49 protein-coding genes and 7 pseudogenes (2 of these 56 only partly in view) are annotated in these 56,596 nt (G+C 68.8%); 17 read left to right on the top strand and 39 right to left on the bottom strand.

Going from position 1 to position 56,596, the window contains the following annotated elements:
• The 18 genes and pseudogenes from ACIBJG_RS19815 to ACIBJG_RS19730 form a co-directional block, all read right to left on the bottom strand.
• Positions 1-397, bottom strand: a pseudogene (locus tag ACIBJG_RS19815) (DNA cytosine methyltransferase) (its annotated part extends 632 nt beyond the left edge of the window); the annotation flags it as partial.
• Positions 398-496: 99 nt separating this feature from the next.
• Entirely contained in the window at positions 497-1,078 is a 582-nt protein-coding gene (locus tag ACIBJG_RS19810) for a hypothetical protein (RefSeq protein ID WP_399308835.1), read from the bottom strand.
• Between the two features lie 190 nt (positions 1,079-1,268).
• Complete coding sequence (locus ACIBJG_RS19805) at positions 1,269-2,438, bottom strand: DnaB-like helicase N-terminal domain-containing protein (RefSeq protein ID WP_399308834.1); 1,170 nt, start codon at positions 2,436-2,438, stop codon at positions 1,269-1,271.
• Positions 2,435-2,665 (bottom strand): hypothetical protein, encoded by a 231-nt coding sequence (locus ACIBJG_RS19800; RefSeq protein ID WP_399308832.1) that lies wholly within the window; start codon positions 2,663-2,665, stop codon positions 2,435-2,437. Before ACIBJG_RS19800 ends, ACIBJG_RS19805 begins: the two co-directional genes overlap by 4 nt.
• Positions 2,662-4,450 (bottom strand): annotated as a pseudogene (locus ACIBJG_RS19795) (type IV secretory system conjugative DNA transfer family protein). The gene ACIBJG_RS19800 and the pseudogene ACIBJG_RS19795 overlap by 4 nt, the downstream one beginning before the upstream one ends.
• 135 nt (positions 4,451-4,585) lie before the next feature.
• Positions 4,586-5,818: an acetyl-CoA carboxylase biotin carboxylase subunit family protein gene (locus ACIBJG_RS19790; protein WP_399308830.1), complete on the bottom strand. Its 1,233-nt coding sequence runs from the start codon at positions 5,816-5,818 to the stop codon at positions 4,586-4,588.
• 73 nt (positions 5,819-5,891) lie between these two features.
• Entirely contained in the window at positions 5,892-7,154 is a 1,263-nt protein-coding gene (locus tag ACIBJG_RS19785; RefSeq protein ID WP_399308897.1) for an MFS transporter, read from the bottom strand.
• A 5-nt stretch (positions 7,155-7,159) separates the two neighbouring features.
• Positions 7,160-7,903 carry a hypothetical protein gene (locus ACIBJG_RS19780; protein ID WP_399308828.1) on the bottom strand — a complete coding sequence of 248 codons (744 nt, stop codon included), beginning with the start codon at positions 7,901-7,903 and terminating at the stop codon, positions 7,160-7,162.
• 697 nt (positions 7,904-8,600) lie between these two features.
• A complete protein-coding gene (locus ACIBJG_RS19775) occupies positions 8,601-9,098 on the bottom strand; it encodes a hypothetical protein (RefSeq protein ID WP_399308826.1) in 498 nt (165 codons plus the stop codon).
• 25 nt (positions 9,099-9,123) lie between these two features.
• Positions 9,124-9,876: a hypothetical protein gene (locus ACIBJG_RS19770; protein ID WP_399308824.1), complete on the bottom strand. Its 753-nt coding sequence runs from the start codon at positions 9,874-9,876 to the stop codon at positions 9,124-9,126.
• 98 nt (positions 9,877-9,974) lie between these two features.
• Positions 9,975-10,613, bottom strand: coding sequence for a hypothetical protein (locus ACIBJG_RS19765; protein WP_399308822.1), 639 nt, complete (start codon positions 10,611-10,613; stop codon positions 9,975-9,977).
• Between the two features lie 642 nt (positions 10,614-11,255).
• Positions 11,256-11,894: a hypothetical protein gene (locus ACIBJG_RS19760; RefSeq protein WP_399308895.1), complete on the bottom strand. Its 639-nt coding sequence runs from the start codon at positions 11,892-11,894 to the stop codon at positions 11,256-11,258.
• A gap of 567 nt (positions 11,895-12,461) precedes the next feature.
• Complete coding sequence (locus ACIBJG_RS19755; protein ID WP_399308820.1) at positions 12,462-13,967, bottom strand: ATP-binding protein; 1,506 nt, start codon at positions 13,965-13,967, stop codon at positions 12,462-12,464.
• Positions 13,968-13,992: 25 nt separating this feature from the next.
• Positions 13,993-14,445: a DUF6238 family protein gene (locus tag ACIBJG_RS19750; RefSeq protein WP_399308819.1), complete on the bottom strand. Its 453-nt coding sequence runs from the start codon at positions 14,443-14,445 to the stop codon at positions 13,993-13,995.
• Between the two features lie 35 nt (positions 14,446-14,480).
• Positions 14,481-15,953 (bottom strand): SCO6880 family protein, encoded by a 1,473-nt coding sequence (locus ACIBJG_RS19745; protein ID WP_399308817.1) that lies wholly within the window; start codon positions 15,951-15,953, stop codon positions 14,481-14,483.
• A 143-nt stretch (positions 15,954-16,096) separates the two neighbouring features.
• Entirely contained in the window at positions 16,097-17,488 is a 1,392-nt protein-coding gene (locus tag ACIBJG_RS19740; protein ID WP_399308814.1) for an ATP-binding protein, read from the bottom strand.
• Between the two features lie 26 nt (positions 17,489-17,514).
• On the bottom strand, positions 17,515-18,204 hold the full coding sequence (locus ACIBJG_RS19735) for a hypothetical protein (RefSeq protein WP_399308812.1): 690 nt from the start codon (positions 18,202-18,204) through the stop codon (positions 17,515-17,517).
• Positions 18,204-18,512, bottom strand: coding sequence for a DUF6112 family protein (locus ACIBJG_RS19730; RefSeq protein WP_399308810.1), 309 nt, complete (start codon positions 18,510-18,512; stop codon positions 18,204-18,206). The genes ACIBJG_RS19735 and ACIBJG_RS19730 overlap by 1 nt, the downstream gene beginning before the upstream one ends.
• 506 nt (positions 18,513-19,018) lie before the next feature.
• Here ACIBJG_RS19730 and ACIBJG_RS19725 point away from each other — a divergent pair.
• A complete protein-coding gene (locus ACIBJG_RS19725; protein WP_399308809.1) occupies positions 19,019-20,470 on the top strand; it encodes a glycosyltransferase family 39 protein in 1,452 nt (483 codons plus the stop codon).
• Positions 20,471-20,494: 24 nt separating this feature from the next.
• Here ACIBJG_RS19725 and ACIBJG_RS19720 read toward each other — a convergent pair whose 3' ends face one another.
• The 5 genes from ACIBJG_RS19720 to ACIBJG_RS19700 all read right to left on the bottom strand — a co-directional run bounded on the left by ACIBJG_RS19720 (position 20,495) and on the right by ACIBJG_RS19700 (position 28,684).
• A complete protein-coding gene (locus ACIBJG_RS19720; protein WP_399308807.1) occupies positions 20,495-23,443 on the bottom strand; it encodes a TniQ family protein in 2,949 nt (982 codons plus the stop codon).
• On the bottom strand, positions 23,440-24,528 hold the full coding sequence (locus tag ACIBJG_RS19715; protein ID WP_399308806.1) for a TniB family NTP-binding protein: 1,089 nt from the start codon (positions 24,526-24,528) through the stop codon (positions 23,440-23,442). The genes ACIBJG_RS19720 and ACIBJG_RS19715 overlap by 4 nt, the downstream gene beginning before the upstream one ends.
• Complete coding sequence (locus ACIBJG_RS19710) at positions 24,525-26,570, bottom strand: helix-turn-helix domain-containing protein (protein WP_399308804.1); 2,046 nt, start codon at positions 26,568-26,570, stop codon at positions 24,525-24,527. Before ACIBJG_RS19710 ends, ACIBJG_RS19715 begins: the two co-directional genes overlap by 4 nt.
• A complete protein-coding gene (locus tag ACIBJG_RS19705; RefSeq protein WP_399308802.1) occupies positions 26,567-27,316 on the bottom strand; it encodes a TnsA-like heteromeric transposase endonuclease subunit in 750 nt (249 codons plus the stop codon). Before ACIBJG_RS19705 ends, ACIBJG_RS19710 begins: the two co-directional genes overlap by 4 nt.
• Positions 27,317-27,538: 222 nt before the next feature.
• The gene (locus tag ACIBJG_RS19700) at positions 27,539-28,684 is read right to left on the bottom strand and encodes a C40 family peptidase (protein WP_399308801.1); all 1,146 of its coding nucleotides are present in this window, start codon (positions 28,682-28,684) and stop codon (positions 27,539-27,541) included.
• A gap of 578 nt (positions 28,685-29,262) precedes the next feature.
• Here ACIBJG_RS19700 and ACIBJG_RS19695 point away from each other — a divergent pair.
• Entirely contained in the window at positions 29,263-30,009 is a 747-nt protein-coding gene (locus ACIBJG_RS19695; protein ID WP_399308799.1) for a DNA-methyltransferase, read from the top strand.
• A gap of 96 nt (positions 30,010-30,105) precedes the next feature.
• On the opposite strand, the gene ACIBJG_RS19690 is transcribed toward ACIBJG_RS19695, so the two are convergent.
• The 7 genes and pseudogenes from ACIBJG_RS19690 to ACIBJG_RS19660 all read right to left on the bottom strand — a co-directional run bounded on the left by ACIBJG_RS19690 (position 30,106) and on the right by ACIBJG_RS19660 (position 35,451).
• Positions 30,106-31,041 carry a DUF5655 domain-containing protein gene (locus ACIBJG_RS19690; protein ID WP_399308797.1) on the bottom strand — a complete coding sequence of 312 codons (936 nt, stop codon included), beginning with the start codon at positions 31,039-31,041 and terminating at the stop codon, positions 30,106-30,108.
• 178 nt (positions 31,042-31,219) lie between these two features.
• Positions 31,220-32,155 (bottom strand): alpha/beta fold hydrolase, encoded by a 936-nt coding sequence (locus ACIBJG_RS19685; RefSeq protein WP_399308795.1) that lies wholly within the window; start codon positions 32,153-32,155, stop codon positions 31,220-31,222.
• Positions 32,156-32,220: 65 nt separating this feature from the next.
• Complete coding sequence (locus ACIBJG_RS19680) at positions 32,221-32,460, bottom strand: hypothetical protein (RefSeq protein WP_399308793.1); 240 nt, start codon at positions 32,458-32,460, stop codon at positions 32,221-32,223.
• 18 nt (positions 32,461-32,478) lie between these two features.
• A complete protein-coding gene (locus ACIBJG_RS19675; protein ID WP_399308791.1) occupies positions 32,479-32,646 on the bottom strand; it encodes a hypothetical protein in 168 nt (55 codons plus the stop codon).
• A 32-nt stretch (positions 32,647-32,678) separates the two neighbouring features.
• Complete coding sequence (locus tag ACIBJG_RS19670) at positions 32,679-32,903, bottom strand: hypothetical protein (protein ID WP_399308789.1); 225 nt, start codon at positions 32,901-32,903, stop codon at positions 32,679-32,681.
• A 913-nt stretch (positions 32,904-33,816) separates the two neighbouring features.
• Positions 33,817-34,090, bottom strand: a pseudogene (locus ACIBJG_RS19665) (IS481 family transposase); the annotation flags it as partial.
• Positions 34,091-34,224: 134 nt separating this feature from the next.
• On the bottom strand, positions 34,225-35,451 hold the full coding sequence (locus ACIBJG_RS19660) for an amidohydrolase family protein (RefSeq protein ID WP_399308787.1): 1,227 nt from the start codon (positions 35,449-35,451) through the stop codon (positions 34,225-34,227).
• 105 nt (positions 35,452-35,556) lie between these two features.
• Between ACIBJG_RS19660 and ACIBJG_RS19655 the strand changes: the two genes are divergently transcribed.
• Positions 35,557-36,048, top strand: a complete 492-nt coding sequence (locus tag ACIBJG_RS19655) for a MarR family winged helix-turn-helix transcriptional regulator (RefSeq protein ID WP_399308785.1) — start codon at positions 35,557-35,559, stop codon at positions 36,046-36,048.
• 519 nt (positions 36,049-36,567) lie between these two features.
• Positions 36,568-37,133: pseudogene (locus tag ACIBJG_RS19650) on the top strand (transposase); the annotation flags it as partial.
• A gap of 129 nt (positions 37,134-37,262) precedes the next feature.
• Here the strand turns inward: ACIBJG_RS19650 and ACIBJG_RS19645 are convergent.
• Entirely contained in the window at positions 37,263-38,039 is a 777-nt protein-coding gene (locus ACIBJG_RS19645; RefSeq protein WP_399308783.1) for an SDR family NAD(P)-dependent oxidoreductase, read from the bottom strand.
• A 468-nt stretch (positions 38,040-38,507) separates the two neighbouring features.
• On the opposite strand from ACIBJG_RS19645, the gene ACIBJG_RS19640 reads away from it, so the two are divergent.
• The 3 genes from ACIBJG_RS19640 (at position 38,508) to ACIBJG_RS19630 (ending at position 40,573) form a co-directional block, all read left to right on the top strand.
• Positions 38,508-39,104, top strand: a complete 597-nt coding sequence (locus ACIBJG_RS19640; RefSeq protein ID WP_399308781.1) for a TetR/AcrR family transcriptional regulator — start codon at positions 38,508-38,510, stop codon at positions 39,102-39,104.
• A 337-nt stretch (positions 39,105-39,441) separates the two neighbouring features.
• The gene (locus ACIBJG_RS19635; RefSeq protein ID WP_399308779.1) at positions 39,442-39,948 is read left to right on the top strand and encodes a hypothetical protein; all 507 of its coding nucleotides are present in this window, start codon (positions 39,442-39,444) and stop codon (positions 39,946-39,948) included.
• A gap of 61 nt (positions 39,949-40,009) precedes the next feature.
• Entirely contained in the window at positions 40,010-40,573 is a 564-nt protein-coding gene (locus tag ACIBJG_RS19630) for an alpha/beta hydrolase fold domain-containing protein (RefSeq protein WP_399308778.1), read from the top strand.
• 29 nt (positions 40,574-40,602) lie between these two features.
• Here the strand turns inward: ACIBJG_RS19630 and ACIBJG_RS19625 are convergent, their stop codons facing one another.
• Positions 40,603-40,791 carry a hypothetical protein gene (locus ACIBJG_RS19625; protein WP_399308777.1) on the bottom strand — a complete coding sequence of 63 codons (189 nt, stop codon included), beginning with the start codon at positions 40,789-40,791 and terminating at the stop codon, positions 40,603-40,605.
• A 617-nt stretch (positions 40,792-41,408) separates the two neighbouring features.
• Between ACIBJG_RS19625 and ACIBJG_RS19620 the strand changes: the two are divergent.
• The 4 genes and pseudogenes from ACIBJG_RS19620 to ACIBJG_RS19605 form a co-directional block, all read left to right on the top strand.
• Positions 41,409-41,528 (top strand): annotated as a pseudogene (locus ACIBJG_RS19620) (transposase family protein); the annotation flags it as partial.
• A 175-nt stretch (positions 41,529-41,703) separates the two neighbouring features.
• Positions 41,704-41,913 carry a hypothetical protein gene (locus ACIBJG_RS19615; RefSeq protein WP_399308776.1) on the top strand — a complete coding sequence of 70 codons (210 nt, stop codon included), beginning with the start codon at positions 41,704-41,706 and terminating at the stop codon, positions 41,911-41,913.
• Complete coding sequence (locus ACIBJG_RS19610; RefSeq protein ID WP_399308775.1) at positions 41,910-42,629, top strand: restriction endonuclease; 720 nt, start codon at positions 41,910-41,912, stop codon at positions 42,627-42,629. Before ACIBJG_RS19615 ends, ACIBJG_RS19610 begins: the two co-directional genes overlap by 4 nt.
• A gap of 172 nt (positions 42,630-42,801) precedes the next feature.
• Positions 42,802-43,065, top strand: a complete 264-nt coding sequence (locus ACIBJG_RS19605) for a hypothetical protein (RefSeq protein WP_399308774.1) — start codon at positions 42,802-42,804, stop codon at positions 43,063-43,065.
• Positions 43,066-43,303: 238 nt separating this feature from the next.
• Here the strand turns inward: ACIBJG_RS19605 and ACIBJG_RS19600 are convergent.
• Positions 43,304-43,543, bottom strand: a pseudogene (locus ACIBJG_RS19600) (DUF6879 family protein); the annotation flags it as partial.
• Between the two features lie 283 nt (positions 43,544-43,826).
• Between ACIBJG_RS19600 and ACIBJG_RS19595 the strand changes: the two are divergent.
• Positions 43,827-44,462 (top strand): FMN-dependent NADH-azoreductase, encoded by a 636-nt coding sequence (locus ACIBJG_RS19595; protein ID WP_399308772.1) that lies wholly within the window; start codon positions 43,827-43,829, stop codon positions 44,460-44,462.
• Positions 44,463-44,499: 37 nt separating this feature from the next.
• On the opposite strand, the gene ACIBJG_RS19590 is transcribed toward ACIBJG_RS19595, so the two are convergent.
• A complete protein-coding gene (locus ACIBJG_RS19590) occupies positions 44,500-45,096 on the bottom strand; it encodes a TetR/AcrR family transcriptional regulator (RefSeq protein ID WP_399308770.1) in 597 nt (198 codons plus the stop codon).
• A gap of 229 nt (positions 45,097-45,325) precedes the next feature.
• Here ACIBJG_RS19590 and ACIBJG_RS19585 point away from each other — a divergent pair, with 229 nt between their 5' ends.
• Positions 45,326-45,790 carry a DUF5990 family protein gene (locus ACIBJG_RS19585; RefSeq protein WP_399308893.1) on the top strand — a complete coding sequence of 155 codons (465 nt, stop codon included), beginning with the start codon at positions 45,326-45,328 and terminating at the stop codon, positions 45,788-45,790.
• Between the two features lie 167 nt (positions 45,791-45,957).
• Entirely contained in the window at positions 45,958-46,626 is a 669-nt protein-coding gene (locus tag ACIBJG_RS19580) for a Type 1 glutamine amidotransferase-like domain-containing protein (RefSeq protein WP_399308891.1), read from the top strand.
• 623 nt (positions 46,627-47,249) lie between these two features.
• On the opposite strand, the gene ACIBJG_RS19575 is transcribed toward ACIBJG_RS19580, so the two are convergent.
• Both ACIBJG_RS19575 and ACIBJG_RS19570 read right to left on the bottom strand, forming a co-directional pair.
• Complete coding sequence (locus ACIBJG_RS19575) at positions 47,250-48,107, bottom strand: NAD(P)H-binding protein (protein WP_399308768.1); 858 nt, start codon at positions 48,105-48,107, stop codon at positions 47,250-47,252.
• Positions 48,108-48,112: 5 nt separating this feature from the next.
• Positions 48,113-48,559 carry a nuclear transport factor 2 family protein gene (locus ACIBJG_RS19570; RefSeq protein WP_399308766.1) on the bottom strand — a complete coding sequence of 149 codons (447 nt, stop codon included), beginning with the start codon at positions 48,557-48,559 and terminating at the stop codon, positions 48,113-48,115.
• A gap of 149 nt (positions 48,560-48,708) precedes the next feature.
• On the opposite strand from ACIBJG_RS19570, the pseudogene ACIBJG_RS19565 reads away from it, so the two are divergent.
• Positions 48,709-49,536: pseudogene (locus ACIBJG_RS19565) on the top strand (helix-turn-helix transcriptional regulator).
• Between the two features lie 333 nt (positions 49,537-49,869).
• On the opposite strand, the gene ACIBJG_RS19560 reads toward ACIBJG_RS19565, so the two are convergent.
• Entirely contained in the window at positions 49,870-50,091 is a 222-nt protein-coding gene (locus ACIBJG_RS19560; RefSeq protein ID WP_399308764.1) for a hypothetical protein, read from the bottom strand.
• A gap of 58 nt (positions 50,092-50,149) precedes the next feature.
• On the opposite strand from ACIBJG_RS19560, the gene ACIBJG_RS19555 reads away from it, so the two are divergent.
• On the top strand, positions 50,150-50,506 hold the full coding sequence (locus ACIBJG_RS19555; protein ID WP_399308763.1) for a hypothetical protein: 357 nt from the start codon (positions 50,150-50,152) through the stop codon (positions 50,504-50,506).
• 342 nt (positions 50,507-50,848) lie between these two features.
• Positions 50,849-54,097 carry a S8 family peptidase gene (locus tag ACIBJG_RS19550; protein WP_399308762.1) on the top strand — a complete coding sequence of 1,083 codons (3,249 nt, stop codon included), beginning with the start codon at positions 50,849-50,851 and terminating at the stop codon, positions 54,095-54,097.
• A 475-nt stretch (positions 54,098-54,572) separates the two neighbouring features.
• Here ACIBJG_RS19550 and ACIBJG_RS19545 read toward each other — a convergent pair whose 3' ends face one another.
• Both ACIBJG_RS19545 and ACIBJG_RS19540 read right to left on the bottom strand, forming a co-directional pair.
• A complete protein-coding gene (locus ACIBJG_RS19545; protein ID WP_399308761.1) occupies positions 54,573-56,075 on the bottom strand; it encodes an MFS transporter in 1,503 nt (500 codons plus the stop codon).
• Positions 56,076-56,111: 36 nt separating this feature from the next.
• On the bottom strand, positions 56,112-56,596 hold the 3' portion of the coding sequence (locus tag ACIBJG_RS19540) for a TetR/AcrR family transcriptional regulator (RefSeq protein WP_399308760.1). Its footprint extends 118 nt past the window's final position; 485 of the gene's 603 nt are visible here — the last part of the coding sequence; its start codon lies off the right edge, out of view; it ends in the stop codon at positions 56,112-56,114.

The following is a 56,596-nucleotide window of genomic DNA, read 5'->3' as shown; positions in this document are numbered from 1 at the left end:
CACCTCGTCGGCCAGGTTCGGGCCGTGGCCCCCGCTCTTCCTCTTGGCGGGGTGTTGCGAGCTGCCGTTCTTGCCGATGTTGCTGGTCGGTGTCTTGAGCAGAGTGTTCGGCGGGCCAGGCGGTGAGGAAGGTCCGCTCGCGGCGGTGCGGGGCTCCGATGGGGGAGGCGCGAAGCACGAGCCACCTTGCGTCGTACCGGATGTCGGCCAAGGATCCGAGTACGGCACCGAGTGCCCGCAGAGGAGGCTGGCCTGGGGTGTCTCCCAGACACCACGGGCAGAATTCCATGTCGCCAGGGGAGCCGGCGGGTGAGATGAGGAGGCCGCGCACATTCTCGATCACAACCAGGCAGGGGCGGAGGACCTCGACTGCACGGGCGACGTGCAGCCACAGCCCGGAGCGGGTCTGAGAGTTGAGTCCGGCGCGTCGACCGGCGACCGAGACGTCTTTGACAGGGGAAGCCCGCCGTCAGGACACACACCGGGAGACGCTGGATCAGTCGACGGTCGTGATGTCGCCCGGGTTGGGGATCCCGGGCCAGTGCCAGGCCAGGATGTGCGAGGCGTCCGGATTGACCTCTGCGTGCCAGGCCAGCGTGCCGCCGAGCGCGGACTGCACTCCGAGATCCAGCCCGCCGTAACCCGAGCAGAGCGAGCCGATCAGCGGAGGGCGCGCAATAGTGGTCTGCATGTCACCGGCCCCGCGCGATCCGGCCGGGCAAATTGCTGCCGCCGGGTCAGCAGGAGGTGAAGCCCGAGCGGGAATTGCCGGCGTGGACCGGGCGCGGGCGGCCTGGAGCCGCGCGGGCGGAGAGAAGGCCCGCGCAGATGCGGCGCCGAGCCCGTAGTCCATCACCCGCGCCGCGGCCTCGCGAGCATCCAGAGCGTCGGGCTGGCTGCAGAGGTGCTTGGTCCGGTTCAGGAAGGAGAGCTGGTGGGCCACTGCGCCGAGGGCGGATGCCGCCTCGCCGGCAGGCCCTACAGCGGCGGCAAAGTCGCAGATGGCTGAGTGGGTGCGGCCTGCGCGGTGCTGCTCGACGGCACGGTGGAGGACCTCGTCGGCCAGATCGGCAATCAACTTGCCGAGGTCGGATAGCTGCCGGCGACGGTGACGTTGTCGGGCCAGGGGTTTGCGTCTCCGGGCTGTGGGAGCTTGCCCCGCTGTGCATCGAATTCCGACGCCATGGCGCTTATGGACAGGGCATCGGAGACAGGGTTGTTGATCAAGGCGAATTCCCATGGAGAGGACGAGCGGGGGGCGGGTGGCGTCAGCCATGGCCGCGCGATGGTGGTCGTGGAACGACGCGGGCAGGTGCTGAGCCGAGTCGGGCCGGGGGCGGTGAGACCGAGCGCGGAGTGCTGCGGGAGAGGGCGGCGTGCACCTGCGTGGGCGGTGGCCCGTTCGGAGATGGAGTGGGGGCCGTCGGAGCCGGAGCGGGGCGACCGATCGCGGCCTGCCAGCGGGTTCGTACTTCGTCGAGTGGGCCGAGCGCGTGCAGGGCGTGGTTGATGAGCCTGCCAGGGGACAGAGCCTCGTTGTCCGCCAAGGCTCGGACGGTACGCGCAGAGTTGGCCGCTGTGCGGGTGACTGAGGAGCGCATGACCTGCTCGCCGAGCCATTCGGCGCTGCCGGACCCCACGCCGTCGCAGATGGCGGCGAGCTGGTCGCTGGACAGCGTGCCGTCGCCCATCAAGCCGCGCCGCTGCGCTTCCCAGAGCAGGGTGATCCGGTCGATGGGCTCGCACCGGTGGTGCAAGGCGCCGAGGCAGCGGTAGACCTGCCCGTGGGCAGGGTCGGCGAAGTCGTCCGGCCGCAGCCAGCCGACTACCTCCTCCATGGCTTTCGGCCGCTCAGCAAGAACGGCTAGGAGGAACCGCTCGTCCTCGGCGACCTGGTCGGCGCGAACCAGCGGTGGTGCGACCGGGGCGGTGGCCGGCGGAGTCGCAGGCGCGACCGGGCGCGGTTCGCTTCCCCACCGTTGTGCGAGCTCGCTGAGCACCCCGTTCAGAACGTCCGCGCAGTGCAGGGCTCCCTCGACTTCGCCCCGCAGGGCGTCGGCGCGAGCCGCTTGGTGAAGGCGGATCGCGTGTCGGGTGATGCTGCGATGGATCGCGCCCTCCAGCACCATGCGGCCGTACACCGGAGCGTGCGCGGCACGCGGGCAGGCCGAGACCAGGGTGTGTGCGTACACCGCGGTCAGCCCGCGTACGTGGAGGCTGGCCTCGTCGACCGCATCGGTTACCCATGACAGCGGTACGGTCTTCTCGGCCAGCGCGGGGTGGTCATCGTCTCGGAGTTTGCGCAGGGCGGCGTACAGCGCCTGGTGGACCGGCCGGTAGAAGTGATCCGGTGCGAGCCAGTCAAGGTGCGAGAGCTGGCCCGGGTCGAGCAGTAGAGAGCCGAGTACCGCCTGCTCGGCACGCAGCAACGGGTTCATCGCTGACCTCCTGCGTCGGAAGCGGGAGGTTCGTTCTGCCGGGCGCGGAGGTCGGCGACTGCCTGGTCGGCAGCGGTCATCGCCTGGGCGAAGCCGTCCAGGATGCTGGTGAACGTGGGGTCGGTGGCGAGTATTGAGCCCGCCCCGCTGACCAACCACCACTGGCCGTCGCGCAGGACGACCGGTGAGCGTACGAGCCGCCCGGCCCGCGGCGCGGACGCGCTCATGCCGACAGCCCGAAGGCGTCGCGGCCGTGGATCTTCGCGAGCGCCCGCGCGGTGATGGCCTTCGTCGCACGGGCGGAAGCCGGGCCGACCACCTTGGCGGAGGGCTCCTTGTACCAGGGGCGGAGGTCGAGCATGGCGACCCGGATACCGGTGGCCAGGAGCAGTGCCTTGCCCTTGGGTAGGGCGCGGATCGCATCAGGCGGCAGGATCCGCTCGGTTCGCATGCTCACCGAGGTGGATTTGCCGCCGTCGCTGGTCGACACCGACGTGGTCTGCACGTCGTGATCACCGACCTGCCTGCTAAGACGGTCGGCGAAGTCCGCGTCATCGATGCCCGAGCCGATGATCTTGATGGTGGCAGCCGACCAGAGAGCGTCCATGCCGGCTTCGCCCCAGCACCGCTGGCCCTGTCGGTAGGACTGCAGGATCGTCATCGGGATGACGCCTCGGCTGCCCAAGTGGCTGTACAAGTCAGGGAGATCGCTGATCTTGCATACGTTGGCGGCCTCGTCGAGGACGCAGAGGGCGGGTGGGTCGAGTCGTCCGCCGGAGCGCTCGGCGACGACCACGGCCGCACGCATCACGGCGTCTGCCGCAGCGGCGATGATCGCGGATGCGCTGCCACCGCCGTCCTTGCTGAGGAGGTACAAGGTGTCGCGGGAGGTGGCGAAGGTGAAGGGCTTGAACTCGGAGAGGTCCTTGCTGGGGGTGACCCAGGCCGCGACGTCGGGGTCGAGTAGGCAGCTTGCGTACTGCCTCGCCGTCTCGAATATGCCGTCGCGGGTCTCGGTCGCGCCGGCGACGGTGCCCTGGAGCTGGGCGGCGACCGCATCGTGGCCGGCATCGGTGAGCAGGTCGACCGGGGTCCGGTCGGCAGGGGAGGCGAGCCAGGCCAGGACGTCCGTGATCGGGCGTCGGTGGCTGGCGGCAGCGAGGAACAGAGCGCCGAGCGTGTTGCTCGCGGCGGTGGAGCAGAAGTCGGATCCGTTCGACTCGTCCACGCTGGCGGCGACGAAGTGTCCGGCAAGGCGTTTGGACCCGGCCAGGTCGCGGGCGTCGGCCAGGATGTCCCACCACATCTCGCGCGGGTGGTGGGCGATCTGCTGGGGGTCCAGGGTCCAGATGGTGCCGACCTCGGCGCGAGCCTCCACTGTTGCGGTGAACGCGTCGTTCGCGGCCTTGTTGCTGGTGAGCAGGACCGGGCCGGGCGCCGCGAGGATCGCGGGGATTGCCAAGCCGGAGGTCTTGCCGCTTCGCGGAGCCATGATCGCGACGATCACGTCCTCCCAAGACGCGCGGACATGGGCCCGACCGGGGGAGAGAGTGCCGAGCAGGATGCCACGGTCAGCAGGGGCGACCTCTTTTACACTCCCGGCCGCTCAAGGACGGCCGCAGATCCTGGGCCTTGGCGGTGATCTCCTTGTCCAGCAGCGGGGCGAGGTCGGCCTTCCCGGCGAGGCCGATCTTCGCGCCTCCGCGCAGCCGCATCCACAGCACCAGGCCGAGGACGGTGAGGCAGACGGACAGCAGGCCGGGGATGACCCGCGCGCCGACCAGCAGGGCGGTGGGGCTCAAGTGCGGCCACAGCGCATCGGGGTGAAGCAGGGCGTCGGTGGTCCTGAACGGGGCCCAAGGTCCCCTGCCAAAGAGGGAGTTGCTGACATTGCCGGACAGCCAGGCCAGTGATCCGAAGGCAAGCGCGATGCCGAGTATGCCGAAGAGGAGGTAGAGGAGCGCGTCCGACCCGGTGGTGGTCGAGGGTGCGCTGGTACGCGGTGCGGGCATGGTGTGTCCTGGGAGTGAGCGCAGGCGAGTGATGGGGGCGGGACGTGTGGCGCTCTTCTGCTGGTCATCGAGGCAGCTCCTGTTCGCAAAGAGACTTTGCGGTCGGCACTATCGGATGCGGGGGCCTGGGCAGGCTCACGGCGTGACCGACAGGGTCAGGCCGTCGGCGAGGTACGAGATCCGGTCCCGGGCCGCGTCGGGACTGTCGGCGGTGACGATGAGGAAGCCGATGCGGCTGGTGTCGAGGTCGCCAGACGGCGGCAGTACGACGTGCTCCCCGACGTCTCGGAGCCAGGTCACCTGGTACAGCCACGGGTGCTCTGGGCCAGGGGCGATCGACAGGTTCCGCGCGGAGAGGACGCCGCTGGCCGGGGGATAGACGATCTTGATCGCGGCGGTGGTGTGCGCCGTGGGCGTCAGGTCCGGCAGCTGCCCGCAGGCGATGTCGGCAGCGATTCGGGGCAGGTCGAGGCCGGTGGCAAGGCGGACGAGTTTGCCGATCAGGTCGCCGCCGATCCGCGAGTTGACCTCGATGATCCGTGGACCGGACGGCGTGAGGCGCATCTCCACGTGCTGGACGCCAGTGGTGACGCCCAGCGCCTGTACGGCCTGGACGGCGACGGGGGCGACCTCGGGCAGGAGCGGGTCGCCGGCATCGACGGTGTGGCCGACTTCCTCGAAGTACGGAGCGAAGGCGACCTCCTTGCGGGTGACGGCGAGCGCGGTGGTGACGCCGTGCTGGGTGACGCACTCCACCGATATCTCCGGGCCGGACAGGTACTCCTCGACCAGCACACCGCTGCCTTCCGGCCCTTGCTCACCGGCTCCGGCGGCAGCGAATTCCCAGGCGGCAGGCAGCCCCTCGGGTGCATCGACGCGGACCACACCGATGCTGGCCGCGTGGGATGAAGGCTTGAGGACGACCGGGAAGCCGGTACGGAGCGCGGCGACTGTTGCCTGGTCCAGGGTGTCGACGCGGGTGGACGTGGCCGAGGGCACGTTGTGCTCGGCGTACAGGCGGCGGCCGGTCGCCTTGTCCCGGCAGGCGGTCATCGCCGCCGTGGTGTTTCCGGGCAGGCCGAGACGGGCGGCGAGTTCGGCGGTCGGCACGAGCGTGTACTCGTCCCAGGTGACGACTCCGGCAATGGGGTGGCGAGCGGCCAGGGCCAGGCCGGCAGCGACTACGGCCTCCGGGTCGTGGGTGTCGGCGACCTCGTGGTCGACCACCAGATGCTGCTGCCAGGACGGCGGCTTGGCGTCGATTACCGCGATGGGGTACGCGGTGGCAGCCTGCTCGACGCAGTAGCCGCGATAGACGGGATCGGTTCCGCCGACGACGATCAGCAGCGGGTCAGTGGATCGGGACATGGGAAAGCCTCCATAGGCCGGTACGGACAGGGAAGGAGAAAGGGCAAAGCGTGCGGGGGCGTTCAACAGCTCTTCAGAGGGCATCGCCTGGCTGGGTGAGCTCCCTGTGGAGCACAGGAACCTGCGAGTGGGGCGGTTCGCAGGCGGTCCGGTGCCGTCGCAGACCGGCGAAGCATGCACTCAGCGCCAGGCCCTGGAGAGCGGCACAAGCCAGCAGCAGGTGCGGAATCCCATCGGGTGGGACGATCGCAATCAGGGCTCCGGCCAGCGGGAGCGGCAGCAGCACCAGGACGATCGTCACCGCAAGGGTGGAACCGAACGCCTGTACCGGGATGAGACGGGACCGCAGCGTTCGCAGGACGACGGTCATCGCGCCTTCGCCAGCCATGACCACAGCCACTGCCACCGTGTACGCCGTGAAGCTCGGCGCCAGGGCAGTCGCCAGGCACGCCGCGGTTGAGACAGCAGCCGCCACCGCGCCGACCGACCAGATGCCGAAGCGATCGATCGCACGACGACTGGTCCATACGGCAATCAGGGAGGCAACGGCAGCCGCGCTCCAGAGTGATCCCACGGCGGCGGTTGAGTAGTGGAAGTGATGGATGACCGTGATCGGGGCGGCGGCCTGCAGTACGCCGGTGGCCAGGTTGGAGGCGATGAGACCTCCGACCAACCAGGCAAGAGCTGGCGTGCGGCGCAGAGTTGCCCACCCGGTCAGAAGGCTGCTGGGCGCCGGACGGTGGTCCGTGGCACTTACATCACCAGATGTGGTCGCGGCGGCGGTCAAGGCCAACAACGCAACCACGGCCAGCAGCACGATGGGGCCGGCCAAGAGGAGCAGGCCGCCCAGGAGCGGACCGACGAGCATCGCGCCCTGGTCGATCCCGGTCTGCGCGGCCTGGACACGGTGGGCCGCATGGCCCAGCCGGCGGCTCGCCTCAGCTCCCAGGGTCTCCACCGCGACGAAGGAGACCTCCGCAACCAGCCCGGACGCAGCGCCGAAGGCCAGGACTGCAGACGTGGTCATCGTTCCGGCGCTGGGCAGGACGAGCAACATCACACCGGCCAGGACAACCACGGCGGTTCGGATCAGGTTGGACATCCGGAACACACGGCCGGCGCCCCACCGGTCGACCAGGGATCCGGCAAAGGCGAAGGCAGCCAGACGAGGTGCCCATTCGAGGAGGAACGCAAGGCCGGTCAGGGCGGTGGAGCCCGTGGTGACCAAGATCAGGAGCGGGATGGCGTAGGTGGCCGTCGCGCTGGCCAACGCGTCGGCGGCCCGCATGAGGTACGTGAGTGGCAGGCCGACGATGGGTACAGCTGGAGAGATCATCAGGGTCACCGCGTCCGGGGACCAGGGACCTGAGACGGAGGTACGGTCGAGCCGGCGTCCGCTGACCCGGTACCGGGGGTCGAGGAGCCCTTCGCCTGGGCCGCTGCAGGTGATGTAGCGAGGGCGGCGCTTCGGGAGCCGGGGAGCCTCGGCTCCTGCGTCCGCGTCTCGGTCCGGGGCTCCCGCGCGTGGCCGACACGGGCCAACTCGGCCTCCGAGTCAGCGAGTTCCGATTGCGCCGAGTTGACGAACTCCGCAGCGAAGCCGAACCGGTCGGCGAGCTGGTACGCCTCGTCGTCGAGGTCGGTGATCTGCTCGCCTGCCGCCTCCAGCGCTTCCCGGACACGCTCCAGCGCGCCGTGTTCGGGATGAAGGAGGTGATCGACCGCTTGCCGAAGATCCTCACCGTTCTCGGTGGACCTGATCTGGTCGGTGAGCCGGAGGAGTTCCGCGCCGACTGTGTAGGGCCCGAGCGGGTTTGCCGGGGTGGTCATCCGGGTGGTGTCGAGGGAGGGGGCGAGGTCGACAACGGAGCGGGCGGCGCGGAGCATCTCGGCCGCGTACGTGGCGGTGGCGGCGCGAATGGGGGGCGGGGTGGTGGTGGGAAGACGATGGCGTCGGCCGTACCAGTCCTCGATCTGCTGGAAGCCGGCGTGCTTGAGGAGCGTGGCGGCGAGGCCGTCAGTGGCACCCTTCGCCACGACGCTGCCGCTGGCCTCGGTGGTGATGGTGATGGAGGGGGCGTGCACGTGGGTCTCCTGGGTGCGGGGTATCGGGTGGGCAGGTGGCTCAGCTCGGCGGCGAGGCGGTGGCACTCGGTTTGCAGGCGGAAGGCGTTGTGGAGGGTGCCGTCCTCACGGGCGAGGGTGGCCACGATGTGCGCCTGCCGGGGCTGGTTGCGCACGGCGATCCGGCCGGCGTCCGGATCGCTGTCTGGGCGATCTCCGTGGCGGCCACCAGGAGTCGGACGTCGGAGGCCCACTGCGAGTCGGTGAGGTCAGGACAGCGAGGGTCGGAGCGGACCGAGCTGATCCATACCGGGTGTTCGGGTGCGCGGACCCCGAGACGTTCGACGGGAGCGTCGAGGGCGTGGGCCAAATACGGCAGTGAGCCGGACTCGGCGAGCAGGTTCGATGGGGCTCCGTGCCCGTCGCCTGCGATCAGCCGTGGGCTGATGTGGTTACCGCGTTCGCCCGGCCCGTACAGATACGAGAGAAGGCCCGCGGTGTTGCTGGCGTGCTGCAGGTGGGCAATCACGGCTTCTACCTCGAACGGGGAGTGGCGCACTGGAGCCCGGGTGTTCGGGCTGTCAGGGCACGAGGATCCGCAGGTTCCGCGATTTGGCCCGGCCGGAGATCGCTGGTAGACGTCGCGGCTTCCTCGGGCGTCGAGGTCGTATGTGTGGGCGGGGGAGCTGGTGCCCCGCCGTGGCAGGGCACCGGAAGGTCAGAAGTGCGGGTTCTCGGTCGGCCGGTCGGTCTCGGTGGCGGCCTGGAGCAGTTCGGCGAGGTCGTCGGGCTCGGAGGAGCGCTGGTCGATCCACCACCCGGCGCGGGTGACGGTGCGTGAGGTCTCCTCTATCTCCCCCCACGCCGTTTCGCTGGTCTCGCCTTCGAGGACCAGGGCGGTGTAGGCGGCGGCCAGGACCTGGTGGCGGCAGCGCACGCCCCAGCCGACGGCTCGCTCGGTCCCCTCCAGAGGGGGCATCTGGTACTGCACCGACCAGGCCTCGGATTCGGCCTGCTCCTCGGCCCGTTTGGCGGCCAGCCACGCGGCCTGGTCCTGCTCGTCGCCTTCCCTGGCGGCCCGCCAGCAATCGGTGCATGCCTGCCTGGTGAGCCATTCGGCGAAGCCGGCGCGACGGTCGGCCGCACGGTCGGACAGGTCGCGCTCACCCTGGTGGCCACATGAGTGAGTGATCTTCCAGATGGTCTTCACGGCCATGGGGATTGCTCCTTGCGTGAGTTGGTCAGCGGTTACGGGAGAACGCGACGCGCGGGTCGACCGGACCGGTCGGCCGGACGGAGGTGGTGGGATTGGGAACCGGCGTCCTGCCCGGGAGGCCGGCGCGGGCAGGGCTGGCAGCGAGCGCCGTGGCGGTGGTGATGCCCTGACCGGGCTCGTGGCGCGCGGCTGGAGTGGGGACATGGGGGAGGCGCGCTGTGACGTCCGTGCAGAGTCGGGGCTGCACTGCGACCTGGAGATCGGATCGGTGCATCGACACCGTGGCGCGGGCCACCTTCTCCAGGGCCTCGCCGCGGTCTACGGAGGTGGGAAGCGTATAGATACCCAGGCGTGAGTCCTGCCGCCAGCCGTGTTCCTCCAGGATGAGGTGACCCTCCAGCTCAGAGGACTGGGGGCCGGTGGCCGCCACGATGCCGAGCTGTGGAAGATCGGCGAACGCGACGTCGGGGCCCACACATGGGGGTCGGTCACGGGCGGGAGTCGCACCGGAGGCCAGTGAGGGGTCGAACGCGGGGTCCACGTCGACCTCGTAGCCGGCGCTGCGCAGCAGCGTGACGGCCCGGGTGGCGCGGCCCTGTCCGTCCTGTAGCTGGTTGGCCAGTGCGTACAGCGTCGGCTGGTCCGGGACGGGGTGGAAGTCGAGCACCTTCATCATCCAGGTGCTGGCGGCGAGGTGTTTCGGACTTGTGGCGACGATGCCGTAGTCGGGGTGGCGGCCGACTGCGATATCGGGAAGCGAGTCGTAGTGGGTGGGCATGGCTGATCCATCCGGTGCAGGCTCGGGGGCGGGGGTGGTCGAGAGCCGGGATGGTTCTGCTGGTGCGGGGCATGGGGCACTCCGAGGTGGGGAAGTGGTCAGAGAGCGGGTGCGGACGAGGGCCAGGTGGGTGGCAGAGCGGGCCGGTCGGCCGACTGCGTCGGCAGGTGTGCTGGAGTCGTTCGCTGTGACGCCGTTGGCGAGGCCGCTAGAGCAGCGCCTACTCGTGGTGGGACAGCGGCCGGAGCGGAGGGCTGGTCCGCCCGCACCCGAGCCTTGGGGTGGGCGGTATGGCGGTCCGCCAGGTCGTCGCGTATTGCTCGGATCTCGGTCGCGTAGGAGTCGAGGTTCTCCGCGAGGGAGCGCAGACGGTGCGGGTAGTGTCGATCGGCCGTGCCACCGGCCCCCTCCCACCATTCGGCCGTCGCGTCGAGGAGCTCCACGGCCCGCTGGAGAACGCCGTCGCCCGGGGCGGTCAGCTCGCTCAGCGTCGCAACCACCTCGCGCGTATGCGTTGATGACTGGATGGACTCGGCCAGAAGTCCGAGACGGTCGCCGAGGCCCATCCCGTGGGCCAGGACGGGAGGCAGGCTGGAGTCCAACAGAGAGGGGTCGCATGAGACGTCGAAGCCCTTGGCTTGCAGCCTGTCGACGGCCAGGGTCACCACGAGGCGCTTCTCGGCCGGGTCGGCCATGCCCGAGGGCAGCCGGTGGTAGTGCTCCCCGCCGACCGTCACGGCAGGAATGAAGCCCGCGCGATGGAGAACCGTGTCGGCACCGTTCGCCTGAGGAGAGCGTTTCGGCTCGGCTCGGCTCGTGGAGGCATACCTAGATGATCCAACCGTGCGTCTACGGCGTCGAGCAGACTGGGGACGTTGCCGCCGTGCCGGGCGTGGGGGCCGTCGGGCTCCGAGTCGTAGACCACTTCATACACCGCGGGCTCGGTGCTGTGGCGGGTTACCAGCCAGCTCTGGGGATACTCGGGCGGATGCTCGGTCGGCGGTTCCTGAGGTGGCGAGATGACCAGTGAGCTGCCGTCGGGGAGGGCCGCGTGGACGGTGTATGCGCTGAGGCCGTACTCGACGGTGCAATCCAGGCCGCGCTGCCGAAGAGGAACGGTGAGGTGCCCGTACGCGTGCTCCTGTTCCGGCAAGTCGACAGAGCCTTGCCGCGGAGGGGGCCTGTTCGTCCGAGCGGTGACATGTGTGCCCTCACGTTGGATGGTGACCAGGAGCTGGTCGACGTACATAGGCGTTCTCCGTGGCCGGGCCCCAGCAACCCACGGCATGAGTCGCGGTCGGGTGGGGCGGTAGTCGGGCGTTTCACGAGGATGCGGCGATGGGCCGGTTTGGTCCCGCCGGAACTCGGTGCTACAGGCGTCAGCGGGAACGCCGTGGGGCTGACGGATTCGACGCAGGCGGTGCAGGAGGCCCAGCGGTTGAAGCTCCGCGGTTGCCGGAAGTGGACCGAGCGAGGGCCGCGGCCTGGACATGCTTGGTTTGGGAGGGCTGGTTTCGGCTCGCCCGGTTAGTCAGGTAGTCACCAGCCCGAGCGAGAGCCAGGCCTTGGAACGCCAACTCGTCTGCGTAATGCCAGCCTTCGGAGTTCCGGATCTCCTGTGCGTGGCTCGCGTAAAGCTCTCGCGAACCGGGGAGCGAGGCGTCCATGAGCTCCATGACCTGGTCCCACTCGTGCCGGATTTGACCGGCGCGTTCCAGGGTGGTGTCGATTCCGTGCAGCCGCCGGAGGTCATCGCTGATCGGGCCCTCGACGTAGTCGGAGCCGAGGGCCGTGGCGCGGACTCCGGCAAGGACCTCGGGGCCGTGGGCGAGGAAGACCTCGACGTGCTTCCACCCTTCGGCGTCACGTGTCACCTTGCCGTCCGCGTAGCCCTTCTCGTCGATGGGCCAGCCGTAGTGGTCACAGAAGGAATCCGACACCGCGTCCCAGGCGTCGGACGCCTGTTTGATGCCGTCGGCGGCAGCGGCCAGGGCCGAGATGTGCTGCTGCCACAGCATGGGATCAGCGGTGGCAGGATCCGGGGAAGCAGGGGAGTCGGGGGTGGAATCCATAACCGGTCCTTGTGTCTGGCTGGCTGGTTTTGCCACGTTGGCGGCAGCGGGCTGGGCCGTCGCAGGGCTACGGGTGGCAGCGGCGGGCGAGGATCGGGTGGCCGCCGTGGCGAACTCGACCGACAGACTTTCCGGCAGTAGGCGGACATCCTCGATCAGCTCTTCCAGACGGATCGCCCACAGGCCCAGTTCGTTCGCAGCGCCGAGAGCACCCTGGTTGTGGCACCAGTTGGCTGCGCTTTCCAGGAACTGATGCATCTGGGCAAAGGCCCCGTGCCCGTCGTCCACGGTGTGGTCGAACACCTCGGTGAACCGGTCAAGATCGGGAGCGGCCTGGAGGGCGTCCGTCGCGGCGCTGACGGAGATCCCCGAGTCGAGCGGCTGCTCGTAGCCGACTGCCTTGGTGGGTGTCTTCTTCGCTAGCCAACGGGGCACGCGGCGAGAGCCCTCGTACTCGTAGTAGTCCGGCGGGTCGCTCATGGTGGACACGTCCTTCGCGAGGCGGGGGCTGGGCTATGCCGACATGCGGGCGTCGGTGTCGAACAGTTGGCGCTCGGCTGGGTGGAGGATGTGTTGGGCGATGAAGCTCCGGCCCGCGACCTTCCATAGGCCTCGGCCCTTGGTCAGGGCGGACACGGCCTGGGTCTCGACGCCGGTCAGGCCGAGCAACGAGGCAGCGGCAGCGAGTTGGTCGGGTTCCTGGCGGTAGATGACGCGGGTGGAGCAGTCGGCCAGGAGGCCCTCGGCCAGCACTCGGCCGCGTGAGCCGGCATCGCCTGCGCTGAGCAGGTCGCTGAGGCGGTGGATGACCATCAAGTTCGCGATGCCGAGCCCGCGGGATAGCTTCCACTGCGACTGCATCCGCTCCAGCAGGCCGACGTGCCGCATCACTCGCCACGCCTCGTCGTAGATCACCCAGCGTCGGCCGCCGTCGGGGTCGGAGAGCGCGCTCTCCATCCATGCCGAAGCACAGGTCATGGCCAGGACCAAGGCGGTGTCGTCGCCGGAGCCGCCGAGGCGGGAGAGATCGATGGACAGCATCGGGGTGGTCGGGTCGAACGCCACCGTCGATGGGGCGTCGAACATTCCGCTCAGGTCGCCGTGCACAAGGCGGCGCAGAGCGTGCGAGAGGTCCTGTGCTGCGGGCCCCATGCGTCCGGCATGGTCGCCGAGGGCTCGGTCGAGGCGTTCGGGCGAGCCGAGGGCGTGGGCGATCTCGCCGAGCAGCGGCACCGTGCCGCCAGCGTCGGCCTCGGTTACGACCAGGTCGAGCGCGAGGTCCAGAGCGGTGTGCTCCATCGGCAGGAGGCCACGCTTCAGCACGGTGCGGGCCAGGCCGGCCAGGAGCAGGAGACGGCGCTTGCGGACCTCGGTTGACCAGTCGTCCTCGCTCACCGAGGCGGGCCGGGCCGGAGCGTCGAGCGGGTTCAGCCTGCCCGGGAGTCCCGGCCCCAGCGCGATGCTGTAGCCGCCGAGAGCCTGTGAGACGACCGTCCACTCGCCCTTGGGATCGCAGGGCACGTAGACCCGGTAGCCGTGGGCAATCGCCCGGGTGGCGATCGACTTGGCCAGAGCGGACTTGCCCATGCCGATGATCCCGGCCAGGACGGCGTTCGGATTTGTGAAGCCTTCGATCCGCCCGCTGGTGTACAGCGAGAACGGGTCGTAGCAGAACGCCGCCTCCGCGTGCACGTCCCTTCCGATGAAGATCCCTTCGGCGCCCAGGCCGCCCTCCGCGAGGAACGGATAGGCGCCGCTGACCGTGGCTGTGGTCATGCGGTGGGCGGGCAGACGGAGCTTGCCGCCCCGAGCCGAGGACGAGCCGGGGCGTCCTGACGGCGGGTAGGTCGGCCGCAGTTCCGGGTCGAGGCTCTCCTCGGTGCGGTGCTTGGGCGGAGCTCCGGCGAGACGGGCTTGGCGGCGGGCCTCGGCGAAACCGACATGCGCAGCTCGTTGCTCGGCGCGTGATGTCTTGCGGGGGACGAACAGGTGGGAGGCGCTGGCGCGGGTACGGGGCATGACGATTCTCCAGACAGAAGGCGGGTCAGCGTCGGACAAGGCCGGTGAACGGCGCCTGCAGGTCGACCGCGGTGGTGCGGCGGCGCACAAGGTGCGCGGTGCGCTGGTGGCGCTGGCAGATGGTCAGCTCGGGCGCCCCTTCGGGCAGGCCCGCCTGGCACGCCTCGCGGTCGGGCACCTCGCCGGAGTCCGGCTGGGGCGCCGCGTGATAGGCGGCGTGGACGTGGTCGGCGGCCTGCCAGATCCGCGTGCGGGCGGAGCGGAGCTGGTCACCCTCGGCAGGAACGAGCTGACCGGTGCGGGCGGCATGCGCGTCGAGCAGACCGTGCAGCGAGACGAGGTGGGCGTGCAGGGCGTCCAGCTCGGCGCGGGCGGTGACGAGGGGGCCGCCCGGAATGTTGAGCGCGCGGTGGAAGTCGAGCGCGGCGGTGGCGAAGGGCACGAAGTCCTGCGCGGTCGGGCTGGCGGTGCGGGACATGGGGGGTGCTCTTTCGGAAGGGAGGAGGGCCGGCATCAGGCGGCGAGGGCGAGCGGCATGGCGGCGGCGGTGAACGCTTCGGCCTGCTGCCAGGTGAGCAGCCGGAGATCGAGCTGGGCACCGACCGCTGCGGTCTCCACGACCGCGCAGGCGGAACGGAGTTCCTCCTCCGTGTCGGCCGAGACGGTCAGCAAGCCGGTCAGGGCCACGTCCGCATGGCCCGCGATGAGCTGGCGCTCACGGGACTTGATGTCCTGGTATTCGATCGAGTCCGCCTCGGAGTCCACCTGGCCCCGGCGGGCTCGCTCGGCGACATCCGCGATCACGCTGGACTTCTTCCGCTGGACGTCACGCAGGGCGGCGTCCAGTCCCTTCGGCTCGTACGACAGCGACAGCGTGCGCCGGACACCGGCGGTGAACAGGAGCTGGTGCAGGAAGCCTGCTGAGGTTTCGGTGCGGGGCCAGTTCTCCACCCAGTACGTCGAGTGCACGGCCGAGTCGGTCGCGATGTGGTCCGCCTTCTCGACGACCACGATGGGGCCGGCAGCGGCGGGCTCCGATTCGGGATGACCAGCCGTGGACCAACGATCCAGCGCTGCAAGCGCCTTGGGGTCGTACGCGGTGCGCACGACGGCCGCGATCTCCCGTGCGGTGAGCCAGCCGACGGGGTTGAGCCCGGCGGTCCGCGCAGCCTGATCGAAGGTCGAGGTCAGCTGCGCCAGGACGCCGAAGGCCCCGGTCAGTCCACCGCCGGCCTGATTGATCAGCCGTCGTGCGGCCTTGGCATCCAGGGACACCGCGACGTACGCCTCGTGCGGCGCTGCCGCCGGGCCCGCGCTCTGGATCAGTTCGCTGTAGATCGCACCGGCCACGGGGGCATCGGGCCGGCCGTGCTCCTCCCAGTAGCGGCGCAGTGCGTCGCCGGAGTCCGGGACGGTGCGCTCGATCACTTGGATCCGGGCGACCTGGCCGGTCCGGGCAAGCGCGGCCAGTGCCCGCCCCCAGCCGTTGACGTTGGCGTTCTGGGTGCCCGGATCGAGTAGCGCGTAGGCGCGGGAAGAGACCTTGACGACGGCGGTCAGGGTGCCGGTGTGGGGGTTGTGGACCGCGCCGTACCGGCCGTCGGGGGCGGTGGCCACACGCAGGCTTGCCGCAGTGCCGGGCAGGTGGAGCAGCCCCTCGCGGACTGGGCGGCGCGAGGGCCGGGTGAGCCAGATCAACTGGCCCCGCATCCGTCGCAGGACGTACCGGCTGATGATCGGCCCCCAGTCGGCCAGGGCACGCCCTCGGTAGCGGACAAGGACGAGGAGGGCGATCCCAGCCCAGAGGGGGATGAGTTCGAGAGCGCCCGCCACGCCGCGGGTGAGGGTTACGGCGAGCAGGAGAAGGCCGGTGAGGCTGACGACGATCAGCTGCGGGGCGGTGAGGCCGAGCAGGATGCCTCGGCGGCTGCGGTGCGGGAACTTCACGGCGGCCGTGGTGGCCTCGGAATGGGGCTTGTCGGACATGGTGGTTCCAGACGGTGGGAGCGGACGGCGAGCGGGGCGCGCGGCGCTCTTCTGGAGGTCATGGCAGGGCTCCGGTTCTGGTGATCGACGGTGCGCGATGCGGGGGCGGGCTACGGGTGCAACCCGCCCCCGGCTGTGGTCGGTCAGGACACCGAAGGTGGCTGGCTGGGATACACCCAGCTTGCCGGGGTCGGAGAACCGGTTGCCGACGAACCCGTGGAGGACGGCGGCGGTGATACAGGGCTGGCGGGCGGCGTGGTACCCGTGCGGGTCATGCTGCCGCTCGGAGGTGACGCGCCGGCGAACTGACCACCCGGGGCGCCCCCTTCGGAGCTTTCCGCCTCGCCCTCGCTGTGCCGGGTGATGAGCGGCGGGATGCCGGGGCGCTGAATCAGTGCTCGGCCCTTGTCGCCGGTGGCATTCGGGTCCTCGCCGTAGCGGAAGGTGGTCTGGGCCTTGGGCGGCCCGGAGTCGATGCCCTCCTTGCTGAGGATGCCGCCGGCTGGACTGATCCCGGAGGCGACACCGTCGCTGCCCGCACCGGGTACCTGGCTGGGGCCCTGCGGTGCGGGGGAGCCGGTGCCGACCCGCATGGCGAGGGTGCCCGCGGTCTTCGCGGCTCCGGCGGCGACTGCCATGCCGGCCACGCTTGTGCGGTGCAGGTCGTCGTGGCCGCCACCGTCGCTGGCCCAGTGGACGAACTTGTAGGTCGCGTACGGGCAGAGCAGCACCAGGACCATCACGACGATGCCGGACATCGCGTCGGACAGGGCGGCCATCCCGCCGTGCGCATCCGACTTGCCCATCGCCGAGACACCGATCAGGAACACCACGGTCATCAGGAGCTTCGAGACGACCAGGGTGGCGGTTGCTTCGATCCAGCCACGCCGCCACCGCTTGGCGACTTCCCAGCCGCCGCCTGCCCCGGCGAACACGGCGAGGGCGACCATGATCAGGACACCGACCTTCCGCGCGACCATCACGCCCCAGTACATGAACGCGCCGATGGCGCATCCCACGGCGACCATGGCTGGGACTCCCCACCCCATGCCGTACATCGCCCCCAGCTCGGTGACCTTGACCACGCGCCGGACCGCGTCGTCAATGGAGCTGTTGGCCGCTTTGAACAGGCCGTCGGACAGGGCATCAACGACGGTGATGGCGACGGAGGTGAAGGCAACGGCGCAGAAGCTGAACAAGACGCCGGTCATCGTGCCGATCGCGGCCTGTGCCAGAGCGCGTTCGTCGCGCCGCCAGGCCGCGGACATCAACTGGATGCAGAACGTGCCGACGGTCAACGCGAGCCCGATGGGCAGCAGCAGTTCGTAGTTGTCCCGGAACCATCCGGCATTCAGGTCGATGGCGGTGGTTCCATTGACCGCCTTGGCAGCAAGATCAGCAGCGGTGGAGGCCAGTTCGCCCATCGACTTCGCGATCCACGCGCCTATGCCGTCGGTGACCGCGCCGGCCGGATTGGTCGCGAACTCGATCGAGCCGCAGACCTTGTCCATCAGCGGAAAGTCGCAGACTCCCATGGTGGTACCTCCTTTCGGGTTCAGGGTCAGGGCGCGACGGACGGCATGACGCCGGCCAGAGCGCAGGGGTGGGAGGGGCGGCACTGGACCGCGAGGGTCGTGACGCGGTTCTCCGCACCGCCGGCGGGCGAGCCCCTCCAGGCGATCGACTGCTTGCCGGAGACGGTCACGGCGTAGACGTACACCTGCGTGATCGTCCCGGGATCTTCCTGAAGGGCCCGCGAGAAGGCCTCGGGAAAGTGCCCCTCGTTCACCGTGGTGGTGGCGAACTGGCCGTTGGCGGCCATCTGCTTCCACAGCAGGGGCGAGGGAACGACCGCGTCGACCGAGGCGCGGTCGGCGTACCTGCGCTCCGTGGTCAGCCACCCGTGCAGCGCAGTCAGCAGCTCTGTCTGCGAGTACGCACGGGTGTCGTAGGACCACAGCGCTGCCGCGGCTGCCTTCCCGAACACGATTGGATTGTGGGTGTTCGGCGGGACTGCGAGCGCGTGCGGGGCTGAACCCGGCGCGGGCGCCCTGGATGCGGACGCAGATGGAGACGGCGCAGTTGTCGAACTGCGGTGTGTCGCAGGGGTGTCGGAGGCCGTCATGTCATCGCGGGTGAGGTGTGCGGCCAGGCCGACGATGACGACGAGCATTACCAGGACGGCAGTGCCGAGCAGGGCCCGGCGGCGTACACGGGATGCGCCGACGGGGTTCGAGGAGCGGTCAGGCATCAGTGGACCTGCGTCCCCAGCGCGCTGAAGAACGCGACCACACCGTTCGCGGCCCCCAACAGGAGGGCCGCGCCGGCGCTGACCATGACGCCCTTCTTGCCGTTGGCTTCGGCCTGGTGGCCGCCCGAGTGGTGGCCCCAGGCCCATACAGCCGCGCTGGCGGCGAGCGCGCCGACGGCGGTGATGATCCCGAACAGATTGAGGGAGCCCATCACCTGCTTGAGAACGGAGAGGCCGGGCAGCCCTCCGTCGCTCGGCGTGATGCCGGGATCGTAGGCGAGCTGGATTACCGTGTCAGCGAGAAACATTCCAAACACCAGTTCGAGTTAGTGCGCGCGAAAGCCCGCGAGGGCGAAGCGGCGGTGCGGAGAGGAAGAGGGGAGGGGAGAGCGCTGTAGGTTCCGATTTAATTTGTCGTCAGGTGTCCGCGTGACCTGCGGCTTCTGAGTGTTGTCCAGGCTTCTTGTCGAGGATTTGTCCGGGCGAACTGTCGGATTCTTTGGGGTGTGAGACCGCCGGGGGCGTTCGTGGTTCTGGCGCGTCAGCCACCGGTGGGCTGTGAAGGGTTCGCGTAGCGAGTCTTGGGACCAAGGCGGACATTCTGTACGCGGCTGTCGCGTTCGCTGCGCAGGTAGTAACTGTGAGCTGAGTGCGGTTTCAGCCAAGAGGCGCGGAGGCGAGCTCCGGCGATGGCGGGTGCGGTGTAGCTCGGGATATTTTCCTCACGCACAACTGTCCATCGAACGGTGCTTGCGGCGTGAGGTCGAGGCTGCCCTCGGGGGCTTCACCGCGACCTTGATGAGTTTGAGAGTCCATGACTTGCCATATAGCCGCGCCATGGCGTCGTTCCTCCGTCTGGGCGCTCCCGCTGCTTTGGACCTTCGCCCTCGGCCTGTGGGGGCTTTCGCGGCAGCACACCCTATGGCGGGACGAAGCCGCCACCTGGCAAGTAGCCCGGCGGCCCGTTGCCGATATCTGGCACATGCTGGGACAGGTCGATGCTGTGCACGGGCTCTACTACTTGCTGATGCACGGGCTTTTCGAATGCTTCGGGTCTGGTACCACGACCCTGCGTCTGCCATCGGTGCTGGCCACGTCATTGGCGGCGGCATGTGTGGCGGTCATTGCCCGTCGGTTGGCCGGCCAGTTGGTGGGCCTGACGGCAGGGCTGGCGTTCGGTCTGCTTCCGGCTGTGCAGTTCTATCTCCAAGAAGGTCGTTCGTACGCGCTGATCGCGATGGGTGCTGGGATCTCGACCCTGCTGCTGGTGACCATGCTCGAAGACCGTGGCCGCGACCGACGGCGTCGATGGACAGCGTATGGAGGCACTGTCTTGCTGTGCGCGCTGCTGAACTGGCTTTCCCTGCTGATTCTTCCCGCGCACCTGGCAACTCTGGTCTGGTCGAAGGCTGAACGCGGGATATGGACGCGATGGGCCGTCGCTTCGGCGGCCGCGGTGGCAGCCGCCCTGCCGTTGATTCTTTTCAGCCGGAGCCAGTCGGATCAGGTGTCATGGATTCCTCCGCTGACGTGGCACATGATGATCGGCCCGGCTGTCCTGTTGCTGATCGGCGGGATCGGGGCCCTCGCGGACCGGCCGCAGTCGGGCCGGCTGTCAGTTGCGGCTGTCGGCTTGCCGCTGCTGGCGGTGCCGCAGATCGGATTGATCGGCCTATCGCTGGTTCAACCGCTGTTCTTGGACCGCTATGTCTTGTTCAGCATGCTGGGTCTAGCTCTGCTGATCGGTGCAGCGCTGGGTGCGGTAGTAGCCGCGCTCGGGAAGAGGTTCCAGCGGACGTCGTCATGGCTCCTCCCGGTTGCTGTCGTGGTGGCAGCGTTAGCTCTCTTGCCGCAGTTGCTAGCAAAGCGCTCTCCGGCGAGTCGAGTTGATGATGTCCTGGCAGTAGCGGCGGACGTGAGGCACTTGAAGAAGGCCGGAGACGCGGTGCTTTTCATACCGGCAGCACGACGTGATACGGCGCTGGTCTCACCCGACGATTTCGCCGGCCTGCGGGACATCGCTCTGGTCGAGAGCGCTGCGGCATCGGGGACATTGAAGGGCCTGGAGGCCAGCCCCGACCAGATAAGAACCGATCTCTTGTCACAGCAACGGGTCTTGCTGGTCACGGATGCGCCCAATGTGGCCCGGCCAGTGTCGGCGGCGCGGGACGAGGCGAAGATGTCGGTGCTGCGGGCGTTCTTCACCGCGGTGGTAGATCGGCAGGTTCTCGGACGACGAGTGACGGTGTACGAGCGGCGCTCGTAACGTGTCATATGGACGCACAGGGTGTCATGCACTCGCTCGGCCCTTGATGCGGTGTTGGGTTTCGTGGCGGGCGGCGCGGATGCCCTCAGCGGTGAGGGCGTAGAAGTTGCGGCGCTTGCCGGGGCCGCGACCCGGGGTGGCTCTGTTCATCCAGTTGTTGTCGTCTTCGAGGCGACTGGTGAGCCATCCTGCTCGTTCGAGCCTCTTGAGCTGGGGATAGACAGTTCCTGGATCGAGACCTGTGCGTGCGATGAGCTCGGCGCCGTAGAACTCCTTTTGTGGGCGGGTGACCAGGTCGCGCAGGAGGGCGAGCGTTGGCTTGGTGATGCGGACACGCTCGACCGCGATGTCATTGAACGGGGTGGGCGGGCCGGGGCTGCGGCGAACCCGGAACTTGGCACGGGCTGCTTCCAGGACGCGGTCGTCGGGCGGGTCTGAGGTGTCGTCGTGCGGAAGTGAGGCGGTCATCAGAGCCTGGACGCGGTCGGTTCCGAGATGCCGTAGCAGGCGTCGGCCCTGCGGCGTGGGCTGTTGAGGGCGGCCGAAGGCTGCCCTCTCGAAGAGGCTTGCTCCGATGTCGCGTTCCAGCCGCTGGAACTGTGTGACCAGCGCGTTGGGTTCGGCCTTCAGGTGGTGGGCGGCACTGTCGAGAGACGGGAAGCGCATGGCGATCTGGAAGCGGTGGAGGCGGAGCCAGCCGTGGAGTGTGCCTTCGGCGGCGGACCGGATGTCGCGGGGGAGGCTGGTGTCGATCTTGGTCATGATGGTGCGGCTGTGCACTCCTGGGGGTCGCAGGGGAACGTTCAGGTGCTTGAGGCGTCGGCGGACGGTCTCGTCTTCGGTGCCGAGTTCTTGGGCGATGTCGAGGGTTGAGCGCTTGTGGCCGAGGTATTGCTCGCGGAGCCATGTCTCGTCGATGGGGAAGGGCTTGCGGGTGCGGCGGATGGCGAACCCGAGGGTGCGGGCGTGGGCGACGGCGATGTGGCGGGGGATGCCGGTTTCCTGAGCGATGTGGGCCAGCGACTTGTCGCCGTCGACGTACTCGCGTTGCAGGAAGGTCGTGGTGAGAACCATCCTGGCCTGCTGGTGCAGGCGCCAGGAGCCGAGGCTCGATGACCTGCCCCACTCGCGGGGCTCGCGGGGAACCTGTTCGAGTGCGAATCGGATGTGAGTGAGGGTGGTGTCCAGTTCCCGGGCCGCCTCGCGGGGGGCCCGCTGTTCGGTGATGACGATGCGGCGTACTTCTTTCAGGTCGATGTCATCGAGGTGCCGGCCGGGAAGGTCGAGTCCGTCGGCGCACTCTTGCGGCGGCTCCCAGGTCAGGGGCTCGTCGATGTTCAGGTCGTGCAGGATGCCGATCGCGTGCTGGTGGAGGGCGTCTCGCTGGTCGAGGGTCAGGGAGGGCGGGAAGGCGAAGTACCGGGAGCGGTCGGGTGCCGATCGCAGGACGAGGGGGTGGCGTGGGTCGGTGAGGTCGGCGCCGGTGAGGAGTTGATTGAGGTAGCGCTGCGCGTTGAGGTAACGGGGAGCCTGGGTGGTCTTGGCGCTGAGCTGTTCACCGGGCTGGGTGCCGGTGCGGAAACAGAGTTCGCGCCACTGGTCGGGGCTGATAGGGATCGCGGGGATGAGGCGCCGCCGGCGTTCGTAGTCGATGGGGCTGCCGTGGTCGTCGAGGTGGTGGGCGAGGTTGCAGAGCGCGGTGAGCACGTCCGGGTGCCCGGACTTGAGGGCTCGCTGCAAGATGACGGTCATGGCGTTCGGCAGGTGCGGTCCCAGCCGGTCGGTGACTGCGCGTGCCCGCAGGGCCGGTTCCCCGGGCAGGAGCAGGAGTGCAGCGGCTATGCCTCGGAAGAGGTTCTCCTTCGTTCCCTCTCGGGGAATGAGCCGCACTGTCCAGCCGGGCCAGAGAGCCTGCGGGACGTGCCGGATGCGTGCGTTCGCGCTGTCCTCGCCGGGTTCGGGGACGCGGGCGCGTGGGGTGGAAGAGGAGAAGCGCACGCGGTCCAGGGCGCCCATGATCTGATCGCCGGCGTGCAGGAATCGGCGCTGTGTGCCAGGTGAGAGCTGGGACCACTGTTCGGTGGTCATGCCGCGGGGGATCACCTTGTTCGGGGTGTCGCGCCGGGTCCGCAGTTCATGGACAACGTGGACGGCGATGGAGTCGTTCGGGGGGTCGAGGAAAGGCAGAGCCGCGTGGGCGATGACGCCGTTGACCGCGGCGCCGAGCGGCTTGACCCGGTCGGCGGGAGTCCGCGTGGCCAGCGGCCTGCGGTTCCAGCGTTCTCGGACCGCCTGGCCCATCGACTGGACGTCGGTGTCGTTGATCGTGTGCATCAGCCATGGGGTGCACTGGTTCAGGTCGGCCAGGACGGAGTAGGCCGTGGAGGGGGCGGCAAGCAGTGCGTCGATGCGGTGCTGGGTGGCGAGCAACGGGTGACTGGAGGCCAATGGCAGGAGCTCGGCGCTGGTGAGGTCGGTGCCGCAGACCGGCGCGAGGCGGGAGCCGAGTGTGCAGGTTCCCACCGGGAACCGGAGGGTGTGTCCGGGGAGCCTGACGCGTGCGCCTTCGCCGCAGCCGGGGCAGGTGTCGTGTAGCAGGGATTGGTGGGTGGTGCAGGTGAAGGTCCAGGGCAGCCACCACTTCAGCAGCCATCGTCCTTCCCGTTCGGCCAGGCACTGGGGACAGAACCGGCATCGTCGCTGCCGTCGGGGGCCGAAGGGAAAGTCGCTGCCGATCACCGCAGAATCGAGGCGGCCGGCCGGAAGGCCGGTGCGGGTCTCCAGCTGGCGCAGAACGGTGGTGGGCAGGTCGCTGACCAGCGGGCGTGTGAGGTAGTGCCGGGGCAGGCCCATGACGCGCAGGAACGTGGAGAAGGTCAGGCCGTTGCGGCGGCCCAGTGTCTCCAGCCAGCTGTCCAGACCCTCGCCGGGAAGGATGCGCATCCGCAGGGGCAGTACTCGCGTCTCGGTCACGAGGCATCACCGAGAGCAGAGGTGATCTTTCCGTGTGCCATGGTGGCGGCCAGCTGCTGACGTGCCTGTTCGGATGCCTCGTCCAGGCGGACCCCGTCGAGCACTTCACGGGTGACTGCTTCTGTGCCGGTGCGGATTGCGCGGTAGCAGGCCCGCATGAGGAGAGTGAAGTACGACCCAATGTGCCCGCTGGTGCGTTCGAAGAAGTAGTCGGCGTTGCGCAGGAGCATCCCGGGACGGTGATCTGTGAGGACGAGCCGGTGTTCGCTGGTCTTGAGCAGGCTCCGCCAGTGGCGGCGGCCCTCGTCGGTGTCGAGACGGAACGGATCGACACCGAGCCGGGTCCAGCGGCGGGCGGTCTGGGCCAGGGCCACGTTCTTGCCGGTCAGGCCGTCGGCGAAGAACCGCCGCTCGGCCAGGCCGACGCCAACATAGATGAAGGTGACCGGCAGCTCGTTGGCGAGCCACTTGAGGTGGTTGGACACGGCCAGGCCGTCGCGGCGGTCCAGGTCGATGAAGTGAATGTCGTCGATGATGCCGAGCTGGGTCTCGCAGGACAGAACGCAGTCCAGGGCGTGACTGGCCAGGGCTGCCGCGTTCGCCCGGTCGGTGGCCGGGTGGCCGTAGTACTCGCAGATCATCCGGTTCAGGGTTCGCAGGGTGGTGTTGGAAGTCAGGCCGACGCGGAAGACGGGGATGCGTTCGTGTCCGGCCTCGGTGACCGTGGACAGGCGGCGCATCTGCTGGCGGTCGAATTCGCGGCCGAACAGGTTGGCGATGGTGGTCTTGCCCAGGCCCGGCAGTGCGTCGATCACGGCGGCGGAACGGATGCGGTCGCCGTCCTGCCGGTTGCTGGCCACGATCTGCTCAAGCTCGTCGTGGATGCCCGCGAGCTGCGGGGTCTGCACGATGCCGAAGTTCGCGTGCCAGTCGTGCCGCGAGTCGTTGTAGTCCTCGGCAGCGGCCTCGCCCAGCGCGGCCAGTTGGGCCCGGGTCAGTGTCTCGGGCCGCTGCCGTGGCGGGGCGTCGGCGAAGCGGCGCCAGCCTTCCTTGCGTGAGAGGCTGAACAGGTTGGGCTGCCTCATTCGATTACCTCGAAGGCGTCGGCGTAGAAATCGTCACCCGTGGGGGCGTCGAATAGTTCGTCTTCCTCGTCGCTGTCTCCGGCTGGCAGTTCGGGCACCAACTTGAGTTCCGGAGGTGCCAGGGGGCCGGACTGCTCGGGCAACAACGGCAGGGCCAGAGCGCCGCGTTCCGCCGACAGCCGTACTGCCATGCGGCGTTCGCGACGGTCGGTGACCATGCCCTGATCCCAGCGGGTCAGAAGATCCGCGAGTGCCTGCGAGGTATCGATGTGCCGGCCCTCGCGTGCGGCCAGACGGCGGGCGTAGGCGGCGGCCTCTCCGCTGAAGGCCATCGTCAGCGCAGGGGCGTGTTCCCAGAGCAGCGGATGCCAGGAGTCGTCTGCCGGGTCCTGGAAGTAGACGAACCGCACGTCATCGGGGTTGACGTGGATCGGCCACTGCCGCCCGAAACCCGCGTAGGGGCTCGGTGCGTTGCGGTAGCCGTCCAGCACGGGCCCGTTGTAACGCAGGCCATCGACCTCGACGCCGTAGTGCTGGATCGTGCGCGGCTTGACCGCGAGGAACTGAAAGGCCAGGTCCGGTGAGGCCGGCATGCGAAGCCGACCGGCGCGGGCCAGACCAATGCGCAGCATCTCCAACGGGGACAGCGAAAGCTTCGGCCACTGCGGGATGACCAGCCCGTCGTGTTCACGACGGTGGTAGACCTCTGTGATCCACTCACGGACGATCTCCTCCACCTCGTGGATGAAGAAGAACGCGGCGTCCTCAACCGCCTGTCCGCGGCTGTGGACGTCGGGCCCTTTGTAGGCGGGAAGATGTTGGATCAACCCTTCCCGCAGGGTGCGGAAGAAGCGTTCGACGGTCGGCTTGTCCGTGGGCTTCTTGGGCTGGGCCGGTTGAATGGACATCCCCAGACGAGTGCAGACCCCGATCACGTGCGCGGACATGAAGGCCCGCCCGTGGTCGATGACCAGCGTTTCCGGCGGACACAGCCCGCGGCCCGGCACGAGTCCGTCCTCGGCGAACACCACCTCGTCCCACAGCCCGTGGTAGGGCGCCAGCGCGGGCCGGACCGTGTCCTCCAGCGGAGGGCAGATAGCCTCGAACAGCACGGCGGCGACGTCCACCGCCTTCGTTGAGCAGGCCGTCACCCGCAGACCGACGATGCAACGCGAGAACAGGTCCTGAGCGACGGTGAGCTGGAGCGGAACCCAGCGGCAGGTCACCGGTTCCATGGCATAGATGTCCAGGTCCTGGGTGTCGAGCACGACGTACTCACCGGGCCGGGTGGCCCGCAGCCGCCCGTAAGTGCCCTGCGGCCTCTCGGCGATCGAGCGGCGGGCCTTGGCACTTCCGGAGACCGCGTTCGTGCCCTTGGCCAGCCAGGCGAGCCGGGCGTAGGCCGTGCTCCGGGACGGGACAGGAACAGTGTCCTTGCCGTACTCGCCGGTCAGCCGTTCCTCGGCCCGCAGCAGCAGGGCCGACCTCGTGGGGGTCGAGCCGGTCACCGACTCGGCCATCACCCGGCGTACTGCTTCTTCCCACCGGGGATCGACGCTTGAGGTCTTTCCCGCGCGGGCATCGGTGAGGCCGGCCTCGCCGCTTTCCCGGTAGGCGGTCAGCCAGCGCTGAAGGGTGCGAGGCGAAACACCCAGCTCAGCGGCCTTGGCCGCAGTCCGGTCCTTCAGCGGGAGATCGGGATCGTATGGGGGCCTCGGCTCGGTCGGCAGAGCACTGCCGGGGTGCCCGGACCGGTAGCCGCTGAGCACCTCGCGGACGTGCCCTGAGCGTTCCTCCAGTCGCTGACGCTGGCCGGCCGACAAGGTGGCCAGGAGCATGCCGACCCCGTCCGCGGCGGCCGGTGCGGGATCGCTGATCGACCGGGCTCCGGCTGCCAGCCGCCCGAGCGGAACGGAGCTGTACTCGCCCGTCCGTTCGTTGCGGACTGTCGTCTGCAGACCCTCGACTTCCACGACCTCGACGACGTCACCGCCGAAGAAGAGCCGGGCCCCCGCGAACAGGGGCATCGTGTACGCGTTCATGCCGCCACCCGGATCCGGCTCGCACGGTTCAGCGGAGCACGCAGATCGGCGACGAGCCGGCCGGACCAGACCAAGTGCAGGACGACCGGACGGACGATCTCGCACCGCTGCCCGGCCATCGCGACCTCGATACCGCCGATCGTCGCCTGGCCCGCAGCGGCCTCCAGTACACGCGCGATGAGCGACGTCTCCACCAGGTCGCGACGCCGGTAGCCGGCCAGGAAGCGGACGTTCTCCACGACGGCAGGCTCGGCCCCCGACCAGGTCTCATAGACCCAGCCACGACGCGAACACACCTGGCGTGTCCAGTCGAACTGTGCGATCACCTTGGGATCCTTCATGCGAGTGGGGGCTTTGACGTCCACGACGGTCACCAGACCGTCGGCATGGACGAGGAACAGATCGGGAACATGACGGCGGATGCGCGCGCCGTCTGGGCCGACCAGCTGAAAGGGCTGGGCCGCGATCTCCGTGATCTCGCTGGCGAAGTCAGCGATCAGGATGCGGGCGAGTTCCAAGCGGCTCTCGTAGGCGACCATCCGGCCCGTTGTCGAGGCGTGATACCAGCCCGAGTAGTGCTTCCGGCCGCGGTACCAGCGGAACTCGCGTACCGGGAGTCCGGTGGCGACGTCGTCCACCGGAACACGGTCGAGCTCGGCCTCGACGAGCCGCCCGTTGCTCCGCCGATATGTGGCCCGGACTGTCCGGCTATCTGTCGCGGCATCGTCGCGTGTACCAGTCCGCATGGTCGCCCCTTCGTGTCCGGTGTCTTCGACACCAGGACACTGGCCGCCACCAGCGCTAGCCTGAGCGGAACGGAGGAAAAACCCAACGAAAGACTGGACCGCGGGCCGCCAGAGTGACGCTGGCGCTGTACCGAGTGGAGACTCAGCCGGACGATTCGGGCGACAAGTTGATGACAAGTCACTTGGAAAACGACATCTCTATTCGGAACCTACAAGCGCCGGTCAGATGACTCGGCGGGCCGCGAGAATCTGCGGCTTCCACGACGCGAGGGTCGTGATGCGGACCACGTCGCCGCTGTGCGGGGCGTGGACGATCAGGCCCTGGCCAATGGCCATGCCGACGTGCTCGGGAGCCTTGGCCTTTCCGACGGTGAAGATGAGGTCGCCCGGCCGCAGCGCGCCGACCGACACCGCCTTGCCGTCCTTGACCTGCTCGTACGTCGTCCGCGTCAGGGCGACCCCGGCAGCCTTGTAGGCCTGCTGCATCAGGGAGGAGCAGTCGCACCGGCCCATCGGGTCTATGCTGTGGGACGCGGTGCAGCTCCCGCCCCACTGATACGGCGTGTCGAGCTGGCCGAGCGCCCAGCGGATCGCCGTCTGGACCTTCGCCGGAGCATTGGCCGGGACCGTGTACCCGGTCGGCACCGAACCGGGCGGGATGACACCGAAATCAGCCGCTTCCCCGTTGGCCGCGCAACTACCCGCGGTTTCCCATGACGTGCGGGCGGGGTCGGCCGAGCCGGACGGTGAGGGGCGCGGTGAGGCGTCGCCAGCTTTCGACAGCACGGGTTCGATCGCGTGCTGCAAGGCGGTGGCCAGGGGCTCCCACTTGGCGTATGCATCCGGAAGGCCGGAGCGCTGTACCGCCTGTGCGGCCTGGGTGATGGACAGGGACTGCCAGCCCGAGACCTTCTTCAGCCCCTCGTAGAACTTGGTCGAGGCGTGCACCGGGTCGAGAATCTCGTTCGCGGTGCCCCAGCCCTGCGACGGCCGCTGCTGGAACAACCCCAGCGAATCGCGGTCGCCGTAGTTCAGGTTCCGCAGGCCGCTCTCCTGCAGGGCGGTCGCCAGGGCCACGATCTGCCCCCGGGCCGGGATGTTCATCGCGACGCCAGTGGCCTGGATCGTCTTGGCATTGGGCACCTGATCAGCTGGATCATCCAGTCCCGGAACGGAGGCTGAGCTCTTCTCGCCGCCGTCCAGGATGTTCTTCACCTGAGTGGCAACGGCTGCGGCGTCCGCAGATTGTGCACCGTCGGTCGGGCAGGTGGCCGAAGCGGTCCCGGCGCCGATGGCGAGGATCGGAACAGCCAGTAGCAAGGGTGCGCAGGCGGCAAGACCGACGACGGCTCCGGTGGTCGCCTTCATCGGCGCCGCTCCTCATCGAGGCGGCGGTGCCGGCCGGGCGACCGTGTTGGGCTGAGGTGTGGGGGTGCCAGGGCATGCTGCATCGCAGCGGCTCCTCGGGTGTTCGTAGGAGGCGCGGTGCCGACTTCTCGTGCAAAGCCGCCGGCACCACGCCGATGTGAAGCCGCCCCTCTGGGCGGGACCAGGTCACAGGAGTTCGTAGTTCCCGGACGCCGGTGCCAGGTCACGCGCGGCAGCCGGCCGCGCTCGTAATCTCAGGCAGTACACCCGGCCTCCTCACAGCATGCGGAACGAGAGCGAAGACGCGCCTTCCCCACCGCCCTGTTGGACGAGACAGCACGGATTGGCACAGGTCAGCGGGGGTAAGCGAGGCTTTCGTCCGGTGACTTGGCGAGACAGTAGACCGGCAATCCGGCCGCACCAAACGGCCCTTGGAATCGGACTCGGAGCACGCTTCGCCTCATGGGGCGCGGCCGGGAATCACGGCTAACCTCCAGCGCAACCCCGCCCGAGACAACTGCCGTTGAGCGCTGTTTCGAGCAGATCCCACCGGCCGCGCCTATAGAGAGGCCCCGCACATGAGCTACACGCTGCACCGAGGCGACGCCCTCACCGTGCTCAAGACCCTCCCCGACGAGAGCGTCAACGCCGTGATCACCGACCCCCCATACAACTCCGGAGGCCGGACCAGCTCCGACCGCACCGGCCGCACCGCCCGCGCCAAGTACGTCACCAGCAGCTCGGCCCACGACCTTGCCAACTTCCCCGGAGAGAACCGCGACCAGCGCTCCTACCGCTCCTGGCTCACCGAACTGCTCACAGAGGCGTACCGCGCCTCCACTGAGCACGCGGTAGCCATGGTCTTCACCGACTGGCGCCAGGAACCGACCACCACCGACGCCCTGCAGATGGCCGGCTGGACCTGGAGCGGCACCATCTCGTGGATCAAGCCCGCCAGCCGGCCCCGCAAGGGCGGGCCGAAGCAGGACTCCGAGTTCATCATCTGGGGCGTCAAAGGATCCCTCGACAACACCCGCGACCTCTACCTGCCCGGCCACTACATCGCCTCCCAGCCCCGCAAGGGCCGCGTCCACATCACCCAGAAGCCCGTCGAGGTCATGCAGCAACTGGTACAGATCTGCCCCGAAGGCGGCACCGTCCTCGACCCGTTCACCGGCAGCGGCTCCACGGGCGTTGCGGCCCTGCGCGAGGGTCGCTGCTTCATCGGCGTCGAGCTGTCCTCTCACTACGCTGATGTCGCCGAACAGCGGTTGCGCGCCGAGCTGACGAAGGACGACTTCAAGCTGGCCGGACCGGAGGCATGACCATGAGATCGGATAGCCCGGCGCTGGCGAGCCGCAGACGCCGAAGGGCGGCTGGCGCATTGAGTATCCGATGCACCGGCCGCCCTTCTCGTTGAGTCAGGCCGCCTCGAACGCTCGCCGGATCAGCGGCGCCGCCTTCTCCAGGCCGGCCGCCGAGACGAGGCGCACCTCCAGGTCCCCGGTTCCCAGGTGCCCGATGCCGCGCATGTCGCGGGTGAAGCCCTCCTCCAACACGACCGAGCCCGGATCGAGTCTGAGATAGACCAGGATCGCCTCGTACTTCGGACGGAAGATCACCGACGCCACGTTCACCAGCCGCCGGTAGGCGATGTAGTGCCGCATGGGCGCCACCTGGACCTCGCCCCATGCCGTGAGCGCGTCGTCCAGCTCCCGGTACAGGTCCCGCAGGCACTCAGGCACGAGGCCAGAACTCGCCGGCAATGGGGCCACCGGTGCGGCCGACGCGCTGCCGACCGCCTCCTCCCGCTCCCGATTTCGCCGGGACGAAGCGGCGATCGGGAAGGCAGGCGAGGCGTCAACGAGCAACAGGCCCAGCAGACCGCCCTCGAAGATCCGATAGCGCACCAGGTCGACCCGCTCGGGCAGCCGCTGCACCGCCACACGATCGTGATGGGAGAAGCCGCCCGCGATGCAGACCATCCGCGGACGACGCCAGTCGATCGACGCGGCAACCTCCGCGCCCAGCACCTTCCGCACGAGCGCCTCGAACTCGTGCCGCGCCGACTCCAGCCAGGACAGATAGGAAACCGCCTGGGACAGCACCCCGCTGTCGGAGCCCTTCTTGAACTCAATCACCACCGGGCTGCCATTCTCGTCCAGTCCCAAGGTGTCGATCCGACCTCGGTGCCACGGACCGGTCGCGTACTCCGACACCAGAAACCGAATGCCGAGCATCTGCTCCAGACCGGCCTCAACTCGCCGCTGCAGTTCCACCTCCAGCGCCACCGTCGAACCGGACAGCTCGACATCCCGCCCGTCCGCGTCGCGCCGAAACAACATCAGCTCCGCCACCAGCGCCCCCTCCGTAATCAGTACGAGGGAATCAATCGAAACGGCCGAAGGGATATTCCAGACGAAGGGCAAGCCGCCTGTGGCCAGGCCCAATTGTCGCATCACCGCAACGGATCCATCGGCGCAACCCGCAACAGTGGCTCTATAGGGCATCGGAGGTGTTACTGAGCGTGAAGGGTCAGTGCTGTGCGGCGAACATGCCCTCGATCGCTTTGAGGACAAGGTCGGGACGCTCCGTCGGCACCTCGTGGGACGTGCCCTTAGCGGTGACGAGCGTACGGTTGGGCGCCTCCTGGACGAACGAGGCGGCGGCGTCGCGCCAGCGCTGGGCGTCCTGGGGGGACCCGTCGAACGGGGTCTTCTCCGACACCATGACCGTCGCCGGTACCGACTCCGGCCACGCGACCTTGTGGAATGCCTGGTGTGCCGGGGCGAAGCCCTCCGTGACGGAGATGAGCTGGCGGTTCGCCGGCTTGTCGGGGTCCTTCTTCGCCGCGTCGACCTCCGGCTGGGTCGCGGCTACGAGACGGGGAATCTCCTCGTCCGTGAAGAACTGGGGGAGGTTGGCGTCGATCAGGACCGCGCCGGAGAGCATCTTCGAGTTGTCCTTGGCGAAGTAGTTCGCGACCTCGCCGGCCTGGGAGTGAGACACCAAGGTCACGTCCTTGGTCACGCCCAACTGCTTGAGCCCCGCCTTGAGGTCGCTGACAGCGCTCTCGGCCTTCCACGCGCCGGGTACCACGTCGCTCTTGCCGAGACCGGCCCGGTCGTAGGTGATGACGGTGGCGCCGGTGGCTGCGTGCAGCTCGGGGGCGATGCCCTTCCACTGTGAGGAGTACTCCCCGCCGCCCGAGTCAAGGACGATGGTGGAGTCGTTGCCCTGCGTGACGTAGAAGGCCAGACGGTGACCACCGTTGTCGACCATGTGCAGCTTCGCTTCGCCCGCCTGGGCGGTCCCCGGCGACACGGGAGAGGCCGCGGACGCCGGGGCCGAGGGCTTGGAGGCGGAATCATTGTCGCTGCAGGCCGTGACGCCGCCGGCCGCCACGGCCAGCAGGGCGAGGGCCGACAGAGCCCGGTTCAAGGACCTGCGGCTGGGCGTGGTGCGGGACATGACTGCTCCTTTGAACTACGGGTGCTCTTGGGCCTGCGATATCCATCATTCGCTGAATGGGTTCATCACAGAATCCGGATGGCACGCGTATCAATGGTGTAGTTGAAGCGAGCGTGTGCGGTGGGGTTAACCCCCGACGGGCCTTGACTCAAGGCCGGGTAGTTGGCGTTTTCGCTGGTCACGCAACTCGGGATCTGTGTGATGGCCGCGTAGCGGCCCGTGCGGACTCTCTTGATCCTTCCTCTCTCGGTCCAGCGGGCAAGTTGGCGATAGGTGGCGACGAGGGTGACGTCGCCGAGGAGCACGGCGATCTCCCTTGAGCGTCATAGTCGTTCGGGCTCCGCCTGCAGGATGGTCAGGACACGTGCCATGCGATTTCCGGTGTTCTCCCGGTCGGTCGTCGCGGGCAGTGCGGGCTGCGGCGGTGGGGGCGGCAGGAGAGTGATCGTCGTCGAGGTCACGACCTTGCTGCTGTCGGGTCGGCCGTCCAATTTTCTCTCCGAATAGCGGGAGATGGGTGCCTTCACCTTGCGGTGCTGACGGGGCTTCGCCGTGCGGGCGACAGCGTCGACAGGACTCGCCGGCCGATCTTCCCGATGCCCTGCTCGAAGACTCCTTTCGCGATTACCAGCAGATCGCGAGTGGTTTGGAGGGCGATAATGAAGCCGCAGCGGTCGGGATCGGTGCCCGGCCGGGGCTCCGCCGCCTCGACCATGGTGCGGCGCAGAAGCTGGTAGAGGGTGAGCAAGGCCCACATCTCCTGCTCGACACCGACCGGATCGTGCGAGCGCAGGACCCGTGCGTGCAGGCTGGTTTGGCGGAGCGCGTAGTAGATGCTCTCGTGCTCCCAGCGCTCGTTGATACAGGTGCACGAGGCGGTCGGCGGGGTAGCGACGGGCGTCCAGCAGCGTGGTTGCCAGGCGGTAGGAACCCTCGAAGGCGCTGCCGCCCGTGCAGAGGACGCTTACCCGGGCCTCGATGATGCGTACCGGGACGCCGCCGATGACCGAGAGGAAGGAGGAGTCGGCGAGCGCCTTCAGAACCGGTGGGCGGCGGCGCTGGTTGATGCGGCCCAAGACCTGTGCGCCGGTGGAGTGCACGGCGGCGAGGAAGTCGTTGCCGTCGAAGCCTCGGTCCCACAACGCCAGCATCTCGGGGCCCAGATGGTGCAACAGTCTGGTGGTGTACGAGGTTTCGCCCTCCCGGGTGGGGCCGAAGACCGCTCCGCTGGTCTGTCGGGGATGCCGGTCGTCCGCCCGAGCACGAAAGCGCTACGTGATCTGCGCCGCAGAGTCGGCAGCGCACCGGTGCGGGCGTTGTTCGAGGTGCTTGCCGGGCCGAACGTTCCGTGGTCCAGATCAACTTCGACACACCTTCGCCAATCGGCTCAGCCGTCACCTCTTCGCCCGCGATGTCGACCCACCTCGCCCGCCCCCTCCCACGTTCCAGAGTTCGTCGACTCCAGGACCGAAAGACCGAGCTTCTCCAGGGCCGGGGCAAGCGCGAGTGCGGGCACCTCGCGGTGGAAGACGACCCTCCCGCTGCCCGCGCTCCAGGATGAAGGCGTCCCGCGTGCGAAAAGGTGCGATTACCGCGGCCACGCGCTCCGCGCCCAGGTCGCGGTGCGCCAGCGAAATCCGCATGCGGTAGCGGTCACCGACCAGACCTGCAGAAGGGCCTATCCGTGCAGGGCCGAGTTTGCGGTGCCGCGGCTCGCAGATCCGGTCCTCGATCGCGGCGGAGGTGCGGTGTTGTCGGCGGGCGACTGGGACGGTCGCACAGGCCCGCGTCGCCTTCGGTCCGCCAGCGCTCGTGGGCCGCAGCTCGGGAGATGTCCATTTCGTCAGCGTCATGGGCCACGGGGCGACCGGCCCGGGCCCGGTCGCCCAGGAGCCGGCGGCCATGAACGGTCAGCCGGGCATGGGGGTGAGGCACGAAGACCTCTGCTGTGATGGGGAATGCGGTAGGCCATCTGGGTTCAAGGCGGGGAGCGTGGCCATGCACGAGGCCGCCGGCCATCAGGTCGGCGGCCTCTGGTGGGTGCGAGACCTTGGTGGCAGGCGGCGAGGTCAGGCCGTGAGGCGGGTGCCGCGGCGCCAGACGGCGCGGGTGTTGAGGGTGTCGGAGATGGTGGTGGTGGGGTCGCCGTCGACGAGGAGGAGGTCGGCGCGCAGGCCCTCGGCGATGCGGCCGCGGTCATCGAGGCCGAAGCGGCGGGCGGTGGTGGCGGTGCCCGCACGCAGGGCCTGGGTAGGGGTGAGGCCGGCACGGGTCAGGTACTGCAGTTCGTGGTGGACGCTGGCACCGTGGGCGAGCCCGCCCAAGAAGGGCAGGGGAAGGGAGACGTCGGTGCCGACCAGCAGGTCCACTCCGGCATCGCTGAGCGTCTTGACGGTGGCCAGGACATCCTCGATCTTGCCCTGGGGGTAGTGGCCGAAGCTGGAGCGCAGGGCCTTGTCCCAGTCCGCATCCAGTCGGGAGGCGACGCGCTCGTCGTCGGCAAGGTCACTGCCGGTGATGCCCATCATGGAGGCGTTGAGGACGACGCAGGGGACGACGAACACTCCGGCATTCTTCACCAGGTTGATGATCTCGTCAGTGTGGGGCCGGTCCATGAACAAGTGGGCCAGGCCATCGATGCCCGCCTCGATGGCCATGCGGGTGGCGTCCACTGTCAGGGCGTGGGCGACGGTGAGCATGCCGTGCTTCTTCGCCTCGGCCACGCCCGCGTTCAAGGTGGCCTGGTCGAGCATGGGCAGCCCGGGGTGCCCTTCGATGCTGCCGTCGTCCACCATGAATTTGATGTAGTCCGAGCCGCGTTCGATCAGCTGCGGGATGAACGCGACGGCTTCTTCGGGGGTGGTGGAAAACGGCATCAGCGGCGGCTCGCCTGCGGGCTTGGCACCGGGGGGCGGGCCCGGACGGAAGCCTTCGGGAAACAACTCGCTCGGGTGGCCGCCCGGCGGGGTGATGCCGAAACCGGAGGAGCGCACGTCGGCGACGGTGTCGTCCTCGCTGATGTGGGCCCGATTGTCCCGCGTATTGGTGCCCTGCATCTCCAACTCGGTCGTCACACCGAACCGCAGCGCCAGAGCCAGCGCGTCCTTGCCTGTGTGGACGTGGGCGTCGAGCAGGCCCGGCAGCAGCGTGGCGCCACTGCCGTCGACGATGTCGGCCCCGGCGGGGACGTCGCCGCCGATGCGGGCGATCCGCCCGCCGTCGACGAGCACGGTGGTCACGCCCAGCGTCTTCTCACCGTCGAAGACCCGGGCACCGGTGATAGCGGTCACGGACATGCTTACCTCGATCCTGAAGTATGGACCCTCAATATATAGCTAAAGCTATGGACATGCATTACGGCATGAACATGTGTGTCGACTGAAACTCCTTAGGATGGCGACATGAGCAGCTCGTCAACGCCCCCGGGAACCGGCAAGGCCCTCTTCGATCAGGTCGGACCTGCCCTGTCACGACTGCGGCGGCGCACCTCGGGCGGGCGTGGGGATCTGACCCGCAACCTTGTCCTGAACGTGGTCGCGGACGCGCCCGGCGAGATGACGGTCGGCGGCGTTGCCGCCGAGATGAGAGTCACCCAGCCCGTCGCCAGCCGGACCATTGCCGCCTGCATCGCCGACGGGCTGCTGCGGCGAGCCGCGTCTCAGGCGGATGGCCGACGCACCGTCCTTGAGCTCACGGACGCCGGCGAGGCCGAGCGGCGGCGCTTCGCCTCCGAACAGCGCCAGACCTTTGAACACATCACCGCAGCATGGGAGCCGGCCGAACGCATCCAGTTCGCCCAGTCCCTCATCCGCTACAGCCAGGACGCCGGCGTCTGGTCCGCTCAGCAACACCGCCGCGGCGGGGCTGACGCGAGTACCCCCTCACAGGACTGAACACCCCACAGCGCGATAGTGCGGGGCCGCGTTCACAACGTGCGTCAGGCACAACACACCACCCTCGGGCGAGACCCAGCGAAGAGGTCGAAACATGCCCCTGTTCGCTGCCGACAACGCTCGCGCTCAGTACACCCGGTCCGCCTGCCAGCGCCTCGATGAGTGCCTGTCGACCCGGGAGGCGCCCGTAGAGCGTGCGCCCGCACCACGCCCGCGGCGCGGGTGACCACAACAGGCCCCAGAGAGTGAGGCGAGGGTGATCTTCTCGTCCCGAGGTGCGCCGCATGGCCGATCAAGCGGCCGACTGCGAGCGTCTGGCCATCCCCAGGGGCTCCGTCGCGACCTGGGAGGACGGCTTTCCGGTCCCGGCCCGGCGGGCCCGGGGCCTTCCCACCGGGCAAGGGCGAAAGCCTGGTACGCCAGCGTGCCGCGTCGGTCAACCCGATCGACTGCCGCCGACGCGGCGGCTACGGCCGCGCCCTCCTGCACCTTCGCGGCATTGGAGGCTTCCCGCAGATCGTGCAGCACCCTGCCGTCCTCGCCCTGCTGGAACGGTCTGGGTCAACTGCACAGACCTGCAGGGCCGGAAGGCGGCGGCTGGTCACGCTGTTACGGCCAGAGGTGCCGCGGATGGCCGAGCGGCTGGGCGAGGAAGCCCTCGCCGCCCTGGACGAGCAGACCGTCACCGTTCCAGGGATCGAGGCGGCCGCGCTGATCGTCCCGAGCCTGGCTCGATCCCTGACGGCGTGCTTGACCAGCGGAACTTCTGGCCGGGCGGATCGAAGAACTCCTGGAGGCCCACCTTCTTTCGAAAGTCCTGACGTCCATGCCGGGAGTCGGCGTCAGGACCGGAGCCCGCATCCTGATCGAGGTTGGCGACGGCAGCACCTCCCTGACCGCCGGCCTCCTCGCCGCCTACGCCGAATTCGCCCCTGCGACCCGCAGTTCCGGGGCCTCGATCCGCGGCGAACAACCATCCCGACGCGGAATCAAGCAGTTCAAACAGCCCTCCTCCTCTCCGCGTTCGCCTCCCTGGGCGCCCCGCATCGCGGGCCTATTACGACAAGATACGCCGGAGCCGACACGACTGACGCTTCCCCCGAGGGCCCCTCAGACGCCCACATGGCTTGACGAGAGAGGCAGGGGCCCCGCGACAAGCGCTGTCGCCCGGTCTGGGTTGTGCGCTTGGCCGTCAGGATTCACCCCTCCGGGGCTCAGCGGATGGTGAGGCCGCCGTCGACGGCCAGGATGGCGCCGGTCGTCCACTGGGCCGAGGCGAGGTAGGCGGCCGCGGTGGCGATGTCGTGGGCGGTGCCCAAACGTCCCAGGGGGTAGGAGTGCTCGATCTGCTGATCGTGTACGGCGCGCTGCTCTGCGGTCATGGGGGCGAGGTAAGAGCGTTCGTAGGTCGGTGTGTGTACCGCCCCCGGAGCGATGGCGTTGACGCGGACTCCTTGGGGGCCGAGTTCGTTGGCCAACGCCCGGGTCATGGAGTTGAGTGCTCCGCGGGTGGCGGAGTAGGCCGCCGAATGGCGGCCGGCGACCATCTTGTGGGCCCAGTAGCTGCTGATGTTGATGATGCTTCCGTGGCCGTTCAGGAGAGCGGGCAGCATTTGCTGGCTGAGCAGCAGCGGCACTTGGACGTTGAGGTGCCACATCGTGTTCATCGCGTCGATGGTGGTGTCGGCCAGGGAAGCGAAGTGTGCGGTGCCGACGTTGTTGACGAGAGTGTCGACCCGGTCGGACAGATTTCCAACCTGTTCGGCGATCTGAGCGGGGGCATCCAACGCGGAGAGGTCTGCGGACACGGTGTGCACTGTGGTGCCGTGCCGTCCCAGTTCCTTGGCGGCGGCCTGGAGTTTGTCGTGGTTGCGGGCGACGAGGATCAGGTTCGCTCCGTCGGCGGCGAGGGCGTCGGCGATAGCAAGGCCAAGGCCCTCGCTGCCGCCGGTGACGAGGGCGAGGGGAGCGGTGTTGCGGTGCTCGTGCATGTCAGAATCCATCAGTGTGATCGGTGGACGCGCTCAGGGGCGCGAATCGGCGTAGCTCTTCAAGCTGGTCGACGGGGGTTTTCTCGATGCCGGCGGGGACGTCACTGCCCAGGGGGGCCGCAGCGGCGGCGTTGCATGTCGGCGAGGGCGCCAAGCGCCTGGGCCATGCCGGCGGGATCGCCGATCTGGCCTTCCGCGGCGCCTGCGGAGCGTGTGAGCCAGCGTTCTGGGTGGGCAGCGCCAGTAGCCGCAGCTGCGTGTCGTTGCGCGAGGTTGCGATGACTCGCTCGCCTGCTCAGAACCTCGCGGACCAGCGTCCGGCCCAGGCCGCCGGATGCACCGGTGATCAGCGATACGCGGGCGACCACGCTCTGCACCTCCCAAACGTTCCAAACGGACGAACCCTGTCCGCTTTCTTTAGCGTAAGGAAACGGACAGGGAATGTCCATTTGTGGGTAGGGTGGGGGCATGAACGCTGAGCAACCTGCAGCGACCCAGGAGGCAGCGATGCCACTGCGCATCGATGCACAGCGCAATGCCGCGCTTGTTTTGGCGGCAGCGCGCCGCGCCGTCGCATCCCATGGGCTGGACGTGAGCTATCACGAGATCGCGCGGGAGGCCGGCGTCGGTGTGGGCACCGTCTATCGGCGCTACTCCGAACGTGACCAGCTCATGGCAGCCGTGCTGGGCGACATCCTCGGTGAACTGACCGACACCGCGCACCAGGCTCTGGACTCCGACGACGCCTGGGAAGGCTTCTCTCTGCTGTTCACCAGCCTGGCCATACGCACCGCGCAGAACGCCGGACTGTCCGGCTCCCTGGACCAGCATGGCGGGCCCGCCATCACCAAGCAGCGCCACCAGCTCCTCGAACTTGTCCACAAGGTCATCGAGCGCGCCCAGGACGACGGGCACCTTCGCCGGGATCTCGCCTGGCAGGATGTGCTGCAACTGACGGGGGCCGTGGCGGTGCAGGGATGTGTGCTGGGATGTGAGCCTGATCCGGCACGCGGTCACCGCTCTGTGCTGACTGTTCTTCTCGATGGTCTGCGGGTGGGCGGGTAGTGCGTCAGTGGCTGATGCCGCCGTCCAGAGGCAAGATGACGCCGTGGCATAGCCGGAGCGGTCCCTGAGCGGCCAGGTCGCGGCCCAGGGTTTCGGCGTAGTCGGCTGGCGTCCGGTTCCTGACGGATGGCCAGGTTGAGCGAGTTTCGACGCAGAACAGGCACGGAAGTCCGTGATCACGGAGTCCTGCCTTTCTTGATGTGGGTCTGAGTTGGTCATTCGTAAGAACCTGTTGTCTTTCCGGGTGTGATCGCCGGGCTTCCGCTGGGCAGGCGTAGACTCGCCTGCTCTGCAGTGGAGATGGCACGTCGTGTTCTCTCTTTGGTGGAGGTGCCGGATGCCGTCGGTGATGGGGTTGATCGAGGAGCGGGAGATCGCTGCCCGGCAGCGGGTGGAGTCGCTGCGGGGCGAGCCGGACCGGCTCGTTGCCGAGCTGGAGGAGGCGGAGGCCGCGCAGGATCGCCTTGTGATCGCCAAGGCGGGGGTAAGTGAGGTGCTGTCCGAGGCCGGCGAGCCCGAGGGTGTGCGAGTTTCCCGGGAGGGCCAGCCGGTTGAGCCGGGGCCGGCGGTGGCCCGGGCGGTGCCCGGCGCGGTGGTGCTGGTGCGGCGGGAAGGGCTGGACGTTTCGGTGCTGTCGCCGGACTATCAGCGGATCGTGCATGTCCTGGCCGACCGTGATCGGTCCGGCGAGGGGCCGGCGATCTGCCGGCAACTCGCTGACGGCGTGGGCCTCGAACTGGTCCCTGCGAAGATCGAAGGGGTGCGGTCCAAGGCGAAGCGCCTGGCCGCGCGGGGTTGGCTCGTCGAGAGCAGCCCGGGCTCCTTCAGCGTCGCCGTTTCGTGAGGCGGCGGCTCATGACCATGGTCATCGACCACAGCACCATCGCCTCGGACGTCGCCCGATCATGGAGTTCTCTACGCTTCATGATCTCCGGGGGATCCGTGCCTGCCGTCCCATCAGCGGCCTGGACCCGTCTGTTATCGCGTTCGCCGGGGACTCCGCCGGCGGCTACTCGGTCACCACCGCCCTGGCGGCCCGCGACGCGGGGCTTCCGCTGCCTGCCGTGATCGTGGCCTTCTCCCCGGGCTTGGACGCCACGCGGACCGGGGAGAGCATGACGACCAAGGACGGCATCGATCCGATCTTCATCCGCGAGGCCGTGATGCACACCGGGGCCATGTATCTCGCCGGCCAGGACCCCGAACAGCCCCTCCTCAGTCCGGCCCTTTTTGCCGACCTGACCGGGTTCCCCCCGCTTCTCATCCAGGTGGGCACCAACGAGATCCTCCTCGACGATTCCACCCGCCTCGCCGCCCGCGCCCGCGACGCCGGAGCCGACGTCATCCTCGACATCACCGCCGACGCCCCGCACGTCTTCCAGGCCTTCGCCGGCGGCACCCTCGACGAAGCCGACCAGGCACTCGACCGCGCCGCTCTCTTCCTCACCCAGCACTTCCTCACCCCCTGACGCCCCAACCGCACCAGTGCGACGGGGCATCACCCCGAGACCGCGGCTGTGCCATCGGCGGGCGGGCGCGGGCCCGGGATGGTCAGGGCGGTCAGGTCCAGGTCGAGGGGCCGGTTCATGTCGAGCGCGAACCGGCCGTAGATCTCCCTATCCGGACACCTTCGAGTGACGCCTGAAATCGCGCCGTGGCCGTGGGTGTACAGGCTTCGTTGGGCCATTCGAGTGGAGGCTGGGGGAGGCCGGTGTGCGGGTGGTCAAGGAACGCGATGGCGGTGTCGTACGGCGAGTCCGGTTGGGCGACGGCGATGGCGAACAGGTCACGGCGGCCTGCCGCTTCCTGGATCATCTGGTCGACCGAGGTTCCTCGCCGCACCTCGGCGAACAAGTTCGTTCGGGACTCCGTGGCGGTCGCACGCGGTCAGCCGGGGACTGTTGTGATTGCAGCGCTCGCCCGGCCCGTACAGGTACGAGAGCAGACCGGCGGTGTTGCTGGCGCGCTGCAGGTGGGCAATCACGGCGTCTACCTCGAACGGGAAGTGGCGAACAGGAGCCCGGGAGTTCGAGCTGTCAGGTTGAGAGGATCCGCACAGTCCGCGATTTGGTGCGGCCGGAAATCGCTGGTAGACGCCGCCGCTCACCCGAGGGCCTCGCGGCCGATGTTCGCTGGTCCGGCCGGGGAGCGATGTCCGGCGAACCGCTTCAGGTACGTGAGCTGGTGCGGCGTGCGCATTTGCCGCCGCGCTCCAGTGCGGAAGGGGCGACCTGTGGGGGTGTCGACATTCCGACCATCCTGGGGTGCGCGACGCCCTGGTCATGACGCAGACACCAGCGCCCGCCGTGGTGCCTGCCGTCGGCGGATCGAGCCCTGCTGGTAACCGTCTGCCACCGGACCAACCTCACGATGCGGCAGCTCGCGCCACTGTTCCGCTGCTCATCGGCAACCGTATGCCGGGTCAGCCTGCTGCGGCGGTTCCTGGCGGCAGCGAGGGATTCGGCCAGGTCCGATGACTTTGTGCCATTCACGGGCAACCCGCCTCCAACATCACCGACGCCCGACTACACAAGAAGGCTGCGGGTAGCGCTCTGCATACCCTGCGTGGTGATGGCCGGTTGTGGGGGAGGTCTGAGGATTGCTGACCATCAACGTGGCAGTGCTGCTCGCTGTCATCGTCGTCATCCGGCTGCGTCGGCGTACGCATTCCCGGAGCCGGCTCGATGAGAAGTTCACCGTCGTCATCGTCCTGGCCCTTGGGGTGCTCATCGCGCCGACACCGCTGGGCCGCGGAATCATGGACTTCCTCGGCCAACTCGCGAGCGGCGTCACTCAGGCGGGCCGATGAGTCCTCGCGCACGCAAAGGCCGCGCGACAGGCGGCAGGCGCCGCCCACCGGTACGGCGGCGGCCCCGCAGGCCCAGCAAGCGTCGGCGGACGAATGACCGTCTGATGGGATTCCTCGTAGCTGCGGTCCTGGCCGTGGCCGTCGTCCACTTGCTGCTGGCCCACTGGTGGCCTCTGATCGTCCTCGGTGTGCTCGCTGTACTGGCCGGCGGTGGCTGGCTCTACCAGAGGCAACAGCAGGAACGGTGGGAAGCGGTCCGCTCGCAGCGGTTGCGCTACGAGCTTCCCCAGCTGGACGCCCTGCACCACTCCCAGTTCGAGGACGCGGTGCGGGACCTGATGCGCCGGGACGGTTGTCAGAACGCGGTGCGCGTGGGGGGCGCCGGAGACCTGGGCGCGGACGTGAAGGCCACCGACCCCTACGGGCGGCGCTGGGTGATCCAGTGCAAACACAGGCGTAACGGCCTCGCCGGGTCCGCCGTCGGTACACCCGACCTCCAGGTACTCAACGGCACAGCCCGCCAGGTCCACGGCGCCGACATCGCGGTGATCGTGACGAACGGCCGGGTGACCGCTCCGGCCGTGACCTTCGCGAAACAGCAGCGCCTCCACGTGATCGACCGCCACACCCTCGAAGCGTGGGCGTCCGGCTCACGCCCCTTGTGGGAGCTACTGCGGGCCGTCCCGCCGCCGCGTAAGCCGACAGCCCTCTCCTGAACAATGCCGCAGTGGCTGTCGCCGACGTCGACATGGGTACGCGGCGTCACCCGTTGTCCCCTTGGGCTCCGGTAAGGGGCGCGCACTGTCGCGTCACCCCGAACGGTGAACCGGTGCCCGACGGTTCCCGAACTGGTGTCGCGAAGGTCGCAGATGTTGCTGAGATACGCCCGTGATGGAGAACAGAAGGCTGCGGCTGCGGCCGTTCTTGGCACGGGTGCCGTCGGGCGACCGGTACTGGACCGTGCTGGATGAGGACGAGCTGGTGCCGGTCGCCGAGGTGGATGAGTTCCTGCGGCACGTGCGGTTCGGCCGGGATCAAGCCGACGCGTTCCGAACTTGCGTCAGGCGCGACATCCCCTCGGGCAAGGCCAAGCAAAGAGGTCGAAACGCATCCCCGGTCGCTGTCAACAACACTCGTGTTCCCTGCATCTAGGAGAACGCAACTCGGCCCCAGTAAGACCCGGGGTGGCAGGAGTTCGATCACCACCCACTCCGCGAAGGTGGCGTGGAAGGACGGCAGCGTAGGCGGGCGGTGGAGGCGCCGAGATCCGCGGATACCAGGCCGGTGGAGCTGCCATCGCTCCCAGCCAGACGGGCCATCCGTCGGATGCTGACCACCTGGTCGTGTGCTCAGCGTTGGCTGTCGCAGGGCGTCAGCAGGCTCGTGACCTCTGCGCGCGGCGCATCACCGCGCCGCGGGCAACTGCGTTCTGGATGAGCGGCATCCACTGCGGCCAGAACGAGCGGCCCGGCAGGTTCGGGACGCCGGTCCGTAGGAAGGCCGCGGAGCCGTCCGTCTCGTCAACCATCGCGTAGCCGTCACGCATCTCCAGATGGACAGCGGTGCGATGGGTGTCGGCGAGCAGCTCGGCGAAAGTCGCGGTGTTCAGTTGTTGCGCGTTCAGCGGCATCCCACGCCTCCCTCAGCCGCTTTCCTGACATGACGGTATTGATGGTCCTGGGTTACTGAGGTTCCAGCCGTGCCGTCCGGAGCAGGCCGTTCAGCTGCGGCGATGGGCAGCGGGGACAGGGCATCACGCGGAAGCCATCGGGAAGCGCGCACATCGACGGCAACTTGAACCTGCCCTCAATTTACAGGTAAAGTTGATGGTAGGTTCAAGTTATCTGCTGCGACCGTCCCACCGCCTGCGGCGGGACGGTACGCATACCCTCTCCCCTTTTCGGAGCTGCACCATGGCGACATTGCTGCACATCGACTCGTCCGCGTTCGCGGGCCAGGCATCCACCTCTCGGGCGGTCACCGAGGCCTTCCGCCATACGTGGCTGGAGGAGCACCCGGGTGGCGAGGTGATCTACCGGGACCTGGCCGCCGAGCCGGTTCCGCACATCACCGCAGACGCCCACTCCGCCGGGTCGCTCGACCCGGCGGAGCACACCAAGGGGCAGGCTCGGGCCTTCGCTGAGCGGCTGGCCCTGATAGCGGAGCTGGAGGCGGCCGACGCAGTGGTCATCGGCGCGCCGATGTACAACTTCGCGGTGCCTTCCACCCTCAAGGCATGGCTGGACCAGGTGATCCTGGTGGGCCGCACGGCCGGCTCGCCGGAGTCGAAGGTGAAGGGCACACCGGTGACGGTGGTGACCAGCCGCGGCGGTTCCTACGCCCCTGGCACGCCCCGGGCGCCGCACGAGCACGTGCTGAACTACCTGGAGTCGGTGCTGTCGGTGATCTTCGAGATGGAGGCGACCTTCATCGTTGCGGACCTGACGTTGGCCGCGCACATCCCGGGCATGGAGCACCTGGTCCCGCTCGGCGAGCAGTCACGGGCCGACGCGTTCGAGGCCGCCGCGAAGGCGGGCCGTACCGCGTAACCGCGCGTGCCGACACCGTCGTCGTTCCCGGCCGTGCTCAGCCGGGCAGCGGGCGACTGCCGGGGCGGGCGCGCAGGCCCTCGATGAGCAGGGCGAGGACGCGGCGGCGGCCGGCGTCGTCCCCGGCGCGCACGAGGTCACCGTTGACCTGGAAGAAGCGGGCGATGTCGTCCATTTGGGCGTCCTCGCGCAGGGCCCCCTCGGCGCGGGCGCCGGAGGCCAGCTCGGTGGCGAAGGCCAGGGACTGGTCGCAGACCGCCTTGAGGGCTGGGGCGTTGGGGTAGCGGCGGGAGAATGCGTCATTGAACGCAGGGTCGTCGGCCTGCGCCTGACAGATAGCCTCGACGTAGGCCAGCAGCCGCTCCCACGCGCTGCCCACCGTGCCGTCCGCGAGGGCCATTGCCGCGCGCACCTGCCGGTCGGCGAGTTCGTTGACGACCTGGTCCAGCAGTGCGTCGCGGCTGCCGAAGCGGTTGTAGATCGTGCCGACGCTCACCCCTGCCAGTTTCGCGATCGTCTCCAGCGGCGTGTCGAGCCCGTGCTCGGAGAAGGCGTCCGCCGCGGCCTGGCGCAGCTTCTCGACGTTGCGGCGGGCATCGGCGCGCAGCGGCGGCCGCTGGGGTGCCTCGGGCACAGCGCTCACCTCTCCTTGGGTTGAGGAATCCATCATGTTGTGGGCACGTTGGGACTGTGAAATTGAGACTACCTTCATCTTGCGGTCCACCGCCCTGCTATCGCGCCCGCACTGCCTCCACCAGAAAGAACACCCGTGGCCCCGGGTTGGGTGACGTGGGCGTTGACCTGCACTTCGCTGCTGACGGCGAGCTGCGTGGCCCGCATGTGCAAAACCGGCTCGGCGGACGATTCGTCTACCTCTCGCGGGCCGGCAGGTTACCCGAGGAGAGGGGACTCGAATGTTCCGGCGGGCCAAGCTCATGCCGGCCGACGTTCCGTCCGAGGCCCTCGCCGACGTGCGGCGGCACGGTGTGCCGGTGGGCCGGCTCGCTCTCGCCGATGCCAGGGGCAATCCGGCGTGTGGGCGAGTGATGCCCCGGCCGTTGAGCGGACAGCGGGCGAGCCGTCCGTGGCGTGACCTCCCGGCGTCGCCCGCCGTAGAAGGTCTCGATACACGGACGACGTCGCCATCTGCCGCTGGGGCAGACACCCGCTCACGGCGGCCGCAGCCTGTCCATCCCGGCGAACCTTCCCGGACAGCGCACGGGCGGCGATGGAGATGCGGCGCTGCGAGCGTTCGCGGACCGTGCCCCGTAGCTCCTTGGGGATGTCCGCATTGCGGACACCGGCGGCGAACCGCTCGGCCGCCTTGATGTGGATCCGCTCACTAAAGTCCTGTCTCTGCGGTGTCAGCCCGCCGCACTGCGGATACCTCGTGTAACCGGCATACCCGCGACGATCACTCTCCGTCATTCGCTGACGCATCTCCGCTACAACCTCAGTAGTTGCGTGCGCCCGTCAGCCGTGCTTGGCTCGCCCGATGAACTTGCTTCTGACGGCGGGTGGCCTGCGCAACGAGACGCTGCGGGATGCGCTGCGGGACATGCTGGGAAAGCCGTTCGGATCGGCGAACATCGTGTACATCCCCACGGCATCAGTCGCCGAGCCCGGGGACCACGGGTGGTTCGTCGCGGACATGAACCGGCTGCACGGCCTCGGCTGGAGGGAGTTCGATGTCCTGGAGCTGAACGGCCTGCCCCGGCAGATGGTGCTCGATCGGCTGCTGCACGCCGACGCCATCTACGTCGGGGGCGGTAGCCACTACCACCTCGCGCGCAGCATCACCGGTAATGGCCTGGCCGACGGCTTCCTGGAGGCGCTGGAGAACCGGGTCTATGTGGGGTTCAGCGCCGGGTCAATGATCTTCAGCCGCAATCTCACCGAACACTCCGCCGACGTCGTGGGGGACATCACGGACCTCCACGCGCTCGGAGCGACGACTGTGGAGCCGCCGTTCGGCCTCTTCGACTGGTATCTCAAGCCTCACCTGTACTCGCCGGATTTCCCCGAGCGGGACGACGCCTGGGCTGATCGCGTTGCTGGGCGGGCGGACTTCCCGATCTACTTCATCGACGACGAGACGGCCGTTCGTGTCAGGGACGGCAAGGCGGATGTCATTTCTGAAGGCCGGTGGCGGTTCCACCCGTGACTCAACGCGTGTGGGGAGCTCCGGACGGCAGCGCCGTGCCCAGGGGCGCGCGGATGCGGAGCTGCTCGGGTGAGCAGCAGTGTGGGCTGGCCTTCTGATCCACAACCCTTTCACCACTGGGCGGCGGGGAAGTACGAGAAGCCCTTCGCGTCCGGCGGGCTACGTACCGTTTTGATCGTGATGTCCGAGGCAGGCCTTGACCCCGGCGGCTGTCCAGCGCCGCGCGAACCCGCAAATCGTCCGCCACGGAGGGTAGTCGACGCGCATGGGTCGCCACTTTATGCCGTTGTCGGCGGGCGGGATAGTGGATGCCGTCGATGATCTCCCGCCGGGAGTGGGGCTTGGGGTGTCCTCCGGCCGGGCCGACCGTCTGGGATACCCACACGGTCGTCCCGGGCCGACATCTTCCGCTACAAGTACAGCCATAGCCGGCTCCGTCGGCACCCCGACTACGGATACGTCACCCCGCCCGAACGCTTGACCAGCGACGATGCCCCAACGTCACCCCATCGAGCGAGGACAGGCCGGGCATATGAACGCGTACCGCACTCTGAGCACGATGGGCAGCCGAGCTCAAGGGCTGGTCTCGCAGGAGCTTGCTCCGGGTCCGGCACAGGTGTCGGTCAGTCTTCGTGTATCCCGGCGTTCGCCCACTGGGGTGCGTGGTCCTGGACGAACTCGGCGAAGGTGCGGGGCGGTCGGCCCGTCAGGTTCAGCACCTCGGTGCTGACCTGGTCGTCCCGGCCGGTTTGGATGCCTGCGTCGACCGCGGCGAGGGCGGTCGCGAAGGCATCCGGCATGCCCGACGCCCGGTAGGTGTCTGCCTGCTCGGTGACCCCGACAGGCACGACCCGGACTGGTCGGCCGGTGCGGTGGGTGATGATCTGTGCCGCGTCCTGGTAACTCAGCGCCTTCGGCCCGGTGAGGAGGTAGTCACGCCGGTCGTCGAGGTGACCGTCCGGTCCGGTCAGCAGCGCGGCGGCCGCCTCCGCGATGTCGCGGGCGTCGATCCAGCCCACCCGGCCGGTTCCGGCGGCGGTGCGGATCTCGCCGCGTCGCCGGATCAGCTCACCCAACGGGTGGGGGAACAGAAAGTTCTGCATGAACCCGGAGGGACGCAGCACGACCCATCGGGGCCGGGCCCGCACGTGCGCGGCCAACTCCAGCGCACTGGGGGCATCCGGCAGCACGATAGCGGAGCCGAGCAGCACCACCCGGCGCACGCCGAGCCGTTCGGCCTCGGCCAAGAACGGTTCGACCAGCGGCATCGGGTCCGTGGTGTCCACGGGAGGCACCAGGTAGACCCGGTCCATCCCGCGCAGCGCGGCCGGATGAGTGGCCGGGTCGTTCCAGTCGAACCGAACCGTGTTCGGAGCGCCGGCTGGTGGGGTGCGGCTGGCCACCCGGACCGGTACACCGCTTGTGCGGAGCAGTTCGGCCAGGGTGCTGCCCGTCTTTCCGGTGCCACCGGTGATCAGCACGCCGGTCACCGGGCGGCCTGCGGACGCAGCGAACCGAGCAGTTCGGGCAGCGTGCCGGCCGCTGAGGCGGCGGCCAGCGGGTTCCAGTAGTCCCGGTAACGGGTGATCAGGCCCCGGTGGGTAGTGAGCACCCTGATGTAGTCCAACTGGTACGGCTCGTCGGTGGCCACCGTGCGGCCGTGCGCGGTGAACTCCACCACGATGGTGTCCGGCTGTTCCGTGTGGCGCACGGTGAGGGCCGAGATCGCCTGTACGTCCATCAGATCCGGATAGCCGGCCAGATAGTCCCGGACGGCCTCACGCCCAGTCAGCTGTCTAGGTGAGGCCCCTTCGGCGAAGGGGAACTCGGCGGTGCCGTATTCCGCCCACAGATCGGCGATGGCACTCATGTCTCCGGCCAGCAGCAGCTCCAGCAGCCGGCGGAAGGTCTCTTCGGAAGTACGTGATGGCACGGTGATTCTCCAGCGTTCAGCAGGACGTGTGACCGCACCAGAGTGGGCGCACGATGCGGTGCCGTGGAACGCACCAGTGAGCCCCGGACCACTGGTCCGTGGCTAGGCCGAGTGCTGTGTGCCAACCTGGCCGGGTGAGCAGAGCAGAAATGGCCGATTTCCTGCGCCGCCGGCGCGAGGCGCTGGACCCGACCCGGATGCCGGCCACGGCCGTCCATCCACCCGGCCTGCGTGCCCGGCGCACCCCCGGGCTGCGCCGGGAAGAGGTGGCCGCCCTGGCCGGGGTGTCCACCAGCTACTACGAGCGACTGGAACAGGCTCGCGCGCCACGTCCGTCACCGCAGGTGCTGACCGCGCTGGGCACGGCGTTGCGCCTCGCCACCACAGAGCGCGAGCATCTGGCAGGGCTCGCCGGGCAGATCCCGCCCAGTACGGATGCCGACCGTGCGCCGGTGCCTGCCGACGCCCGCCGACTGCTGCACCGGCTCGGGTCCATACCCGCCTATCTGGTGAACGACCTGGAGGACATCGTGGCCTGGAACGCTGCGGCGGCCGCGTTGATCACCGACTTCGCACAGCTGCCCGTCCACGAGCGCAATACCGTGCGCCTCGCGATCTGGCTGGGTGGCACCCTCTGCTCGGCACCCGTCGGCGCGGAATGAGACTTCGCCCGGCATTCCGCCGCCCGCCTGCGCGCCGCCGGCGCCCGCCATCCGGCGGACCGTGCGCTGGGCGAGTTGGTAAACGAGTACGCCGCGCACGACCCGGACTTCGTCGCCGGCTGGCGCAGCCATGACGTGCGCCCCCGGCCGACGCTGCGTAAACGCCTGCATCATCCGCAATTCGGCGAGCTGGAACTTGACCGTCAAACCCTGCTCATGCCCGGCACCAGCCTGGGGCTGGTGCTCTACACCGCAGATCCCGGCAGCCCGAGCGCCATCACACTGGCCCAGCTGGACCCCGGCACGGCGCCGTGACCGCGTCTGGCGGCCCCGCATCTCAGAACGCTGCGCCGCGGGCCGCGGCGGCGACGATCGTGGCGGCGGAGCGGTGACGTCGTTGCTGGGCGACGGACAATGGCATCGAGCGTTCCCCTGACGGCGATGGCTACGTCGTGTATCGGCCGATGAGTCGCACAGCCCCGTACGTACCGGATCCGAATCTCATTGCATTCCGGGTGGCCCTGATCGAGTGGGCCGGCTCCAAGCACGTCGCCCTGCCCTCCGCCCACAGGCCATGATTTGGGTCTACCGCAGACGGCAGCGAACCGGACACTGAGTTCAAATTTGGCACCCGGCCAAAGACCCTCTTCAGTTGCTTGGTGTGATCACGTTGCTCCTGCGCTTGATGGCGTGGGGATACCGAGGTCGGCGGTGAGTGGCGTCGCGCTTGGCGCGCAGGAGCTGGAGGGTGAGGTCGCACTCTTCGATCTCACCGGCCCGGCCCTCGGAGTTGGCGCAGGCTCGTCGGGAGATGAGGTCGGCTTCGAGGCCGTCAAGCCGGCTGATCATCTTCAGGCTGACCTGGAGCATGACACCGGATGCCCCGTTGACTGAACGAAGCCTGGGGATGGCCCAGTTCACTGGGCGGATGGAGTCATCGGGTACCACGGTCGCCGGTCGTGACGAACGATGCTCCCCGACGAGATACGGCGGTCCTGGTGGTTCCCTGGTGGGGGCGGCCGGGACGGTACTGCGGCGGTTCTACGATGTGCACCGCGATGCGGGGACCGGCCCGCTGCTCAACCCGTTCCCGCTGGATCCCGCCGCTCTGGCGGGCTCACGCACACCACAACCCGATGGACGGCTGGAGGTCGAGCGGGTGGGCCGCTTCAACAAGCTGTTCGCGGCGCTCCCCTCCAGCCGCGACAGGGCCTTGGTCGCCTCCGCCGGGGTGCAGGTTTCGGAACTGATCGGCATGCGCCAGCGCGATGTCGACCCCGGCTAGCAGTTGATCAGCGTGGTGTGCAAGGGCTCGCGTCCGATCCAGCAGGTGCCAGCATCGGCGGACGCATTCGTACGGTTGCGCCTCCACCAGTAGGAGGTACAAGGCCAGGTTGCTTGAGGCCGCACCCAGCCGGTGGGGTGGACACGGCGAGACCTGATCCGACCAAACCATGCTTCCGGAGTCGAGCGCGGGAATCGCCGCGGCAGGCTCGGCCTGTATATGCGAGATTGCGCGATGCGCGAATCCTCGTTGCGGTCTAGACCTTTACGTGTGCATGCCGGATTATCTCCTGGTGGTTCACCCAACGTGGCTCAAACCCCGCTTCGATTACAGGAGATGACTGTGCGAAGAAGAAGACTGGACGCCTTACGCTTCGTCGGCGCCCGGGCCCTGCCCGTCCTGCTGACCGCGGGGGTGACGGCGGGCCTGCCGGCCTCCCCTGCGGCTGCGGCTCCCGGCCCCGGCGTGACCGTTCCCGCGGCGGCCCTGGACGGTGGCGGGGCCGCTGCCTCGGTCACCTTGATCACCGGCGACCGGGTGCTTCTCGACCGACACGGCGACATCGCCGGAGTAGTCCCGGCCGAGGGCCGGGAGTCGATGCACGTCCAGACCTTGCAGAGCGGGGAGCATCGCTATGTGATCCCGGCCGACGCGGCGGCGCTGATCGCGGCGGGCAAGCTTGATCAGTCGCTGTTCGACATCACCGAGCTGAGCCGCCCCCAGTACGACCGGCAGGCCGGTGACGGCGTTCCCGTCATCGTGAAGTGGGGCAGGAGCCGGGCGGGGGCGCGGGCCGAGCTGGCCGACCGGACCAGTACAGTCCTGCGGCAGCTGTCCGCCGTCGGTGCCGATGCGTTCACCCTGAAGCCGGGCGAGGCGAACGACGCCTGGTCCTCCCTGACCACGACCTCGGCAGGGAGCACCGAACTGGCCCCTGGGGTGGCATCGATCCATCTCGACCGTGCCCTTCAGGTGTCGCTGAACGAGAGTGTGCCGCAGATCGGGGCCCCGGCCGCGTGGGCAGCGGGCTTCGACGGCACCGGGGTGAAGGTCGCCGTGGTGGACAGCGGCATCGACGCCAACCATCCCGACCTGGCGGGCAAGGTGATCGCGGCAAAGAACTTCTCCGCCGCCGAGGGCACCCAGGACGCCAACGGGCACGGCACCCATGTCGCCTCCACAGTCGCCGGTTCCGGGGCGGCCTCCGGCGGGGCGTACAAGGGCGTGGCGCCCGGCGCCGAACTGATCAACGCCAGGGCGCTGGACGCCAAGGGCTGGGGATCGGACTCCAGTGTCCTGGCTGCCGTGGAGTGGGCGGTCGAGGCGGGTGCCGACGTCGTCAACCTCTCCCTGGGCGCTACGGACACTCCGGGCATCGACCTCCTCGAAGAGACCGTCAACAAGCTCTCCGACCAGGCGCTGTTCGTCATAGCGGCGGGCAACGACGGTCCGGCCGCCACGACGGTCGGATCCCCCGGTTCGGCCGAGCGAGCCCTGACGGTCGGCGCGGTGGACGGCAAGGACGCTCTCGCGGCCTTCTCCTCGCGGGGCCCGGTGGTGGGTGACGGCGCGGTCAAACCCGAGGTGACGGCCCCCGGAGTGGACATCACGGCGGCCAAGTTCAACAGCAGCGGATACCAAGCCATGAGCGGTACGTCGATGGCCGCCCCGCATGTCGCGGGAGCGGCGGCCCTGCTCGCGCAGCAGCACCCCGGCTGGAGCGGCCAGCAGATCAAGGCCGGCCTGGTCGGCTCGGCCGTACCCGGTGCGCACACCCCGTACGAGCAGGGCACCGGCCGCATCGACATGACCCGGGCGATCGGGCAGACCGTCGTCGCCGAGACCTCCTCGCTGAACTTCGGCACCACGAGCTGGCCCCACACGGACGACGAGCCGGTCACCCGAACCCTGACCTACCGCAACTACGGCGACGCCGCGGTGACACTGAAGCTGTCCACCGAGACCACGGCCCCGTCGGGCCTGTTCACCCTCGGTTCCGGTGAGCTCACCGTGCCGGCGGGCGGGACGGCGGGCGTCGAGGTCACCGCGGACACCCGTAAGGGAGGCGACGCCGCCAGCACATACGCCCTCACGGTCGTCGCGGCCGGTGGCGGACAGACGGTCCGGACCTCGGGAGGCGTCCTCAGCGAGGAACAGGTGGTCGACGTCACCATGACCGCCACCCTCCGGGACGGCTCGACCCCGGCTGCCGGAGGATGGCGCGTCCTGTTGTTCGACCTCGAAACCTTCCGGTTCCAGTACGTCAGCGAGGAGGACGGCTCGGCGACCGTGCAGGTGCCGGTGAGTCCGTACATGGTGGTCGGCACGGTCTCCGGCTACCAGGAGGACCAGTTGCTCGTCGACTACGTCGCCGCGCCCAAGCTGAGGATCGACCGGGACATGACCCTGGACATCGACGCCCGGAAGACGAAGGGCTTCGACGTGACAGTCCCGGATCCGTCCGCCACCCAACGGATCTCCCATACCGCGCTCTCGGCCACCGAGAACGGCAGGACGACGTCCTCCACGATGTACCTGGGCAACGACCTGAGCACCGTGCGTACCGCTCAGCTCGAAGGGGCGGAGCCGGACGACGAGGCCGCCTCGTACTTCGTCTCGCAGTGGTTCGGCTCGGGCAGCACCTACGTGGTCGCCGACACCCTCCCCGGTGCCTTCTTCACCGGCCACAGCCAGCACGTGACCTGGGACGACCTGGCGGAGTTCACCCTGCGGCAGGGAGCGTCGCTCCCCGGCGCGAAGGCGGCGACCTGGGTCACCTCGCCCAGCCTGCCGATCCAGACCGTGCTGCTCTCCACAAGCCCTCCGGCCACCGCGAAGACGTACCTCCAGGACAGCTACGCCTGGAAGCACGCCTTCAACCAGATCGGCCCCAAGTACACCTACGTCCTGGGATACGAGACCCCCGCCACCCGGTACACCGGGGGCAAGAGCTACTCGGCCACGGTCAACACCGGGGTCTTCGGTCCCGCCCTGGGCAAGGACTCCGGGCTGGTCCGCGAGGGGAACACATTGACCGGGAAGATCCAGCCGTTCGCCGACGCCGCCGGGCACGCGGGGTTCAGCGCGTACGACACCGCCACCACCACCGTCTACCGCAACGGGAAGAAGTACGCCACGTTCAACGACGTGCTCGACGCCGCTCGGTTTGAGCTGCCGGCGGACCGTGCGTACTACCGGCTGGAGACCACCGTGGACCGCTCCGCGTCCGGTGTGGCGACGGTCAGCCCGAAGATCACCTGGCAGACGGAGTTCGTCTCGGCCCGTACCGCCGGGGCGACCCCCGTGCCGACCAGCGTGGTCCGGTACGCGCCTGAGCTAGGCCTCGACTCGACAGCCCCCGCGGGTGTCGTCTGGGCGGTGCCGGTCACGGTCCAGGGCGCGGCCGCGGGCCGCCCCGTCTATGTCTCGGTGTCCTACGACTCGGGTGCCACCTGGGCGTACGTCGCCGTCGTGAACGGCCGGGTCACCGTGACCAACCCGCCGGCCGGGGGAACAGTGTCCTTCCGTGCCAGGGTCGCGGACGGCCAGGCCACGAGCCAGACCGTCATCGACGCCTACCGTACGAAATGATCCGCGACTGACACACCCGAAGTGGCCGCGCCCGGTGGCCCGCACGGCCCTCAAAACGGCTGACGCCGTTGGCCGGTCCAGGCCCTGAGGCTTCGCCCCGCCGAGTTGCTCGGTGGGGCGAAGCGCTGCGAAGTGGCGGAACCGGCTCAGGATCGGGGCGCGTCTCGCCCCGGCCTCGTTCGACTGCCGGAATACCAGGGCCGATGAAGGAGAGCCGGAGACATGTGTTGTACCGCGGCGTTTCCGGAGATGATCAGCCTCGTCATCGCTGGTACATCCACGAGTCCTGCCCGGCGCACTACTGGTGTGACCTGGCTCGGCATCCCCATGGTTGGCTCCTTGTCGTTCGTTCTCGTATGCCCAGCTGGCGGCTTGCCGTCCCGACCGCATGCGGTTCGTGCGTCAGCGCCGGGCCCGTCCCTTGGCCCGGCGCTGACGAGGGGCCACGTCCGCTACTGCGCGGCCCGTCCGGGGGTTACATGTGGACGACGGGTGCGGCGTTCTCGTCCTGCCTGGGCACGCCGCGGCGGTAGAGGAGCCCGCTGATGACGAGGCCCGCGACGAAGAACGCGCCCGACCACCAGTAGGCGGCGGAGTAGCTCTCCAGGGCGGACTGGGCGAGGACGGCGGGGTCCTTGGGGTTCTTGCCGGCGAGGTAGTCGGTGGCCGCACCCGTGGAGAGGGTGGTGAGCAGCGCCGTACCGATCGATCCGCCGATCTGTTGCATGGTGTTGACGGTGGCGGAGGCGACGCCGGCGTCCTCGGCGGCCACGCCGGAGGTGGCCAGGCTCATCGCGGGAGCCATCACCAGGCCGAGGCCCAGGCCCAACACGATCAGCGGAGGCATGACGTGTGCCGCATAGCCGCTGGTCAGGTTCAGGCCGGTCATCCAGGCCAGCCCGGCGGCGGCAAGTCCCATGCCGAGCGGAACGACCGGCTTGGGTCCGATGCGAGGGATGAGGACGTTAGCGGCGAGCGCGGTGGTGAGCATCAGGGCGGCGACCATCGGCATGAAGGCCGCGCCGGTCTTGACGGGCGTGTAGCCCAGGCTCTGCTGCATGTAGTAGGTGAGGAACAGGAAGACACCGAACATCCCGGCGCCGCTGATCAGGATGGCGACGAAGGATGCGCCGCGGTTGCGGTCGAACAGGACCCGCAGGGGAAGCAGGGGGTGCGCGCTGCGGGTCTGCCACCAGCCGAATGCGCCGAGCAGGACGACTCCGGCGAGCAGCAGGCCCCAGGTCTGGACCGAACCCCAGCTGTGGCTCTCGGCGTTGGAGAATCCGTAGACCACGCAGAACAGACCGGCCGAGACCAGGATGGTGCCGGGGATGTCGAGCTTGGAGCCCTTGTCGCGGACGCCGCGGGTCAGCAGCATCGCGCCGCCGATGAAGGCGATGACGGCGAAGAACAGGTTGACGTACAGCGTCCAGCGCCAGTCAAGGTACTCGGTGAGCACACCGCCCAGGAGCAGCCCGATAGCAGCTCCTGCGCCCGCAACGGCACCGAAGACAGCGAACGCCTTCGCGCGTTCCTTGGCTTCGGTGAACGTGGTGGTCAGCAACGACAGAGCGGCCGGCGCGAGGAGAGCTCCGAACAGGCCCTGCCCTGCGCGGGCGCCGACCAGCATCCCGAAGCTGGTGGCCGCGCCGCCCAGGGCGGAGGTGCCGGCGAAGCCGACGAGGCCCACCAGGAATGTGTTCTTGCGGCCGAAGAGGTCGGCGATGCGCCCGCCGAGCAGCAGCAGGCTGCCGAAGGCCAGCGCGTAGGCGGTGACGACCCACTGCCGGTTGCCGTCACTGAAGCCCAGATCCTGCTGGGCCGACGGCAGGGCTATGTTCACGATGGTGGCGTCCAGGACCACCATCAGCTGGGCCAGGCCGATGACGCCGAGGATCCACCAGCGGTGCCGGGGTGTCTGAACGGGCTGGGCCGGCAATGTGACGATGTCGGTGGCGTCTGCCACGGGTTGGGACATGGGTGGTGCTCCAGAACGACGGGTGGTTGGGGAAAATCAGGGGGTCAGCAGGGCGGGCAGGATGGCGTGCTCGATGAACCGGGTGATGTAGTCGCGGTCGGCGAAGCTGGCGTCGAACAGCGGGCGGGACATGACCGCGCTGAACAGCATCTGCGGCAGGAACTCCGCCCCCGGTGGCCAGTTCGGCAGCTCTCCCCGGTCGACGGCCCGCTCCACGAAACGGGCGATGTTGCGGGACTCGGGCTCGATCATTGCGGTCCGTACGGCCGCGGCGAGCTCCTCGTCGACCAGGACCGCGTGCCCGAGGGCCGCGAACAGTGCCGTGTCCTTCTCCGCGTGCGCTGTCACCTCGATGCCCAGGGTCAGGAGGTCACCGCGCAGCGACCCGGTGTCGATCTCCGTCGGGTCCACCGGCCGGGTGACATACAGCGCTGCCGCCACCATGTGCGGCTTGGTCTGCCACTGCCGGTAGAGCGTGGCCTTGCTGCACCGGCCGCGGGCTGCGACCACATCCATCGACA

The sequence above is a fragment of the Streptomyces sp. NPDC050422 genome, from assembly GCF_044458665.1.
Lineage (GTDB): Bacteria > Actinomycetota > Actinomycetes > Streptomycetales > Streptomycetaceae > Streptomyces.
Note: the sequence above shows the minus strand (reverse complement) of the source record. Positions and strands in the feature narration are given on the sequence as shown.

Bases quoted from the DNA above. Each gene is read 5' to 3' on its own strand.
- ACIBJG_RS19760 (WP_399308895.1), bottom strand. From the start codon at position 11,894: ATGCTGTGGCAGCAGCACATCTCGGCCCTGGCCGCTGCCGCCGACGGC.
- ACIBJG_RS19625 (WP_399308777.1), bottom strand. From the start codon at position 40,791: ATGGCCCAACGAAGCCTGTACACCCACGGCCACGGCGCGATTTCAGGC.
- ACIBJG_RS19685 (WP_399308795.1), bottom strand. From the start codon at position 32,155: ATGTCCCGCACCACGCCCAGCCGCAGGTCCTTGAACCGGGCTCTGTCG.
- ACIBJG_RS19775 (WP_399308826.1), bottom strand. From the start codon at position 9,098: ATGGCCGTGAAGACCATCTGGAAGATCACTCACTCATGTGGCCACCAG.
- ACIBJG_RS19630 (WP_399308778.1), top strand. From the start codon at position 40,010: ATGGAGTTCTCTACGCTTCATGATCTCCGGGGGATCCGTGCCTGCCGT.
- ACIBJG_RS19730 (WP_399308810.1), bottom strand. From the start codon at position 18,512: ATGTTTCTCGCTGACACGGTAATCCAGCTCGCCTACGATCCCGGCATC.
- ACIBJG_RS19800 (WP_399308832.1), bottom strand. From the start codon at position 2,665: ATGAGCGCGTCCGCGCCGCGGGCCGGGCGGCTCGTACGCTCACCGGTC.
- ACIBJG_RS19545 (WP_399308761.1), bottom strand. From the start codon at position 56,075: ATGTCCCAACCCGTGGCAGACGCCACCGACATCGTCACATTGCCGGCC.
- ACIBJG_RS19725 (WP_399308809.1), top strand. From the start codon at position 19,019: ATGACTTGCCATATAGCCGCGCCATGGCGTCGTTCCTCCGTCTGGGCG.
- ACIBJG_RS19755 (WP_399308820.1), bottom strand. From the start codon at position 13,967: ATGCCCCGTACCCGCGCCAGCGCCTCCCACCTGTTCGTCCCCCGCAAG.
- ACIBJG_RS19580 (WP_399308891.1), top strand. From the start codon at position 45,958: ATGAACTTGCTTCTGACGGCGGGTGGCCTGCGCAACGAGACGCTGCGG.
- ACIBJG_RS19705 (WP_399308802.1), bottom strand. From the start codon at position 27,316: ATGCGGACTGGTACACGCGACGATGCCGCGACAGATAGCCGGACAGTC.
- ACIBJG_RS19805 (WP_399308834.1), bottom strand. From the start codon at position 2,438: ATGAACCCGTTGCTGCGTGCCGAGCAGGCGGTACTCGGCTCTCTACTG.
- ACIBJG_RS19715 (WP_399308806.1), bottom strand. From the start codon at position 24,528: ATGAGGCAGCCCAACCTGTTCAGCCTCTCACGCAAGGAAGGCTGGCGC.
- ACIBJG_RS19610 (WP_399308775.1), top strand. From the start codon at position 41,910: ATGAGTCCTCGCGCACGCAAAGGCCGCGCGACAGGCGGCAGGCGCCGC.
- ACIBJG_RS19785 (WP_399308897.1), bottom strand. From the start codon at position 7,154: ATGATCTCTCCAGCTGTACCCATCGTCGGCCTGCCACTCACGTACCTC.
- ACIBJG_RS19640 (WP_399308781.1), top strand. From the start codon at position 38,508: ATGAACGCTGAGCAACCTGCAGCGACCCAGGAGGCAGCGATGCCACTG.
- ACIBJG_RS19560 (WP_399308764.1), bottom strand. From the start codon at position 50,091: ATGCTCCAGGTCAGCCTGAAGATGATCAGCCGGCTTGACGGCCTCGAA.
- ACIBJG_RS19555 (WP_399308763.1), top strand. From the start codon at position 50,150: ATGGAGTCATCGGGTACCACGGTCGCCGGTCGTGACGAACGATGCTCC.
- ACIBJG_RS19660 (WP_399308787.1), bottom strand. From the start codon at position 35,451: ATGTCCGTGACCGCTATCACCGGTGCCCGGGTCTTCGACGGTGAGAAG.
- ACIBJG_RS19735 (WP_399308812.1), bottom strand. From the start codon at position 18,204: ATGCCTGACCGCTCCTCGAACCCCGTCGGCGCATCCCGTGTACGCCGC.
- ACIBJG_RS19635 (WP_399308779.1), top strand. From the start codon at position 39,442: ATGCCGTCGGTGATGGGGTTGATCGAGGAGCGGGAGATCGCTGCCCGG.
- ACIBJG_RS19790 (WP_399308830.1), bottom strand. From the start codon at position 5,818: ATGTCCCGATCCACTGACCCGCTGCTGATCGTCGTCGGCGGAACCGAT.
- ACIBJG_RS19700 (WP_399308801.1), bottom strand. From the start codon at position 28,684: ATGAAGGCGACCACCGGAGCCGTCGTCGGTCTTGCCGCCTGCGCACCC.
- ACIBJG_RS19655 (WP_399308785.1), top strand. From the start codon at position 35,557: ATGAGCAGCTCGTCAACGCCCCCGGGAACCGGCAAGGCCCTCTTCGAT.
- ACIBJG_RS19595 (WP_399308772.1), top strand. From the start codon at position 43,827: ATGGCGACATTGCTGCACATCGACTCGTCCGCGTTCGCGGGCCAGGCA.
- ACIBJG_RS19750 (WP_399308819.1), bottom strand. From the start codon at position 14,445: ATGTCCCGCACCGCCAGCCCGACCGCGCAGGACTTCGTGCCCTTCGCC.
- ACIBJG_RS19745 (WP_399308817.1), bottom strand. From the start codon at position 15,953: ATGTCCGACAAGCCCCATTCCGAGGCCACCACGGCCGCCGTGAAGTTC.
- ACIBJG_RS19770 (WP_399308824.1), bottom strand. From the start codon at position 9,876: ATGCCCACCCACTACGACTCGCTTCCCGATATCGCAGTCGGCCGCCAC.
- ACIBJG_RS19645 (WP_399308783.1), bottom strand. From the start codon at position 38,039: ATGCACGAGCACCGCAACACCGCTCCCCTCGCCCTCGTCACCGGCGGC.
- ACIBJG_RS19695 (WP_399308799.1), top strand. From the start codon at position 29,263: ATGAGCTACACGCTGCACCGAGGCGACGCCCTCACCGTGCTCAAGACC.
- ACIBJG_RS19710 (WP_399308804.1), bottom strand. From the start codon at position 26,570: ATGAACGCGTACACGATGCCCCTGTTCGCGGGGGCCCGGCTCTTCTTC.
- ACIBJG_RS19740 (WP_399308814.1), bottom strand. From the start codon at position 17,488: ATGGGAGTCTGCGACTTTCCGCTGATGGACAAGGTCTGCGGCTCGATC.